General features: G+C 72.3%; 54 protein-coding genes, 1 tRNA gene, 1 pseudogene and 1 riboswitch (1 of these 57 only partly in view). Of the genes and pseudogenes, 21 read left to right on the top strand and 35 right to left on the bottom strand.

Annotated features, from left to right (window positions below; all coding sequences use genetic code 11):
- The 3 genes from AC0682_RS21425 to AC0682_RS21415 form a co-directional block, all read right to left on the bottom strand.
- Positions 1-211: the 5' portion of a hypothetical protein gene (locus tag AC0682_RS21425; protein WP_478534644.1), read on the bottom strand. Its footprint begins 338 nt before the window's first position; only the first 211 of its 549 coding nucleotides appear in the window; it begins with the start codon at positions 209-211; the stop codon falls past the left edge of the window.
- Positions 204-704, bottom strand: a complete 501-nt coding sequence (locus AC0682_RS21420; protein WP_478534643.1) for a SigE family RNA polymerase sigma factor — start codon at positions 702-704, stop codon at positions 204-206. Before AC0682_RS21420 ends, AC0682_RS21425 begins: the two co-directional genes overlap by 8 nt.
- A 303-nt stretch (positions 705-1,007) precedes the next feature.
- Positions 1,008-1,592 (bottom strand): GNAT family N-acetyltransferase, encoded by a 585-nt coding sequence (locus AC0682_RS21415; RefSeq protein ID WP_478534642.1) that lies wholly within the window; start codon positions 1,590-1,592, stop codon positions 1,008-1,010.
- Positions 1,593-1,949: 357 nt separating this feature from the next.
- Here AC0682_RS21415 and AC0682_RS21410 point away from each other — a divergent pair, with 357 nt between their 5' ends.
- Both AC0682_RS21410 and AC0682_RS21405 read left to right on the top strand, forming a co-directional pair.
- Positions 1,950-2,792 carry a hypothetical protein gene (locus AC0682_RS21410; protein WP_478534731.1) on the top strand — a complete coding sequence of 281 codons (843 nt, stop codon included), beginning with the start codon at positions 1,950-1,952 and terminating at the stop codon, positions 2,790-2,792.
- Between the two features lie 56 nt (positions 2,793-2,848).
- Positions 2,849-3,436 (top strand): Uma2 family endonuclease, encoded by a 588-nt coding sequence (locus tag AC0682_RS21405; protein ID WP_478534641.1) that lies wholly within the window; start codon positions 2,849-2,851, stop codon positions 3,434-3,436.
- A gap of 34 nt (positions 3,437-3,470) precedes the next feature.
- On the opposite strand, the gene AC0682_RS21400 is transcribed toward AC0682_RS21405, so the two are convergent.
- From AC0682_RS21400 to thrC, 9 genes are all read right to left on the bottom strand, one after another.
- Positions 3,471-5,318 carry an ABC transporter ATP-binding protein gene (locus AC0682_RS21400; protein ID WP_478534640.1) on the bottom strand — a complete coding sequence of 616 codons (1,848 nt, stop codon included), beginning with the start codon at positions 5,316-5,318 and terminating at the stop codon, positions 3,471-3,473.
- Positions 5,272-5,742 carry a lasso peptide biosynthesis B2 protein gene (locus tag AC0682_RS21395; RefSeq protein WP_478534639.1) on the bottom strand — a complete coding sequence of 157 codons (471 nt, stop codon included), beginning with the start codon at positions 5,740-5,742 and terminating at the stop codon, positions 5,272-5,274. Before AC0682_RS21395 ends, AC0682_RS21400 begins: the two co-directional genes overlap by 47 nt.
- A complete protein-coding gene (locus tag AC0682_RS21390) occupies positions 5,739-5,990 on the bottom strand; it encodes a lasso peptide biosynthesis PqqD family chaperone (RefSeq protein ID WP_478534638.1) in 252 nt (83 codons plus the stop codon). Before AC0682_RS21390 ends, AC0682_RS21395 begins: the two co-directional genes overlap by 4 nt.
- Entirely contained in the window at positions 5,987-7,978 is a 1,992-nt protein-coding gene (locus AC0682_RS21385) for an asparagine synthase-related protein (RefSeq protein WP_478534730.1), read from the bottom strand. The genes AC0682_RS21390 and AC0682_RS21385 overlap by 4 nt, the downstream gene beginning before the upstream one ends.
- Before the next feature lie 50 nt (positions 7,979-8,028).
- Positions 8,029-8,160 (bottom strand): keywimysin-related RiPP, encoded by a 132-nt coding sequence (locus tag AC0682_RS21380; protein WP_019762774.1) that lies wholly within the window; start codon positions 8,158-8,160, stop codon positions 8,029-8,031.
- Between the two features lie 878 nt (positions 8,161-9,038).
- Positions 9,039-10,661, bottom strand: coding sequence for a chaperonin GroEL (gene groL, locus AC0682_RS21375; protein WP_478534637.1), 1,623 nt, complete (start codon positions 10,659-10,661; stop codon positions 9,039-9,041).
- A 323-nt stretch (positions 10,662-10,984) separates the two neighbouring features.
- The gene (locus AC0682_RS21370; protein ID WP_003967346.1) at positions 10,985-11,191 is read right to left on the bottom strand and encodes a cold-shock protein; all 207 of its coding nucleotides are present in this window, start codon (positions 11,189-11,191) and stop codon (positions 10,985-10,987) included.
- A 408-nt stretch (positions 11,192-11,599) separates the two neighbouring features.
- Positions 11,600-11,878 carry a MoaD/ThiS family protein gene (locus tag AC0682_RS21365; RefSeq protein WP_018489029.1) on the bottom strand — a complete coding sequence of 93 codons (279 nt, stop codon included), beginning with the start codon at positions 11,876-11,878 and terminating at the stop codon, positions 11,600-11,602.
- Positions 11,879-11,934: 56 nt separating this feature from the next.
- Positions 11,935-13,230 (bottom strand): threonine synthase, encoded by a 1,296-nt coding sequence (gene thrC / locus AC0682_RS21360; protein WP_478534636.1) that lies wholly within the window; start codon positions 13,228-13,230, stop codon positions 11,935-11,937.
- An 18-nt stretch (positions 13,231-13,248) separates the two neighbouring features.
- A riboswitch (SAM riboswitch) is annotated at positions 13,249-13,376 on the bottom strand.
- A 153-nt stretch (positions 13,377-13,529) separates the two neighbouring features.
- On the opposite strand from thrC, the gene AC0682_RS21355 reads away from it, so the two are divergent.
- Together AC0682_RS21355 and AC0682_RS21350 are read left to right on the top strand one after the other, a co-directional pair.
- Complete coding sequence (locus tag AC0682_RS21355) at positions 13,530-14,480, top strand: glucosyl-3-phosphoglycerate synthase (RefSeq protein ID WP_478534729.1); 951 nt, start codon at positions 13,530-13,532, stop codon at positions 14,478-14,480.
- A 63-nt stretch (positions 14,481-14,543) separates the two neighbouring features.
- Entirely contained in the window at positions 14,544-15,944 is a 1,401-nt protein-coding gene (locus AC0682_RS21350; RefSeq protein ID WP_478534635.1) for an alpha,alpha-trehalose-phosphate synthase (UDP-forming), read from the top strand.
- Between the two features lie 41 nt (positions 15,945-15,985).
- Here the strand turns inward: AC0682_RS21350 and otsB are convergent, their stop codons facing one another.
- From otsB to AC0682_RS21335, 3 genes are all read right to left on the bottom strand, one after another.
- Entirely contained in the window at positions 15,986-16,837 is an 852-nt protein-coding gene (gene otsB, locus AC0682_RS21345) for a trehalose-phosphatase (protein ID WP_478534634.1), read from the bottom strand.
- Between the two features lie 72 nt (positions 16,838-16,909).
- Positions 16,910-17,173 carry a DUF3263 domain-containing protein gene (locus AC0682_RS21340; protein WP_478534633.1) on the bottom strand — a complete coding sequence of 88 codons (264 nt, stop codon included), beginning with the start codon at positions 17,171-17,173 and terminating at the stop codon, positions 16,910-16,912.
- Positions 17,174-17,195: 22 nt separating this feature from the next.
- A complete protein-coding gene (locus AC0682_RS21335) occupies positions 17,196-18,473 on the bottom strand; it encodes an ABC transporter substrate-binding protein (RefSeq protein WP_478534632.1) in 1,278 nt (425 codons plus the stop codon).
- 411 nt (positions 18,474-18,884) lie between these two features.
- On the opposite strand from AC0682_RS21335, the gene AC0682_RS21330 reads away from it, so the two are divergent.
- The 3 genes from AC0682_RS21330 to AC0682_RS21320 all read left to right on the top strand — a co-directional run bounded on the left by AC0682_RS21330 (position 18,885) and on the right by AC0682_RS21320 (position 22,159).
- Positions 18,885-19,817 (top strand): ROK family protein, encoded by a 933-nt coding sequence (locus AC0682_RS21330; RefSeq protein WP_478534631.1) that lies wholly within the window; start codon positions 18,885-18,887, stop codon positions 19,815-19,817.
- Positions 19,817-20,974 (top strand): N-acetylglucosamine-6-phosphate deacetylase, encoded by a 1,158-nt coding sequence (gene nagA, locus AC0682_RS21325; protein WP_478534630.1) that lies wholly within the window; start codon positions 19,817-19,819, stop codon positions 20,972-20,974. The genes AC0682_RS21330 and nagA overlap by 1 nt, the downstream gene beginning before the upstream one ends.
- A gap of 258 nt (positions 20,975-21,232) precedes the next feature.
- Positions 21,233-22,159, top strand: a complete 927-nt coding sequence (locus AC0682_RS21320) for a 1-phosphofructokinase family hexose kinase (protein ID WP_478534629.1) — start codon at positions 21,233-21,235, stop codon at positions 22,157-22,159.
- A gap of 114 nt (positions 22,160-22,273) precedes the next feature.
- Here AC0682_RS21320 and AC0682_RS21315 read toward each other — a convergent pair whose 3' ends face one another.
- Both AC0682_RS21315 and cdgB read right to left on the bottom strand, forming a co-directional pair.
- Entirely contained in the window at positions 22,274-23,278 is a 1,005-nt protein-coding gene (locus AC0682_RS21315; protein ID WP_254812020.1) for a CBM35 domain-containing protein, read from the bottom strand.
- A 144-nt stretch (positions 23,279-23,422) separates the two neighbouring features.
- On the bottom strand, positions 23,423-25,075 hold the full coding sequence (gene cdgB / locus AC0682_RS21310) for a diguanylate cyclase CdgB (RefSeq protein ID WP_254812021.1): 1,653 nt from the start codon (positions 25,073-25,075) through the stop codon (positions 23,423-23,425).
- Positions 25,076-25,531: 456 nt separating this feature from the next.
- Between cdgB and AC0682_RS21305 the strand changes: the two genes are divergently transcribed.
- A complete protein-coding gene (locus tag AC0682_RS21305; protein ID WP_478534728.1) occupies positions 25,532-26,038 on the top strand; it encodes a flavin reductase family protein in 507 nt (168 codons plus the stop codon).
- A gap of 179 nt (positions 26,039-26,217) precedes the next feature.
- On the opposite strand, the gene arfB is transcribed toward AC0682_RS21305, so the two are convergent.
- A complete protein-coding gene (gene arfB / locus AC0682_RS21300; protein WP_478534628.1) occupies positions 26,218-26,652 on the bottom strand; it encodes an alternative ribosome rescue aminoacyl-tRNA hydrolase ArfB in 435 nt (144 codons plus the stop codon).
- Positions 26,653-26,883: 231 nt separating this feature from the next.
- Between arfB and AC0682_RS21295 the strand changes: the two genes are divergently transcribed.
- On the top strand, positions 26,884-27,459 hold the full coding sequence (locus AC0682_RS21295) for a TerD family protein (RefSeq protein WP_254812023.1): 576 nt from the start codon (positions 26,884-26,886) through the stop codon (positions 27,457-27,459).
- A 200-nt stretch (positions 27,460-27,659) separates the two neighbouring features.
- Here AC0682_RS21295 and AC0682_RS21290 read toward each other — a convergent pair whose 3' ends face one another.
- The gene (locus tag AC0682_RS21290) at positions 27,660-29,099 is read right to left on the bottom strand and encodes a M1 family metallopeptidase (RefSeq protein ID WP_478534627.1); all 1,440 of its coding nucleotides are present in this window, start codon (positions 29,097-29,099) and stop codon (positions 27,660-27,662) included.
- A 109-nt stretch (positions 29,100-29,208) separates the two neighbouring features.
- Between AC0682_RS21290 and AC0682_RS21285 the strand changes: the two genes are divergently transcribed.
- The gene (locus AC0682_RS21285) at positions 29,209-29,634 is read left to right on the top strand and encodes a transposase (protein ID WP_478534625.1); all 426 of its coding nucleotides are present in this window, start codon (positions 29,209-29,211) and stop codon (positions 29,632-29,634) included.
- Positions 29,635-29,666: 32 nt separating this feature from the next.
- Here AC0682_RS21285 and AC0682_RS21280 read toward each other — a convergent pair whose 3' ends face one another.
- Together AC0682_RS21280 and AC0682_RS21275 are read right to left on the bottom strand one after the other, a co-directional pair.
- Positions 29,667-30,014 (bottom strand): VOC family protein, encoded by a 348-nt coding sequence (locus AC0682_RS21280; protein WP_478534727.1) that lies wholly within the window; start codon positions 30,012-30,014, stop codon positions 29,667-29,669.
- A gap of 93 nt (positions 30,015-30,107) precedes the next feature.
- Positions 30,108-30,836 (bottom strand): ArsR/SmtB family transcription factor, encoded by a 729-nt coding sequence (locus AC0682_RS21275; RefSeq protein WP_478534623.1) that lies wholly within the window; start codon positions 30,834-30,836, stop codon positions 30,108-30,110.
- Between the two features lie 68 nt (positions 30,837-30,904).
- Between AC0682_RS21275 and AC0682_RS21270 the strand changes: the two genes are divergently transcribed.
- Entirely contained in the window at positions 30,905-31,549 is a 645-nt protein-coding gene (locus tag AC0682_RS21270; protein WP_478534622.1) for a flavin reductase family protein, read from the top strand.
- Positions 31,550-31,879: 330 nt separating this feature from the next.
- On the opposite strand, the gene AC0682_RS21265 is transcribed toward AC0682_RS21270, so the two are convergent.
- The 3 genes and pseudogenes from AC0682_RS21265 to AC0682_RS21255 form a co-directional block, all read right to left on the bottom strand.
- Entirely contained in the window at positions 31,880-33,052 is a 1,173-nt protein-coding gene (locus tag AC0682_RS21265; RefSeq protein ID WP_478534726.1) for a YncE family protein, read from the bottom strand.
- Positions 33,038-33,202, bottom strand: a pseudogene (locus AC0682_RS21260) (ankyrin repeat domain-containing protein); the annotation flags it as partial. The gene AC0682_RS21265 and the pseudogene AC0682_RS21260, both read right to left, overlap by 15 nt.
- A gap of 46 nt (positions 33,203-33,248) precedes the next feature.
- Entirely contained in the window at positions 33,249-33,806 is a 558-nt protein-coding gene (locus tag AC0682_RS21255; RefSeq protein WP_478534621.1) for a GlcG/HbpS family heme-binding protein, read from the bottom strand.
- 236 nt (positions 33,807-34,042) lie between these two features.
- On the opposite strand from AC0682_RS21255, the gene AC0682_RS21250 reads away from it, so the two are divergent.
- The 3 genes from AC0682_RS21250 (at position 34,043) to AC0682_RS21240 (ending at position 36,738) form a co-directional block, all read left to right on the top strand.
- On the top strand, positions 34,043-35,413 hold the full coding sequence (locus AC0682_RS21250) for a sensor histidine kinase (protein WP_478534619.1): 1,371 nt from the start codon (positions 34,043-34,045) through the stop codon (positions 35,411-35,413).
- Positions 35,410-36,057, top strand: coding sequence for a response regulator (locus tag AC0682_RS21245; protein WP_478534618.1), 648 nt, complete (start codon positions 35,410-35,412; stop codon positions 36,055-36,057). Before AC0682_RS21250 ends, AC0682_RS21245 begins: the two co-directional genes overlap by 4 nt.
- A 183-nt stretch (positions 36,058-36,240) precedes the next feature.
- Positions 36,241-36,738 (top strand): hypothetical protein, encoded by a 498-nt coding sequence (locus tag AC0682_RS21240; protein WP_478534616.1) that lies wholly within the window; start codon positions 36,241-36,243, stop codon positions 36,736-36,738.
- Positions 36,739-36,814: 76 nt separating this feature from the next.
- Here the strand turns inward: AC0682_RS21240 and AC0682_RS21235 are convergent, their stop codons facing one another.
- Entirely contained in the window at positions 36,815-37,516 is a 702-nt protein-coding gene (locus AC0682_RS21235; protein WP_478534615.1) for a pentapeptide repeat-containing protein, read from the bottom strand.
- A gap of 361 nt (positions 37,517-37,877) precedes the next feature.
- On the opposite strand from AC0682_RS21235, the gene AC0682_RS21230 reads away from it, so the two are divergent.
- Positions 37,878-38,879 carry a zinc-binding dehydrogenase gene (locus AC0682_RS21230; RefSeq protein WP_478534613.1) on the top strand — a complete coding sequence of 334 codons (1,002 nt, stop codon included), beginning with the start codon at positions 37,878-37,880 and terminating at the stop codon, positions 38,877-38,879.
- A gap of 84 nt (positions 38,880-38,963) precedes the next feature.
- Here the strand turns inward: AC0682_RS21230 and AC0682_RS21225 are convergent, their stop codons facing one another.
- On the bottom strand, positions 38,964-39,908 hold the full coding sequence (locus tag AC0682_RS21225) for an aminoglycoside phosphotransferase family protein (protein ID WP_478534612.1): 945 nt from the start codon (positions 39,906-39,908) through the stop codon (positions 38,964-38,966).
- Here AC0682_RS21225 and AC0682_RS21220 point away from each other — a divergent pair.
- Positions 39,907-40,596 carry a rhomboid-like protein gene (locus AC0682_RS21220; RefSeq protein WP_478534610.1) on the top strand — a complete coding sequence of 230 codons (690 nt, stop codon included), beginning with the start codon at positions 39,907-39,909 and terminating at the stop codon, positions 40,594-40,596. The two genes, AC0682_RS21225 and AC0682_RS21220, sit on opposite strands and share 2 nt — an antisense overlap.
- Before the next feature lie 76 nt (positions 40,597-40,672).
- The gene (locus AC0682_RS21215; protein ID WP_478534608.1) at positions 40,673-42,082 is read left to right on the top strand and encodes an NAD(P)/FAD-dependent oxidoreductase; all 1,410 of its coding nucleotides are present in this window, start codon (positions 40,673-40,675) and stop codon (positions 42,080-42,082) included.
- 92 nt (positions 42,083-42,174) lie between these two features.
- Here AC0682_RS21215 and AC0682_RS21210 read toward each other — a convergent pair whose 3' ends face one another.
- Together AC0682_RS21210 and AC0682_RS21205 are read right to left on the bottom strand one after the other, a co-directional pair.
- Positions 42,175-42,804 (bottom strand): class E sortase, encoded by a 630-nt coding sequence (locus tag AC0682_RS21210; protein WP_478534607.1) that lies wholly within the window; start codon positions 42,802-42,804, stop codon positions 42,175-42,177.
- Between the two features lie 162 nt (positions 42,805-42,966).
- Positions 42,967-43,042 (bottom strand) — tRNA-Thr (locus AC0682_RS21205).
- Between the two features lie 353 nt (positions 43,043-43,395).
- Between AC0682_RS21205 and AC0682_RS21200 the strand changes: the two genes are divergently transcribed.
- From AC0682_RS21200 to AC0682_RS21190, 3 genes are all read left to right on the top strand, one after another.
- Positions 43,396-44,532, top strand: coding sequence for an ABC transporter ATP-binding protein (locus tag AC0682_RS21200; RefSeq protein ID WP_254812033.1), 1,137 nt, complete (start codon positions 43,396-43,398; stop codon positions 44,530-44,532).
- A gap of 321 nt (positions 44,533-44,853) precedes the next feature.
- Positions 44,854-45,267 (top strand): hypothetical protein, encoded by a 414-nt coding sequence (locus tag AC0682_RS21195; protein ID WP_254812034.1) that lies wholly within the window; start codon positions 44,854-44,856, stop codon positions 45,265-45,267.
- A gap of 130 nt (positions 45,268-45,397) precedes the next feature.
- Positions 45,398-46,117: a nucleotidyltransferase family protein gene (locus AC0682_RS21190; protein ID WP_478534606.1), complete on the top strand. Its 720-nt coding sequence runs from the start codon at positions 45,398-45,400 to the stop codon at positions 46,115-46,117.
- 90 nt (positions 46,118-46,207) lie between these two features.
- Here the strand turns inward: AC0682_RS21190 and AC0682_RS21185 are convergent, their stop codons facing one another.
- From AC0682_RS21185 to AC0682_RS21155, 7 genes are all read right to left on the bottom strand, one after another.
- A complete protein-coding gene (locus AC0682_RS21185) occupies positions 46,208-47,872 on the bottom strand; it encodes a DoxX family membrane protein (RefSeq protein ID WP_478534605.1) in 1,665 nt (554 codons plus the stop codon).
- Positions 47,873-48,063: 191 nt separating this feature from the next.
- Complete coding sequence (gene rlmB / locus AC0682_RS21180) at positions 48,064-49,020, bottom strand: 23S rRNA (guanosine(2251)-2'-O)-methyltransferase RlmB (protein ID WP_254812036.1); 957 nt, start codon at positions 49,018-49,020, stop codon at positions 48,064-48,066.
- A gap of 131 nt (positions 49,021-49,151) precedes the next feature.
- Entirely contained in the window at positions 49,152-50,552 is a 1,401-nt protein-coding gene (gene cysS / locus AC0682_RS21175; protein ID WP_478534603.1) for a cysteine--tRNA ligase, read from the bottom strand.
- Positions 50,553-50,764: 212 nt separating this feature from the next.
- On the bottom strand, positions 50,765-51,169 hold the full coding sequence (locus tag AC0682_RS21170) for a PPOX class F420-dependent oxidoreductase (protein ID WP_254812038.1): 405 nt from the start codon (positions 51,167-51,169) through the stop codon (positions 50,765-50,767).
- 192 nt (positions 51,170-51,361) lie between these two features.
- Positions 51,362-51,880, bottom strand: coding sequence for a 2-C-methyl-D-erythritol 2,4-cyclodiphosphate synthase (gene ispF / locus AC0682_RS21165; RefSeq protein WP_254812039.1), 519 nt, complete (start codon positions 51,878-51,880; stop codon positions 51,362-51,364).
- On the bottom strand, positions 51,870-52,637 hold the full coding sequence (gene ispD / locus AC0682_RS21160; protein WP_478534602.1) for a 2-C-methyl-D-erythritol 4-phosphate cytidylyltransferase: 768 nt from the start codon (positions 52,635-52,637) through the stop codon (positions 51,870-51,872). Before ispD ends, ispF begins: the two co-directional genes overlap by 11 nt.
- A gap of 425 nt (positions 52,638-53,062) precedes the next feature.
- Positions 53,063-53,545, bottom strand: a complete 483-nt coding sequence (locus AC0682_RS21155) for a CarD family transcriptional regulator (protein ID WP_006380568.1) — start codon at positions 53,543-53,545, stop codon at positions 53,063-53,065.
- Between the two features lie 675 nt (positions 53,546-54,220).
- Between AC0682_RS21155 and AC0682_RS21150 the strand changes: the two genes are divergently transcribed.
- Positions 54,221-54,904, top strand: a complete 684-nt coding sequence (locus tag AC0682_RS21150) for a DUF461 domain-containing protein (protein WP_478534600.1) — start codon at positions 54,221-54,223, stop codon at positions 54,902-54,904.
- Positions 54,905-55,049 lie beyond the last annotated feature (145 nt).

The raw sequence follows: 55,049 nt of genomic DNA, 5'->3' as shown, positions 1-55,049 counted from the left end.
CGCCGCCACCGCCCACGACCAGGCAGGCCCCCACCGCGAGCGCCGCCATCCGGCGCCGCTGGGCGCGCATGCCGCGTTCGGTGATGCGGGCCGCCGGGTCCGCGACCGCGTGGCCCCGGCCGAAGTCCCCGGCCTGCTGGAACAGGATCTTCAACGGATCCTGCGCTCCCCGGGACTCCCCCGGGCCCGACGGGTCCCGTGGTTCAGACATCAGGAGCCTCCTCCATGCGGGGGTCCCGCAGACGGTGGGCGAGAGCCGCCCGGCCGCGGACCAGATGCGTCTTGATCGTGCTGCTGGAAAGCCCGGTCTCACCGGCGATCTGCTCGACCGTGAGATCGCACAGGTAGTGCAGGGTCAGCGTCCGCCGCTGCTGGGCGGGCAGCTCGCGGAGCGCCTCGACGAGCACCACATGGTCCGGGTCCGGCGGCGCCACGTGTTCGGGTGCGCCGCTCCCCCGGCCCCAGGCGTCCGCCGAACGCCGCCGGAACCGCCACCGGCTCACCGCCAGGCGCCACGCGACCGTACGGATCCACGCCTCGGGCTGCCCGTCCCGCTCCAGCCGGCCACGCCGGAGCCACGCCTTGACGAAGGCCTCCTGCACGACGTCCTGCGCCTCCTGGAGGTCTCCCGTCATCACGTACAGCTGGCCTGTGAGACGCGCGACCGCCTGGGCGTAGAACTCTTCGAACTCCTCGACGGTCAAAAGTTGCTCCCGGATCTTTCGCTTCACCGGGTATACGCCCACCGCCGGGCATCCGGTCTACAGCGCCGACCAGGCATCGGAGTGATCGTCGTCACGGAACCGGGAACCCCGGAACACGGAACCGCAAACCCCGGAACCCGGACCCCGGAACTCGAAAACCCGATACCGGGAACCCCGGGGCCCGGAACCGGAAACCTCGGGACCCGGGACCTCGGAACCCGGAACCCCGGGCCCGGGCCCGGGCCCCGGAAGGCCACGGCCATCCCCAGCCACACCCGGCACCCGGCACCCGGCTGCCGAAGCTCACCCCGCCCCCACCACCACCCGCTTCTCCAGCAGCGTCACCCCGTACGTCCGTCCGCCGTCCCCGTTCTTCCCGGCCTGCTCACCGGCCACCACGTATCCCGCCTCCTCGTAGTAGCGCCGGAGGCGGGGGTTCGACGTCAGGCAGTCGAGGCGGCACAGCTCCCTCCCGTACGCGGCGATCCGGCGCTCGGCCTGCGCCAGGAGGGCGCGGCCCGCTCCGGGCTGTGCGGTCCGGCGGTCGGTCATCAGGCGGTGGACGTAGCCCGCGACGGGGGGCTGGGGGCCCCAGGCCGGTTCGTCGTCCCACCACAACTCCCACGCCCCGGCGGTCGGGCCGTCGGGGCCGAGGGTGGCGAGCCAGATCTCGCCCTCGCGCAGCCGGGTCCGGAAGTGGTCCTCGCCCAGCTCTCCGGGGTGCCACTGCCGGATGCCGCGCTCGATCTGCCACCGGGCGGCGGCGTCCCTCAGGCGTACGAGTTCGGTGAGGTCGGAGCCGGAGTCGTCCGCCCGGCGAAACGACAACTGGGCGGCGGGCGCTGCGGAGGGCACCACGGAGGGCGTAGGGGAACTCTTGTTCGTCATGGGGCGATCCTGTCGTACGGTCGTTCGTCTCCGGGTTCGCCGGTACCGACCCCGCACCCCTCCCGGAGCTCAAGCGGCGAGATCCGAGCGCTCTCAACAGTGATGGGGTGGAGGGGTCAGCTCTCCCACCCACCCACCCTGCGACCGGAGTTGACCGTTTGTGACCGACTTGCGACGCGCCGTCGCGTGGCTCTAGCGTGCGGAGAACGAGAGCAGAACAAAGACGACCCCTGCTGGTGCTGGAAACACCGAACAGGGGTCTGACCAACGAAGATCGGACTGACGACGATCCCCATGGCTGACAGCTACCTTAATGCCGCCTCCGGCACCCCGCACGAGGCCCCGCCCGCGCACCCCATGGCCAAACCCGGCTACGGCAAGCGCTCCGCCCCCGGCGAACGACCGCGCACCGACCGCGACTTCGCACACCTCCTCCCCCGCGACGCCGCCGTCGCCGCCTACATCGACCGGCTGCCCGACGGCTCCGACATCTCCGTGAAGACGCTCGCCAAGCACCTCCCGTACGGGCAGTGCGCCCTGAGCACCACCCTCAACCGGCTCCAGGCCGCCGGGCATCTGCGGCGCGGCAGCGAGTGCGTGGTGGCCGACGACGTGATGCTCTGGGTGACCCGTACGTTCTTCTCGCGCACCGCCCGCGAGGACTCCTGGTGGAACGCCTTCACCCGGGGCGACGCCCCGCCCGACCAGCCCCAACGCCCCACCCGCTCACGGGCGTTCATCCTGCTCGCCGCCCTGGGGCGTACGGCCCCGACGCTCTCCCTCTCCTCCGCCGACTGCGTACGGCTGGAACCGCGGGTCAGCGAGTGGTTCGCCCGGGGTGCGACGGAGGCCGAGCTGCTGCACGCCCTCACCGCGGGCCTGCCGTCCCCCGTCCACTGCGCCGCCCGCCTCGTCGAACGCCGCCTGACCGACAAGCTGCCGCCCGAGCGCGTCCCGCCGGGGCCGGAGCCACGGACCGTCCTGCGCACCCTGGAGTCCGGCGAGTGCAGGGTCCCCGGCAGCCCGGAGGCCCTCCTCGGCGGGCTGTGCCGCGCCTGCCGGGGGCCGTCCCCCGAGCCGCCGGCGGGTCCGCCGGGAGCCGTGCAGCCGCCCGGCGTACGGGAGCGGATGAACGCGGTCCGGGCGGGGCTGGTCCCCCGCTCGGAGAGGACGTACCGATTCGAGAGGACCCACCGGTGACCGTGCGGCTCGTCCGCGGATTCGGCAGGGCACGATGGAGGGGAGGAGGCGACGCCATGACCCCCAGCCCCGCCGATCACGCACCACGGGCCGAGCTGTCCGTCGAGGAGTTCGAGCAGCTCGCCCGCTCGGCCCCGGAGACCGTGACGCTTGAGCTCGTCAACGGAAAGCTAGAGGTCAAGCCCGTGCACGACGGCGACCACGGAACCATCTTCATGTGGCTGCTCCGCCAGTGCATGCAGCATCGGCCCGACCTGGACCTGCATCCGGAGCAGGGGCTGATGGTCGAGGCGTACCGGCAGGGGCGAGCCCGTCCCGACGGCGCCCTGGCCCCTCGCCGGCACTTCGCCGGACAGGGCGAGTGGGCACCCGCCGACGGCGTCCTGATGACCGTGGAAGTGACCTCCTACGACCACGACACCGATCACCGCGACCGCACGGAGAAGCCCCACGGATACGCCTCGGCGGGCATCCCGGTCCACCTCCTGATCGACCGCGACTCCGGCACCCTCGTCGTCCACAGCGAGCCCGACAGAGGTCGCTACCGGCAGCAACACTCGTACGACTACGGGGACCGGGTGACGCTTCCCCACCCCGTCTCCATCACCCTGGACACCGAGGAGCTCAAGGACTACGCCCGCTGACCCCTCGCCGAGCCTCCGCCCCCGCCTGCACCTACTACGCCTCCGTCGCCGCGAGCTGCGTCGTCGCCAGTGCGCGGTAGAGGTCGTCCTCCGCCATCAGCTCCTCGTGCGTGCCCGCCGTGCGGACGCGGCCGTCCTCCAGGACCACGATGCGGTCGGCGTGGCGGACGGTGGAGAGGCGGTGGGCGATGACCAGCACCGTCGACTGCGCGGCCAGTTCGAGGATGACGTCACGCAGCGCCTGTTCGTTCACCGCGTCGAGCTGCGAGGTCACCTCGTCGAGGAGGAGCAGGCGCGGGCGGCGCAGCAGGGCGCGGGCGATGGCGATGCGCTGGCGTTCGCCGCCGGAGAGGGTGACGCCCCGGTGGCCGACCGCCGTGTCCAGGCCCTCGGGCAGCCGGGCGACCAGGGCGTCCAGACGGGTGCGGGTGACCGCCTCCGCCAACCGCTCCTCGGGGGCGTCGGGGGCCGCGAAGAGCAGGTTCTCACGCAGCGTGCCCGCCAGGACCGGGGCGTCCTGTTCCACGTACGCGAGCGAGGCGCGCAGCTCCGCCAAGGGCCAGTCCCTGATGTCCCGGCCGTCCAGCGCGATGGTCCCGGCGTCGTGGTCGTAGAACCGTTCCAGCAGGCTGAACACCGTCGACTTGCCCGCCCCCGACGGGCCCACCAGCGCCACCATCCCGCCGGCCGGGACCTCGAACGTGACGCCCTTGTGGGCGGGGGCGCGCTCGTCCCCGTACCCGAAGGTGACGTCCTGGAAGCTGACCCGCAGCGGGCCGCCGCCCTCCTTCGACCCGCCGGAGCCCTCCGCCGGTTCGCCGGGCAGCGACTCCACCTCGTCGATCCTCCGTACGGCGGCGAGGCCGCTCTGCAACCCCGTCCACCCCTCCACCAGGCCGCCGATCGGGCCCATCAGGTAGAAGAGGTAGAGCAGGAACGCGATCAGCGAGGAGATCTCCAGGGAGCCCGAGGCCACCCTCGCCCCGCCCACGCCCAGCACGGCCAGGAAGGCGAGCTGGATCGACATCATCATCGTGACGTCGGAGACCGACGACCACTTCGCCACCGACACACCCCGGTCGTGCGCGTGCCGGGCCGCCCGCGCGACCGCCGCCGCCTCCCGCTCCTCCGCACCGCTCGCCTTCACCGTGCGGAACGCCTGGAGCACCCGGTCCAGGGCCGCGCCCATCGCTCCCACGGACTCCTGCGCCCGGAGCTGCGCACGCTGGATACGCGGCATGAGCAGGGCGGTCACGGCCCCGATACCGACGATCACCACCAGCGTCACGCCCAGCAGCGTGAGGTCCATGTACGCCATGAACGCGACCGTCCCCAGCAGCATCAGCACACTGTTGAACGACTCGACCAGGCCACTGGAGAGGACCGTCCGCAGGAGGGTCGTGTCGCTGGTCACGCGGGACTGGAGGTCCCCCGGGGTGAGCCGGTCGACTGCCGGGACCTTCAAGCGCATGATGCGGCGGACCAGTTGGTCGCGCGCGTGGAGGACGACGCCCTCTCCCGTACGGGCCATGAGGTAGCGCCCGTACGCCGAGAGGCACGCGCCCGCGAGGACGAGCGCGGTGAGCGCGACGAGCGGGGCCAGGGGCGAGCGGTCGGCGGCGAACGCGTCGACCGCGTACTTCGCCATGAGCGGCATCGCCAGCCCGGCCGCCGACCCGGCGAGCGACAGCAGGCCCGCCCGGATCAGGACGCCCCGGTGGGGGCGGACCCGGGCGAGAAGCAGGCGGAGGGGCGACCGGAGGGAGGAGGGACCGGGCGCGCCCGCCCCGGAGGGCGGCCCGCTCCCCTCAGGCGCCCCGAGCCCTCCCGGCTCCTCAGGACTCCCGTCCGCCCCCGTCGCCGTCCCCGCCACCGCGCTCACCCGGAACCCCCTCGCGCACCGTCACCACCATCAGAGGACGCAGCTCGGCCGCTTCCGCCTGTTCGCCGACCGGGCGGCCCCCCGCCTCCACCCAAGCATGGGGCGAGAACGGCGGTGCCGTCCGGACCCCGGCGCACCAGTCGGGCCACACCCCCGACATCCGGCACGCCAGCGCGATGGCCACCGAGCGGGGCAGGCAGCCGTAACGGCCCGCGCAGCGGCGGCTGGTGGCGGTGACGGCCTCATACATCTCCAGCGTCTCGTCGTACGCCGCCGGGCGGGCGCCCTTGGCACAACGGGTCAACACCCGGCGCAGACGGCCCGGTTTGTAGCGGGCCAGCACGAAAGCGGCGGCGATCGCGGCCCGCAGCCGTACGCCACCGGGGCCCGCGCCCCGGCGGGGCATCGTCATCTCGGTGGTCATGGGCGCAGGATCTTCGCCTCGACGAGCCGACGGGTCAACTCGGCCACGTCCGACTCCGCCTCGGCCCGCTCGACGTCGAACTCCGCGAGGATCCGTTCGACGGCAGTCTCGGGGGCCTGTCCGGCGGCGAGGGTCTCGACCACGATCACGCCCGTGTCGTTCAACTGCCAGTAGCTGCCGTCCTTCTCGTCGAGCAGGACTCCGCCGTACTCGGTCGTCGTGACGGCGATGCCTTTTCTGAGCTTCACTGGGGCGCCTCGCTGGTCGTGGTCGTCACCTGGGCTTCGTGCCAGGCGTTCTCTGCTGTGCGGAGCCAGGTCTCCCCCGCCACGGTGGAGCTGATGGAGTGCTCGACCAGGACCGGCGAGAACGGTTCGGCCGCCAGCCGGAGCAGGTGTCGGGCGTCCACCAGGCCGTGCTCGGCCAGGCGGGAGCCGGTCCACAAGTCGGCCAGTTCGGCTGCGTGTTCGCGCAGTCCCTGGTGTTCGTCGGAGGACATGTGGTCCTTCGTCGTACGGGCCAGCAGCGCGTCCGGCACCACCCCGCGCATCGCCTCGACGAGCAGCGGCTTGTAGCGCCAGGGGCTGATCCGCTCCGGGAGGCGCACGGCGAGGGTGGCCTCCAGGACCCGGTCGTCGTAGAAGGGGGCCGCGACCGGCAGTCCGATCGTCATGCCGATGTCCTCCATCGCGTGGAAGTGCCGCGCCCCCATCCGTACCGCGTCGATGTCCACGTGCCGCCCCCGCCACCGGTCGATCGGCTCGGCCTGCTCGGCAGCCGTCCGGAACTCCTCGGTGATCAGGGCGCACGCGTGGTCGGTGAACCAGGGGCGCAGGGACTGGCGGACACCCCAGGAGAGCAGCGGGGTCCGGGTGACCGGCTGGGGTTCGGGGGTGACCGCGCCCGCCAGCCACTGGGGGAAGGTGGAGCGGTTCAGCAGGGCCTTGAGCGTCGGCAGCAGGGGCCAGCCGAGCTGGTGGCGGAGGCCGCTGAGGTGGTTCCAGGCGGTGAGGGGGTTGCCGTGGAAGAGGTCCTGGTAGGCGTGGGGCAGGCCGAGGAAGAGTTCGTCGCCGCCGTAGCCGGTGAGGTGGTAGCGCGATCCGGTGGCGTGGGCGCGGCTCAGGAGCAGGTGCGCGCGGGCCCGGCCGGGGGCGACGGGGAGCGGTTCGTCGTTCAGCTCGGCCGAGGTGGCGGTCAGGTCCGCATAGAAGTAGGGGGCGTCGGTGGCGGGGATGACGTGGTGGGCCAGGGTGGCTTCAGGGGTGCTGTGGTGGCCGGCTCCCGAGGCGCGCCGGGGGTCCGGGGCGGCTTCGGACGTGCTGGGCCCGCCCGGGGCCGTTCCCGAGGTGCTCCGGTTCGCCTCCTCCACCGCCCTCCTCGCCCACGTCTCGTCCTCGCTGTAGCGGTCCCGGGCGGCCACCGTCAGCAGGGAGAGCGCCTTCGGGGCCGTCGCGCGGGCGGCGAAGGCGAGGGCCGTGGAGTCGAGGCCGCCGGACAGCTCGCAGCTGATCCGGTCCAGGCCGCCGACATGGGCCCGTACGGAGGCGGCGACGGCGTCCCCGACCCGGCGGGCGCCCTCCGCCAGGGGGAGTTCCGGCGGCGGGGGCTCCCACCAGCGGTACTCGCGGGGGCCGGGGGCGGCGGCCGTGCCCGGTGCTGCGGCGGGCAGGGCCAGTCCGTACCCGGCCCCGGTCTCGTGCACGCCCCTCCACAGGGCGCGTCGGCTCAGGGGGTGGGGCAGGAAGTCGAGCATGCGCAGGGCCAGCGCGCCGTCGTCCAGGGGGGCGCCGGTCAGGTGGGCGAGGACGGCGGGGCGGTCGGACGCGATGGTCCCCGCCTGCGGGTGCCGGGCGTGGTGGATCCGGCGCAGCCCGGAGGCGGTGCCCCGGATCCAGGTCTCGCCGGAGAGCCGGGCGACCACGTGGTGCAGGCCGGGCAGCCGGGTGAGGCGCCGTTCCAGTCCGGTCCGGTCGCGGGCGCCCTCCAGGAGGCCGGCGAGCACGGCTTCGGGGACGCGGTCGGGGCCGATGAGCACGAGGGCGTCGTCGCCCCGGCCAAGGTGGCTGACCTTGCGGAACCCGGGGCGGGCGAGGACCCAGGGGCGGCCGGAGGGGTGCGGGACGGTCAGGGTGCCACCGCCCCCGTCCGCCTCCGTCGCGGGAAGCTGCCCGGCCACCGCGTGGCCCGCCACGCTGTCCGGCAGGACGACGAAGTAGTCACGCAGCAGGCCGGGCATCTTCACCTTTCGGAAGTTCTCACACCGTGCACGGGGAACCGGTCGGCGGTTCAGATGATGCGCCGGACCCAGTACTCCTTGTACGAGCCGTAGAAGTAACCGGCGGTCTTCTTCGAAAAGTCGCCCTGCTTGAACAGCGACGGCTTCATGTAGGCCTTCTTGGCCTTCTCCTGCTGCTTCATGACACCTTCCCTTCTGTGCGGTCGACGACCGTTATGCCCAACGTCTGTTCGCATAACTGGAGTTATTGGTGCGGCTGGTGTTCACCAGGTGATCACCAGAGCCATCATGTCCCGCTGCCGGACCGGTACGCGTGATTCCGACCTACCGAGCGAAGTTGGCCGGATAGCGCGAGCGGAGAAGGCGGGCCACGGCGGTCCGCACCGCCACGGAGGCGCCGACCGGTCGGCATGCGCAGTCGCACACCGGTGGGGCGGCCGGTCGGGGTGGACTGGACCAATGACCGGGCGGCGCGCCCCGGCCCGGGCGATGAGCTGCCAGGAGTTCGCGCCGGGCTCGGCGGAGCGGAGGAACCACCGGGTCGGGGCCCGGCGGCCTCCGTACCGGCCCTACCTCACGCCCGGTCGGTGCACCACCGGCACGGGTGAAACCGCTCGAACGTGTGGTGCCGTACGGGGTCGGGCACGGCAAGTAGCCATTCGGCCATGCCCGACCGCCCGTTCGGTTGCGCTCGGGGCCGCCCGGACACGCCGTGGGCCCCGTCCCCAGCCCGTCCGGGCCCACGCGGGCGCGCCGTGAGCCCTCAGGCGCGTTCGGCAGCGCCCCTCAGCGGGCCCGCGCCCCCTCGCGCACACCGGTCGTTCGCGCGTATCAGCCGCCCCCTACAGCCCCTTGGACCGCTGCCGCGTACCCGACGGTTCCCCATGGCCCGGTGCCGCATGATCCGGTTCCCCCATGGCCCCAGGCCGCCCCGGACACGCCACAGGGGCGGCACCTCCCGTGTGGGAGATACCGCCCCTGTGGGACGTGCCTGCGTACGCGGCGTACGTGACGTACCCGTCGTACGCGGAACCTCGATCGACCGGCGGACCGGAACCGATCAGAAGTCCATGTCACCGCCCGGCATGCCACCCGGGGCGGCCGCGCCGGCCTTCTCGGGCTTGTCGGCGATGACGGCCTCGGTGGTGAGGAAGAGCGCGGCGATGGAGGCGGCGTTCTGCAGGGCGGAGCGCGTGACCTTCGCCGGGTCGAGAATGCCCTCGGCGATCATGTCGACGTACTCACCCGTCGCGGCGTTGAGGCCGTGACCGATCGGCAGGTTGCGGACCTTCTCCACGACGACGCCGCCCTCAAGACCACCGTTGACGGCGATCTGCTTGAGCGGGGCCTCCAGCGCGAGCTTCACGGCGTTGGCGCCGGTCGCCTCGTCGCCCGTGAGGTCGAGCTTCTCGAAGACGGCCGAGGCCTGGAGCAGAGCCACGCCACCACCGGCGACGATGCCCTCCTCGACGGCGGCCTTGGCGTTGCGCACCGCGTCCTCGATGCGGTGCTTGCGCTCCTTGAGCTCCACCTCGGTGGCGGCGCCGGCCTTGATGACGGCCACGCCGCCGGCCAGCTTCGCGAGGCGCTCCTGGAGCTTCTCGCGGTCGTAGTCCGAGTCGGAGTTCTCGATCTCCGCGCGGATCTGGTTGACGCGGCCCTGGACCTGGTCGCTGTCACCGGCACCGTCGACGATCGTCGTCTCGTCCTTGGTGATGACGACCTTGCGGGCGCGGCCGAGCAGGTCGATGCCGGCGTTCTCCAGCTTGAGGCCGACCTCCTCGGAGATCACGGTGCCGCCGGTGAGGATGGCGATGTCCGCGAGCATGGCCTTGCGGCGGTCGCCGAAGCCCGGGGCCTTGACGGCGACGGACTTGAACGTGCCCTTGATCTTGTTGACGACCAGGGTGGAGAGCGCCTCGCCCTCGACGTCCTCGGCGATGATCAGCAGCGGCTTGCCCGACTGCATGACCTTCTCCAGCAGCGGGATCAGGTCCTTGACGCTGCCGACCTTCGAGTTGACGATCAGGATGTACGGGTCGTCGAGCGACGCCTCCATACGCTCCATGTCGGTGGCGAAGTAGGCCGAGATGTAGCCCTTGTCGAAGCGCATACCCTCGGTGAGCTCCAGCTCCAGACCGAAGGTCTGGGACTCCTCGACGGTGATGACGCCTTCCTTGCCGACCTTGTCCATCGCCTCGGCGATCTTCGCGCCGATCTCGGTGTCGGCGGCGGAGATGGAGGCGGTCGAAGCGATCTGCTCCTTGGTCTCCACGTCCTTGGCCTGCTCCAGCAGAGCGGCGGAGACGGCCTCGACGGCCTTCTCGATGCCCCGCTTGAGGGCCATCGGGTTGGCGCCCGCGGCGACGTTGCGCAGACCCTCGCGGACGAGAGCCTGGGCGAGGACGGTGGCGGTGGTCGTACCGTCGCCGGCGACGTCGTCCGTCTTCTTGGCGACCTCCTTGACCAGCTCCGCACCGATCTTCTCGTACGGGTCCTCGAGCTCGATCTCCTTGGCGATGGAAACACCATCGTTGGTGATCGTGGGCGCGCCCCACTTCTTCTCGAGGACGACGTTGCGGCCCTTGGGGCCGAGGGTGACCTTGACGGCGTCGGCGAGCTGGTTCATCCCGCGCTCGAGACCGCGCCGTGCCTCCTCGTCGAACGCGATGATCTTGGCCATGTGAAGTGGTCCTCCCGGACAGGGGTGGATTGCTCCGGACCGAGAGGCGCCCGCGACGGACGGCCTGCGTGCGTGGTGGTTCCTTGCCCCACCGCGCCTGCGGGCCTCACCGGCCCGGTCCAAGTTCTGTCACTCTCACCTGGAGAGTGCTAATGCCAATGATTAGCACTCGACCCCCGAGAGTGCAAGCGCCTTCGACGAGTGCCGGTCATGCGGCGCCCACCCGGTCACGGGTCGGTCCGGGCGCGCGCAGGGCCCGATCCCCTGGTCCGGGGGTCGGGCCCTACGTGCGTGAGTAGTGACGGCGGACGGCCGCGCCGGGCTCAGCCGACGGCGAGCTTGACCATGTCTGCCTGGGGCCCCTTCTGGCCCTGCGAGATCTCGAATTCAACTCGCTGACCCTCTTCGAGGGTGCGGTACCCGTCCATCTGGATCGCGCTGTAGTGGACGAAAACATCCGCACCACCGTCGACCGCGATGAAGCCGTACCCCTTCTCCGCGTTGAACCACTTGACGGTGCCCTGAGCCATGCCTAACTCCCCTATAACTGGCCCTTGCACGGGACCGCACTTCGCGGCCCCGGGTCGGAACTCACCCTCCGACAGGAGAGGGTGCGCAGCGCCGCAGCGCGTCGACCGCGGCTGAATGTATCCGCCCAACTGCCCTCTGCAACAGGTCAATCGGACGAGAATTCTGGGCGCGGCCGAGCGCCCGAATATGCGGGATTGCTGAAATTTACGGGCAAGTCGGGCCAGGCAAAGGCCACTTATGCCTCAAGGGGTTCACGCACTTTGGCTGCTTCTTATCGGTCCGGGCGCATTCTCATATGCGGGCGGCGCGTGCAGCGAAGGGGGTTTCCCCAACTGTACCGCGCTCAACCATGCAGAATTGCCCCCTCCGCCCTGCGGGGCGGAGGGGGCAATGGTGTGCGTGCGGGCTCAGCAGCCGCCGGCCACGGCCGGGATGATCGAGATGCCGGCGCCGTCCGGCGTGGCCGCGTCCAGGCCGCCCTCGAAGCGCACGTCGTCGTCGTTGACGTACACGTTCACGAAGCGGCGCAGCTTGCCCTGGTCGTCCAGGACACGGGCGGCGATGCCCGGGTGGTCCTTCTCCAGGGACTCGATGACCTCGGCGAGCGTGGCGCCCTCGGCCGGGACCTCGGCCTGGCCGCCGGTGTACGTACGGAGGATGGTGGGGATGCGGACCTTGACGCTCATGGTGGTGCCCTTCTTGCTTCGGACTCGGCGGGCCCGGTCTGCTCGGACCCGGTGGGTCAGGCGGAGGCGAGGCCCGCGGCGCGGAACGCGTCCAGGCTCGGCTTGATGGTGGCCGTCGCCTGCGAGGTCGCGGAGACCGCGTCGAGCGTCTTGAGCCCGTCACCGGTGTTCAGGACGACGGTGGTGAGCGCCGGGTCGATCGCACCGGCCTCGATCAGCTTCTTCGTCACGCCGACCGTCACGCCGCCCGCCGTCTCACCGAAGATGCCCTCGGTGCGCGCCAGCAGCTTGATCGCGTCGACGACCTGCTCGTCGGTCACGTCCTCCACCGCGCCGCCCGTGCGGCGGGCGATGTCCAGGACGTACGGGCCGTCCGCCGGGTTGCCGATGGCCAGCGACTTGGCGATGGTGTTCGGCTTCTGGGGGCGGACCACGTCGTGTCCGGCCTTGAAGGCGGCGGAGACCGGGGAGCAGCCCTCGGCCTGGGCGCCGAAGATCTTGTACGGCTTGTCCTCGACCAGGCCGAGCCGGATCAGCTCCTGGAACCCCTTGTCGATCTTCGTCAGCTGGGAGCCGGACGCGATCGGGACGACGATCTGGTCGGGCAGCTTCCAGCCGAGCTGCTCGCAGATCTCGTACGCCAGGGTCTTGGAGCCCTCGCCGTAGTAGGGGCGCAGGTTGACGTTGACGAAGCCCCAGCCCTCGCCCAGGGGGTCCCCGATCAGCTCGGAGCAGAAGCGGTTCACGTCGTCGTAGTTGCCCTCGATGCCGACCAGTTCGCCGCCGTACACCGCGGCCATGACGACCTTGCCCTGCTCCAGGTCGTGCGGGATGAACACGCAGGAGCGCAGCCCGGCGCGGGCGGCGGCGGCGCCGACGGCACCGGCCAGGTTGCCCGTGGAGGAGCAGGAGAGGGTGGTGAATCCGAAGGCGCGGGCGGCCTCGACGGCGATCGCGACGACGCGGTCCTTGAAGGAGTGCGTCGGGTTGCCGGAGTCGTCCTTGACGTACAGGCCGCCGGTGACGCCCAGCTCGCGGGCGAGGTTGTCGGCCTTGACCAGCTTGGTGAAGCCGGGGTTCAGGTTGGGCTTGTCGGCCACGTCGGCGGGGACCGGCAGCAGCGGGGCGTAGCGCCAGATGCTGTTCGGTCCGGCCTCGATGCGCTTGCGCAGGGCCTCCGGGTCACCGGCCGGCAGGTCGTACGCCACTTCCAGCGGCCCGAAACAGGACGCGCAGGCGAAAAGGGGGCCGAGGTCGAAACGCTCGCCGCACTCGCGGCAGGAAAGCGCCACAGCGGGACCGAGGTCCACGGCAGCGGTGGTGGCGTTTCCTGCGATGGTCTGAACAGCCATGATGGCGGAGGCCCTTTCTCCTCATCTTCCTCGCAGCGCATTTCGCCGCAAGACGGAATTGGCACCTTCCCCACCGTGACCTCGCGGTCGGCAGGAGGGTTGCCGGGACTTCAACGGGCCGTTCCCTCAGTCCCTCTGGATGAGCTCTGTGGCACCGGATCTTCGATCCAGGCGTTTGTGTGACGACGGACCCCGACATGCGACGGTGGTCCGCGTTGTTCAAGACTGTAACCGAAGGACGGGACGGTTGAGATAGTCGTCCGAACGGCGAGATGGATCACACGCAGGGAGTTCAGACCGTGCTCGAAGAGGTGGAACGCTGGCTGACCAGGCGGTCCTGGTCGGCCGCCGACCGCCCGCTGGACCGGCTCCTCGACGCCCGGACCGCCGAACCGCACCGCACCTCGGTGAGTGTGGTGCTGCCCGCGCTGAACGAGGAGGCCACGGTCGGCGCGATCGTGGCGACGATCCGGCGGGAGCTGATGGAGAAGGTCCGGCTGGTGGACGAACTGGTGGTGATCGACTCCGGCTCCACCGACTCCACCGCCGCCGTCGCCCGCGACGCGGGCGCCCGGGTGGTCCACCGGGACACGATCCTGCCCCGGATGCCGGCCGTGCCGGGCAAGGGCGAAGTGCTCTGGCGATCACTCCTGGTGACCAGTGGGGAGATCGTCTGCTTCGTCGACGCGGACCTCAGGGACTTCTCGGCGGACTTCGTCTCGGGGACGGTCGGCCCGCTGCTCACCGATCCGGCGGTCCGGTTCGTCAAGGCGATGTACGACCGTCCGCTCGACGGCACCGCAGGCCAGGGCGGTCGCGTCACCGAGCTGGTGGCCCGCCCGCTGCTCAATCTGCACTGGCCGCAGCTGGCCGGATTCGTGCAGCCGCTGGGCGGCGAGTACGCGGTGCGGCGCTCGCTGCTGGAGCGGCTGCCCTTCCCGGTCGGTTACGGAGTGGAGCTGGGGCTCCTGGTCGACGCGCTGCACACCGTGGGGCTGGACGCGCTGGCCCAGGTGGATGTGGGCGTGCGGCGCCACCGCCACCAGGACGGGCAGGCGCTGGGACGGATGGCGGCGGCGATCTACCGCACGGCGCAGCTGCGGCTCTCCCGGGGCCATCTGGTGCGGCCCGCGCTGACGCAGTTCGAGCGGGGCGCGGAGGGGTTCGTGCCGCGCACCCATGCGGTGGACACGGAGGAGCGGCCGCCGATGCGGGAGATCGCGGAGTACGCGGAGCGGTGGGCGGCGTGAGCGCGGTGGGCGGTCCTGCGGACGCGCGTTTGGCGGCTTCCCTCACGGGCTAGGTTCCGCTACATGGTCACCGAGCATGCCGAAGCCACCGCCCCTTCCACCGCCCAGGTCCTCGTCGCGTCCAACCGCGGCCCCATCACGTACACGCTCGGCGAGGACGGGACACTCGACGCCAAGCGCGGCGGCGGGGGTCTCGTCTCCGGGCTGAGCGCCGTCGACGACAAGCTGTGGGTCTGCGCGGCCCTCGGGGACGGCGACCGCGAGGCGGTGCGGCGCGGGGTCGGCGAGCCGGGCGTGCGGATGCTGGACATCGACCCCGAGGTGCACGCCGACGCGTACAACGGCATCGCCAACTCCGTGCTGTGGTTCGTCCACCATCTGCTGTACCAGACACCCGTGGAGCCGGTCTTCGACGCCGAGTTCCGGCGGCAGTGGGCCGCGTACGAGGCGTACAACCGGGCCTTCGCCGAGGCGCTGGCGCAGGAGGCCGGACCGGAGGCGGCGGTCCTCGTGCAGGACTACCACCTGGCCCTGGTCCCCGGGATGCTCCGCGAGCTGCGCCCGGACCTGCGGATCGGCCACTTCTCGCACACTCCGTGGGCCCCGGTGGACTACTTCCGGCTGCTGCCCGACGACATCGGCGAGCAGCTGCTGCGGGGCATCCTCGGCGCGGACCGGGCCGCGTTCCTGACCCGGCGGTGGGCGGACGCGTTCATCGGCTGCTGCACGGAGATCCTCGGCGGGACGGGCCGGACCCGGATCGGGGTGCACGGGCTGGGGGCGGACGCGGACTTCCTGCGCCGACGCTCACGCGAGGCGGACGTGGACGAGCGGATGGCGGCGCTGCGGGAGCAGGTGGGCGAGGGCAGGAAGACGATCGTGCGGGTGGACCGCACGGAGCTGTCGAAGAACATCGTGCGTGGCCTGCACGCCTACCGGGCCCTGCTGGAGGCCCACCCCGAGTGGCGTGAGCGCGTGGTCCACGTGGCCTTCGCCTACCCCTCCCGCCAGGACCTCGCGGTCTACCGGGACTACACCGCGGCGGTGCAGTCCCTCGCCACGGAGATCAACGGAGCGTACGGGAACGAGAGTTGGACACCCGTCGTCCTCCACGTGAAGGACGACTTCGCCCGCTCGCTCGCCGCCTACCGACTGGCGGACGTCGCCCTGGTCAACCCGATCCGCGACGGGATGAACCTGGTCGCCAAGGAGGTCCCCGTCGTCTCCGACCACGGCTGCGCGCTGGTGCTGTCCCGGGAGGCAGGGGCGTACGAGGAGCTGGGCGCGGACGCGCTCGTGGTGAACCCGTACGACGTGGCGGGCACGGCACAGGCGCTGCACGAGGCCCTGTCGATGGGCACCGAGGAGCGGACGGGCCGCACGAAGCGGCTGGCGGAGGCGGCGACCGCGCTCCCGCCGCAGCAGTGGTTCCTGGACCAGCTGGAGGCGCTGCGGCAGGAGTGAGCCGGGCCGCTCGCGGCACCTGCGCCGCCTGCGGTCACAGTTCAGAGGCGGTCCGCCAAGGCCGCCAGGAAGTCGACCACGGCGGCAGGGCCGGGTACCGACAGGTCGGCGCGCTCGGCCAGTTCGGGCACCTCGGCGCTGCCGCTGCACACCAACAGCCCCGGGATTCGCCCCGCGCCCGCGCCGCGCAGCTTCTCCACGGTGGCGAAGGCGGCGAGGTCCCCCAGGTCGTCGCCCGCGTACAGCACGGAGGCGGCGCCCACCTCCCGTACGTACTCCGCGAGCGCGACGCCCTTGTCCATGCCCGGCGGGCGCAACTCCAGGACCTGGCGGCCGGGTTCCAGGACCAGCCCGTGGCGGGCGGCCAGCTCGCCGAGGGGGCCGCGCAGGGTCTCGAAGGCTGCCTGCGGGTCGTCGGCGCGGCGGGTGTGGACGGCGACGGCCCGGCCCTTCTCCTCGATCCAGGTGCCGTGCCAGGAGTCGAACCCGTGCAGGACACCGGGGAGTTCGGCCCGCGCCTCGGCCACACCGGGGTGCGGGGCGGGTGCGTTCACCGTGCCGGTGGCGGCGTCCCAGCGCTCGGCGCCGTAGTGGCCGAGGACGACGAGGTGGTCAAGGCCGGGGACGCCAGCGAAGCCGCCGTACCGCACGGCCACGTCTGCGGGGCGGCCGGTGATCACGGCGATCGAGGCGACCTTGGGGGCGAGCGCGGCCAGGGCCTCGGCGGCGCCGGGATGGGCGCGGGCCTGCTCGGGGTCGGGGACGATGTCGGCGAGCGTGCCGTCGAAGTCCAGAGCGACGACCGCGCGGTCGGGCCGCGCCAGGATGGCCTCCAGGCCCTCCCGTCCGGCCGGGGTGGTCGGGGTCGGCAGATGTGCGGGGTGGCTGCCCATGGGGTGAGCGTAGCAATCCGGCCCCTGCGGCGTTCGAGGAGCGGGGGCGCGGGGCAGCGCCCCCGGTGGCCGTCAGCGTCTCCCCCGCCGCTCCTCCTTCAGGCGGCGCAGGCGGTTCACCGTGACCGGGTCCTCCCGCAGCGCCCGCTCGTCCTCGATCAGCGCGTTGAGGAGCTGGAAGTACCGCACCGGGGACATCCCCAGCTCCTCCCGGATCGCCCGTTCCTTCGCTCCGGGCCCCGCCCAGGACCTCCGCTCCAGCGCGAGCACCGCCCGCGCCCGGTCGGACAGCTCAGCGGGAGCGGAGGGCGCGGGCTCGACGTCGGGATCGGTCATACGACCAACCTAACCGCGCCCCCTACTCCGCGCTCTCCGCCCGCGACGCCTCGGCCGCTATCGAGCCGAGCACCCGCTCCGGGCTGCCGCCGGGGGCGACCGCCTCACCGATGTTCTTCTTGATCGACTCGCTCACCGTCGCCCAGGACGTCTTGCCGAAGGGGGGCAGCTGGGAGTTGGGCAGCGCCGCCAGGAACTCGCGCAGCTTCACGTGCTTGTTGTCGGTCTCCATCTCGGCGGAGGCGCTGCCGGTCACCGGGAGGAGGTCGTACTCGTCGGCGAAGGCCAGGACGTTCTCGTCGGAGTAGGCGTAGTCGAAGAACTTGCCGATCGCCTGCCGGTTGCCGTTCTGCTTGAAGCCCATCATCCAGTCCGCGACGCCCATCGACCCCTTGGTCGGGCCCTCGGCGCCGGGCAGCGGCACCATGCCGACCTTGACGCCCTTGGCCTCGGCCTCCTCCATCAGCGTCGGGTGGCCGTTGAGCATGCCGACCTCGCCCTTGGTGAACGCCTCGAAGGCCTTCGCGCGGTCCAGCTTGCCCGGGGCGACGGGGCCGGTGAGGCCCTTGCCGACGAGGTTGTCCCGGAGCCAGGTGAAGGTGGCGATGTTCTGGGCCGAGTCGATGTCGTACAGGCCGACGTCGTCCACGTAGCCGCCGTTGTTGCTGAGCAGCCACATCAGGGTCTCGGCCTGGGACTCCTCCTGGCCGAGCGGCAGGGCGAAGGGGTACTTGACGCCCTTGGCCTTGAGCGCGGCGGCGCCGGTCTGGATGTCGTCCCAGGTCTGGGGGGCCTCCAGGCCCGCCTGGCCGAAGAGTTTCTCGTTGTAGAAGAGCAGCCGGGTGCTGGCGACGAACGGGAGCCCGTACAGCGTGCCGTCGACCTTGCCCGCGTCCGTGAGGGAGGGCAGGAAGTTGGCCTGGGTGCGGATGGCGAGCATCTGGTCGGCGCTGTAGAGCTTGTCGGCCTTGGCGTAGTCCGCGTACGCGCCGATCTGGGCGATGTCGGGGGCCTTGCCCTCCTTGACCATCTCCGCGACCTTGCGGTCCACGTCCTTCCAGGAGAAGACGTTGACCTCGACCTTGATGCCGGGGTTCGCCTTCTCGAAGCCGGCCACGAGACCGCTCCAGTACTTCTCGGAGCTGTTGGCGGCGCTCGTGCCGTAGTCGGCGGCGACCAGCTTCAGGGTGACGTCGCCCGTGCCGCTGTCCTCTCCGCAGCCCGACAACGTTGCCGTCATACCCAGCGCGGCAACCACCGCGGTCAGAACCGTAAAGCGCCGCTGCACAGCCTCGCCCATCCTCGTTGATACGCCACCTGGTCACGGACGGTGGCGCGGCGTCACTGTGCGGGACCTCTCGTGGGTCGGCCGCGGCGCCGCCACCCGTCCTTCCACCGTCCGGGTGAACAGCGATTTTCCCCCACGCCGGAGGGGGAGGTCTACACCACCGGAGTATCGCTTCGGCAACGTATACGGGCCGCGGAGGCCACAACTGGCTTACACGGTCTGGCAGTCGGGACCCCGAACCCGTATCTTGGTCCAGACCATTGGACGGGCGGAGCCCTGTCGCGGGCACATCACTGGTGTCCATTTCGCCACTTTCCATAGGAAAGCGTCCCGGCACCCCTCGTTCATCATTTTGTATGGATGCGCAACAAACCACGCTAGTGGACTAGACCTTTTAGGGGTCGGCGGGCGAAACTGTCTCCCGTGAGACATGTCATCGCCCTCGATGTGGGCGGCACCGGAATGAAGGCCGCGCTGGTCGGGACCGACGGCACGCTGCTGTACGAGGCGCGGCGGGCCACCGGCCGGAAGCGCGGCGCCGACGCGGTCGTCGAGACCATCCTCGCGTTCGCCGCGGAGCTGCGCGCGCACGGCGAGGAGCACTTCGGCGAGAGGGCCGTCGCCGCCGGGGTCGCCGTGCCCGGCATCGTCGACGCCGAGAAGGGGATCGCGGTCTACTCCGCCAACCTGGGCTGGCGCGACGTACCGATGCGCGCCCTGCTCGGTGAGCGGCTCGGCGGGGTCCCGGTCGCCCTCGGCCACGACGTCCGCACCGGAGGGCTCGCCGAGGGCCGCATCGGCGCCGGGCGGGGCGCCGACCGCTTCCTGTTCATGCCGCTGGGCACCGGGATAGCCGGGGCCATCGGCATCGGGAGCACCATCGAGGCGGGCGCCCACGGGTACGCGGGGGAGATCGGCCACATCGTGGTCCGCCCCGACGGCCCCCAGTGCCACTGCGGGCAGCGCGGCTGTCTGGAGACCCTGGCCTCCGCCTCCGCGGTGACCCGGGCCTGGGCCGCCGCGTCCGGCGACCCGGAGGCGGACGCCGCGGACTGCGCCAAGGCCGTCGAGTCCGGCGATCCGGCGGCGGTAGCCGTCTGGCGGGACGCGGTCGACGCGCTCGCCGCCGGGCTGGTCACCGCCCTCACCCTGCTGGATCCGCGCACGCTCATCATCGGTGGCGGGCTGGCGGAGGCCGGGGAAACCCTGTTCACACCACTGCGTGCGGCCGTCGAGGAACGCGTCACGTTCCAGAAGCTGCCCGACATCGTCCCGGCGGCCCTCGGGGACACCGCCGGATGCCTGGGCGCGGGGCTGCTCGCCTGGGATCTACTCTCCACGGAGGTTTCCGCCTGATGGCCGGACGCGCAGCAGACAGCACCGTCCTCGCGGGCGCCCGGGTGGTCCTTCCCACCGGGACCGTGGAGGACGGCCGGGTGACCGTCGAGTCCACCCGGATCTCCGGCACCGCGCCCGAGGACGCCCGGGTCGTCGATCTCAGCGGCCACTGGGTGGTCCCCGGCTTCGTCGACATGCACAACCACGGCGGCGGCGGTGCCTCCTTCACCTCGGGCACCGCGGACCAGGTCCTCGACGGCATCCGCACGCACCGCGAGCACGGCACCACCACCCTGGTCGGCTCCATGGTCACCGGCGAGACGGGCTTCCTCGCCCGGCAGGCCGGGATCCTCTCCGAGCTGGTCGAACAGGGCGACCTGGCCGGACTCCACTTCGAGGGCCCCTTCATCTCGCCCTGCCGCAAGGGCGCCCACAGCGAGGACCTGCTGCGCGACCCGGCCCCGGCCGATGTCCGCAAGCTGGTCGACGCCGGGCGCGGCACCGTCCGGATGATGACCCTCGCCACCGAGCTGCCCGGCGGCATCGACTCCGTACGGCTCCTCGCCGACCTCGGGGTGATCGCCGCGATCGGCCACACCGACGCCACGTACGCGCAGACCGTCGAGGCGATCGAGGCGGGCGCCACCGTCGCCACGCACCTGTTCAACGCGATGCCCCCCATCGCCCACCGCGAGCCCGGCCCGATCACCGCGCTCCTGGAGGACGACCGCATCACCGTCGAGCTGATCAACGACGGCACGCATCTGCACCCGGCGGTCCTGGAGATGGCCTTCCGCCACAAGGGCGCCGAGCGGGTCGCGCTGATCACCGACGCGATGGACGCGGCGGGCTTCGGTGACGGGGAGTACCAGCTCGGCCCGCTCGCCGTCTCGGTCACCGACGGGGTGGCGCGGCTGGTGGAGGGCGGCTCCATCGCGGGCTCCACCCTCACCCTGGACACCGCGTTCCGCCGGGCCGTCACCATCGACCGGATCCCGGTGGAGGACGTCGTACGGTCCATCTCGGCGAACCCCGCCCGCCTCCTCGGCGTCGACGACCGGGTCGGTTCGCTGGAGCCGGGCAAGGACGCGGACCTGGTGGTGCTCGACGAGGACTTCGTCCTGGCGGGCGTCATGCGCAAGGGCGAGTGGATCATCGAGCCGAAGACGGCGTGAGGGCCCGCCCTCCGAAGGACGCCGGGGGAGAGCGAAGCGCCTTCGCGGAGCTACGAGCGGCTTTCGCGGGACCCTCGCGGGGCACGTAACGAAGAGATGGCGGTCGGGACCGAGGACTGGGCCCGGCCGCCCTCCCTTTGGCATGATCAACAGGCTCGTACCACCGGGCGCGGGCCGGCGGGCGGATACCCGGCGGTGCGGCGCGTCGGCGGCCGGGGCGAACGACAGTGCGACGGATCGAGGGAGGGGCCGGACCACGTGATACTGACCGTCACGCTGAACACCGCGCTCGACGTGACCTACACCGTCGACGCGCTCGTCCCGCACCGCAGCCACCGGGTCGGCGAGGTCGTCGAACGCCCCGGCGGCAAGGGCCTCAACGTCGCCCGGGTGCTGGGCGCGCTGGGCCACGACACCGTGGCCACCGGCTTCGTCGGCGGGGCCACCGGAGCCGTCCTGCGCGACCTCCTCGCACCGCTCCCGCCGCGCGACGCGCTCGTCCCGATCGCCGGGAACACCCGCCGCACGCTCGCGGTCACCGACCGGTCGACCGGCGACACCACCCAGCTCAACGAGCCCGGACCGCCGGTCGGCGCCGCCGAGTGGGCCGCCTTCCTGCGCACGTACGGGGAGCTGGTCGCGGACGCCGACGCGGTCGCGCTCTGCGGTTCGCTGCCGCCCGGCATCCACGTCGGGGCGTACGCGGAGCTGATCCGGATCGCCCGCGCCGCCGCCGTACCGGTCCTCCTGGACACCAGCGGCGAACCCCTGCGCCGGGGCATCGCCGCCCGCCCCGACCTGGTCAAGCCGAACACGGAGGAGCTGGCCCAGCTGACCGGCTTCCGCGAACCGCTGCGCGCCGCCCGGGACGCCCGCCGCCGCGGGGCGCACGCGGTGATCGCCTCCCTGGGCCCCGACGGCGTCCTCGCCGACACCCCGGAGGGCGGCTGGCGGGCCGCCCCGCCGACGCCCGTACGCGGCAACCCGACCGGAGCGGGCGACTCCGCGGTGGCCGGGCTGCTCTCCGCCCTGGTCGAGGGGCTCGACTGGCCCGGACGCCTGTCCCGCGCGGTGGCCCTGTCGACGGCGACGGTCCTGGCCCCGACCGCCGGCGAGTTCGACGCGGCGGCCTACGCGGAGCTGCTGCCGCGCGTGACGGTGGAGCCGTACGCCGCCACGTCCTGACCCGCCCGCGCCAGGGCCCCGGCCGCCTGCGCCCGTCCGGCCACCGGCCCGAACAACCGGAACGGCCCGTCGAAGGACTCGACGGGCCGCCACGGAGCATCGCTACCGAAAGCTCTACTTCTGCGTGACTTCCAGCCAGTCGAGGACCACGTCGCACTGGTTGCCGTCCTCGCACGAGATCTTGATCTCGTTCTCGCCCTTCTTGAGATCGACCGGCGCCCAGGTGGTCTGCCAGTTCTTCTCCAGGTTCGGGTCCGAGGAGTTGATGAAGTTCTTCAGCCCGATCGGCTGGGAGTTCGGCTTCCCGTTGACCGTCAGGGTGGCGTTGGCGTCGACGGCCGGGATGGCGTAGCGCACGGTGAGGCGGTAGGAGCCCTCGGTCGGCATGTTCGCCTTCCAGGTCACCGAGGAGCCGACGTTGTTGAACCCGGTGACGTACGTGCCGTTGACCCCCTGGGCCCCTTCGACCGAGCTCTCCACCGTGGTGGAGCCGCCCAGCGTCAGCGTCGCGGCGTCCTGCTTCGGCAGTTCGATCGGGGCCGGGGTCTCCTCGGGCTTCTTCTCCGGCTCCTTCGCTTTGTCGGACTCCTTCACCTCACCGGCGGGGCCTCCCGAGGACGAGGCCTCGTCCTTCCTGTCCTTGTCGCCGTCGTTGCCCGAGAGCAGCGCGGCGCCGATGCCGATGAGGACGACCGCGACCACGGCGACCGCCGCGATCAGCAGCGCCTTGGTGTTGGGGCCGCCCCGGCCGCCGGAACCGCCGCCGTCCTGCGCCGGGCCGCGGTGCGCGGCGGGCGCGCCGCCCGGGTAGGTCTCGGGAGCGGCGTACTGCGGGTTGGGCTGGTGGTACTGGGGGGCGGGCTGCTGGCCGTAGGCCTGCGGGGGCGGATAGCCGTACCCGGGCTGCGGGGGGACCTGCTGCTGCCCGTACTGACGCTCGCCGACGGCCCGCACCTGGTTGTACGACGTCCGGGGCACGCCCGGCTGCGCGGCCGGACCCGGGTAGCCGTAGCCGCCCTGTCCGGGCGGCTGGGCGCCCGCCGCCTGTCCGTCCGCGTACAGGTAGCCGAACGGATCGTCGTCCTCGGGCTTGCTCGCGCCGTTGTTCCCGGCCGTCATCCCTGGGTCACTCCTCACCATCTCGCCAGCCGTCGCCGACCGGCCGAGCCTACCTCGAACGGAGCACGGTCCGAATGACGATCATCCACCGGACAGATCCGGCGGAAGGGGTACGGGGTAGGGGCAGGGCCGGGCACATGAACGTCAGCCGGCCCTGCGGTGAACCTTGGAGCGCGCCCGCTTCTCGACGTACATCCGCTGGTCGGCGGAGCGCAGGACCTCCTCCACGCTCATCCCGCACTCGGCCCAGCCGATGCCGAAGCTCGCCCCGACCCGGACAGCGCGCCCGTCGACCCTGATCGGCGGAATAATGGCATTTCGCAGACGTACGGCCAGGTCAGCGGCGTCCGCCGCCCCGAGGCCGTCCGCGAGAACGACGAATTCGTCACCTCCGAGCCGGGCGACCGTGTCGCCGTCCCGGACACAGTGGGACAGCCGCCGCGCGACCTCGATGAGCACCGCGTCACCCGTGTGGTGCCCGAAGCGGTCGTTGATGGACTTGAAGCCGTCGAGGTCGCAGAAGAGGACCGCGAGCCCCTTCGTCCCGTCGTCGTGCTCCGCGTCGGGGGCGAGGGCGTGCACATGGTGGTCGTAGAGTCCGCCGGGTGCCGCCTCCCCCTCGTACCCGTCGGACTGGTAGCTGTGGGTGAGCGACGACTCGACGTCCCCGTAGGCCGCGTCCAGTGCCTCGATCGCGGTCGCCGCCGGGGAGTGCGGGCGCTCGCAGAGCCGGGCGCCGATGCGGGACTTCAGCTCGGCGCTGTTGGGCAGGCCGGTGAGCGCGTCGTGCGAGGCGCGGTGGGCGAGGTTCAGCTCATGGCGCTTGCGCTCCTCTATGTCCTCGACGTGGGTGAGGAGGAAGCGCGGGCCGTCGGCGGTGTCCGCGACGACGGAGTTGCGCAGGGAGACCCAGAGGTACGTGCCGTCCCGGCGGCTCAGCCGCAGCTCCGCCCGGCCGCCCTCGGCGGAGGTGCGCAGCAGGGTGCCGATGTCCTCGGGGTGGACGAGGTCGGCGAAGGAGTAGCGGCGCAGCACGGAGGCGGGGCGGCCGAGCAGTCGGCACAGGGCGTCGTTGGTGCGCAGCAGCCGGCCGTGCTGGTCGCCGCCCATCTCCGCGATGGCCATGCCGCTGGGCGCGTACTCGAAGGCCTGGCGGAAGGACTCCTCGCTGGCCCGCAGCGCCTGCTGCTCGCGCTCCAGCCGGACGAGCGCGCGCTGCATGTTTGCTCGCAGGCGGGCGTTGCTGATCGCAATGGCGGCCTGGGAGGCGTACATCTGGAGCGCCTCGCGCCCCCACGCGCCGGGGCGGCGCCCGTTGCGCGGCCGGTCGACGGATATGACCCCCAGGAGGTCCCTGCCGCCCCCGGAGGCGTACATCGGGGCGTAGAGGCGGTCCAGCGGGTGCCACTCGTCCTCGAACCGGGGCTCGGGCCCCTCCGTGTGCCACTGCGGTACGTCGTCGTCGAGCAGGACCCAGCCCTCGGTGTGCGGGATGAACCTCAGCTGGTCCCAGGCCTCGCCCATGGAGAGCCGGCGCTCCCAGGAGGCGCGGGAGCCGACGCGGCCGGTGATCAGGGCCTCGGCGGCGGCGTTGCCCGCGAAGGCGGCGATGACGAGGTCGCCGTCGGGCCGGACCAGGTTGACGCAGCCCAGCTCGTAGCCGAGACCGGTGACGATGCCGTCCGCCACGGTCTGCAGTGTGTCCGCCAGACTCCGCGCCGTGTTGAGATCAGCGACGGCCTGGTGCAGCTGCCGCATGGTCGCAAGGCGGACGTAGGGTTCCGACTCGGCCTCCATTGCTCGCACTCCCCGAGACCTCGACAGCAACTCCAGGTTTCATATCGACGTACTTGTTGCAGTGTCACGGCCACTGAATCACAGTGAGCTGTGCACCCGGTACACAGGGTCAGCAGAAAATGGACTCTGTGACTCAAGTCACAACAGATGGTTCAGGGGTCGGGGGTGACTGTTCGGGCGTTCCATCGTTTCCCTGGCGCAAATTCGGCCATGCTCGCCCCGGGTGTTTCGGCCACTCTCCGAGGTCCGGACACAGCTCCGGCCACCGTCTTCGGTGTCGGCGGCCGCACGGCGTCGGCGCACCGCACCGGCCCACGCCCCCGGTCCTAGGACCGGCCGGGGCGGGCCTGGTCCCCTGGCCCGATGCGGCGTCCGGCAGGGCGCGGCTAGCGTTCCGGTGTGTTCCAGAAGACTCCCGCCACCCCGCGCCCCGAGACCGTCCCGCATGCTGAGGGGGTGAGCAACGACGAGTTCCGCGCAGCACTCGCGCGGCTGGCCGCCGGAGTGGTGCTGGTCACCGCCCAGGAGCCGCCGCTCGACGAGGACGGCCGCGGCGAGGACGTCGGGATGACGGCCACCGCCTTCATGTCCGTCTCCCTGGACCCGCCGCTGGTGATGGTGAGCCTGCGCAACGGCTCCCGGATGGACGACCTGCTCGACGAGCAGCCCCTGTGGGCCGTCTCCGTGCTGGCGGCCGGCCAGCGCCACATCGCGGGGCGGTTCGCCATGAAGGGCCGGATCAGCGACCGGCTGCTCTTCCAGGACCTGGCGTACGCACGGGGCGGGGTGAGCCACGCGCCCCTGATCGGCGGGGCGCTGGCGACCCTGGAGTGCCGCACGGAGCAGCGTGTGGTCGCCGGTGACCACACGCTGGTGATCGGGCGCGTACTGACGGCGGAACTGCCGAGCCCGGAGGGCGAGCCACTGACGTACTTCAAGGGGCGTTACCGGCAGTTGGGGTGATACGACTCCCTCCGCCCCTCCGGTGGCCGCGCCGGAGGCAGTGGGGGCTGCGGGGTGGCGGGCACTGCGGGGCAGCGCAGGCGCTGCGAGGCGCCCCAGGAACGACGGAGCATCCCAGGTACCGCACTACGGAGTAGCCCGGGCGCCGCGGAAGAGCGGTGGCCATGGTGCGGCGGCGGCTACCAGTCGCGGCCCGAGCGCCCGCGCTTGGTCTCGCCGCGCTGCTTCTTCTCGCGCAGCCTGCGCTCGTTGATCCCGCGCGGGACCTTCCGCTTGACGCGCGGTCTGGGCGGCGGCGCGGTGGCCTCGGCGAGGAGCGCGGCGAGCCGGACGGCGGCCGTCTCGCGGTTGCGCCACTGGGAGCGGTGCTCGGACGCCCGTACGGAGACGACTCCGCCCACCAGCCTCCCCGCCAGGCGCTCCAGCGCCCGCGCCTTCCACACCTCCGGGAGAGCGTCGGTCGCGGCGAGATCGAAGCGCAGCTCCACCTGGGAGTCGCTGGTGTTGACGTGCTGGCCGCCGGGCCCGGAGGAGCGCGAGAAACGCCACATGAGCTCGGCCTCCGGCAGGGAGACCGAGCCGCGGATGACATAGGGCCCGGACATGACACCCATGTTCCCTGTTCCCCGCCCGGTCCGTCACCTTCTTTTGCCCCCAAAGACCCCTGGGGGCCCCGGAAGCCCCTGCGACCCCTGAGGACCCTTCAGGAAGTATATTCCGGCGGAAGTTCGGCAAAGAAAGCAAAGAGAGCAGGAACCTCATGGTCTGCTGACTGCGTTATGACGGGTGACGGTAGCTTTCGTGATGGCACGAAAGCCCGCACACGACGAGGAAAGGGACTTCCCATGGCTGTAAGCCTGTCCAAGGGCGGCAACGTCTCGCTCACCAAGGAGGCCCCGGGCCTGACCGCCGTCACGGTCGGCCTCGGCTGGGACGTCCGCACCACCACCGGCACGGACTTCGACCTCGACGCCTCGGCGATCGCGGTCAACGCGGCGGGCAAGGTCGTCTCCGACGGCCACTTCGTCTTCTTCAACAACAAGTCGACGCCGGACCAGACCATCGTGCACACCGGCGACAACGTCACGGGTGAGGGCGAGGGCGACGACGAGCAGATCAACGTCAACCTGGCGGGTCTGCCGGCCGACGTGGACAAGATCGTCTTCCCGGTCTCGATCTACGACGCCGAGAGCCGCAGCCAGAACTTCGGCCAGGTCCGCAACGCCTTCATCCGCATCCTCAACCAGGCCGGCGGCGCCGAGATCGCCCGCTACGACCTGAGCGAGGACGCCGCCACCGAGACCGCCATGGTCTTCGGCGAGCTGTACCGCAACGGTGCCGAGTGGAAGTTCCGCGCGGTCGGCCAGGGTTACGCCTCCGGCCTCAGCGGCATCGCCCGCGACTTCGGCGTCAACCTCTGACACGAGGTCACTGTCCGACCCGGGCGGCACCGGTGTAGCGCCGAGCACCGCCCGAACAGCACGAGAGCCCCCAGCCGCCTGCGCACGGCCGGGGGCTCCCGCGTAGGTGCGCGGTAGCCGACTCCCGTACGCGGCACGGCGGCATCACGCCACGACACCGGGTGCCGGACACCCGAGCGCCCCCGTCGGACACGAGCCGGTCAGTCCTCCACGGGCGGCCGGCTCTCGCCGTACAGCCAGGCGCCCCACAGCCCGGTCAGGTCCTCGCCCGTCTCCTCCTCCACGTACGCGGTGAAGTCGTCGGTGGAGGCGTTTCCGTGCCGGTGGGTCTCCGTCCACCCCCTGACCAGGCCGAAGAACGCCTCGTCGTCGTCGACCGCGAGCCGGAGCCGGTGCACGACCATGGCCCCGCGCCCGTACACCGGAGGCCCGGAGACGTCGGCGGCGGAGGGTGGTACGGCGGGCGGGAAGGCCCAGTTGGCGCCGTCCTCGTAGGCTTCGCGGAAGCTCTCCTCGACCGGTACGCCGTCGTGGTCGGCGGCCCAGAGCCACTCCGCGTACGTGGCGAAGCCCTCGTTGAGCCACATGTCCCGCCAGGTCTTCGGGGTGACGGAGTTCCCGAACCACTGGTGGGCCAGCTCATGGACGAGGAGTGCGGTGTCGGGCGGGCCGGGGAAGACGGGCCGGTTCTGGGTCTCCAGGGCGTACTCCGCGTCACCCGTACGCTCCACGATCGCCCCGGCGGAGGTGAAGGGGTACGGCCCGAACCTCTCCGCCGCCCACGCGAGCACCGCCGGGATCTCGTTCAACACCTCCCCGCTCGCGGCCTCCGACTCCGGGTCCACGGCGGTGTAGAGCCGGATGCCGTCGGGGGTGGCGCTCTGGTGGGTGGAGAACCGGCCGACGGCGAGCGTCGCCACATAGCTCGCCATCGGCTCGACGGTCCGCCAGTGGTAGGTGGTACGGCGGTCCTCCGTGCGCCGGGAGACCAGCTCGCCGTTGGAGACGGCCGTCAGCGGGTCGGGCACGGTGACCTCGATGTCGTACGTGGCCTTGTCGCTCGGGTGGTGGTTGCCGGGGAACCAGGCCATGGAGCCGGTCGGCTCCCCGAGGGCGACCGCCCCGTCCGCCGTCCGCAGCCAGCCCTCCTTCGACCCGTCCGGGTCGGTGATGGTCTGCGGGGAGCCGGAGTAGCGCACGACGGTGGTGAACGTGCGCCCCTGGCGCAACCGGTCCTCCACCGCCGAGCCCGGACGGATCGTCAGCTTCCTGCCCGCCCGGTTCACGGCCGCTGGGCGCCCCTCCACAGTGGCGCTCTCGACGTCCAGTCGGGCCAGATCGAGGTGGAAGGCGCTCAGGTCCTGGGTGGCGCGGGCCGTGATGGTGGCCGTGCCGCGCAGTCGGCGGGCGGGGCCATGTGACGGGTCGGCGGGGGCGCGCCTGTCGTCGGCGTACGGTCCGATGTCCAGCTTCAGTCGGTAGTGGGTGACGTCGTAGCCGCCGTTGCCGAGCCAGGGGAAGTACGGGTCGCGGAGCCCGGCCGCGCCCGGCGTGCCCTCGACGCCACCGGTGCAGCCCGCCCCGAGGAGGGCGAGGGCGAGGAGCAGGGTGAGCGAGGTGGCAGGGGTGCGGCGGTTCACCGGTCGATCCTAGGCGTCGGGGCGCGGGGCCCTGGAAAGGCGGTCCCCGCCCCGGGAGGGCGGCTCGCTACCCAAGGGCTGCCCATCGAAAGTGGATCTTGAGCTGTGGATGATCACGGTTCATGGGTCGGGGAGATCTCACGGACGAGCATGGGTGGTGTTGGAGCCGTTGCTGCCGAAGGATACGAGGGCAGGGCGGCCTCCCGTCCGGCCTCGACGGCAGCTGATCGACGGCATACGGTTCCGGGTCCGCACCGGTGTTCCGTGGCGGGACGTGCCCGCTGAGTACGGGCCGGGGGGCCGGATCTGCGACCTGTTCCGTCGCCGGCAGCGGAACGGCGGGCAGGACAGCGCGGGACTCGCCGCAGTTCGAACCCGTACGGGAGAAGATCCGCGTGCCCGCATCGGACCGGGCCGGCCACGCATCCGCCCCGACCGCGTGCGGGCCGACAAGGCGTACGCCACCCGCAGGAATCGCGCCTACCTGCGCCGCCGGGGAATCCGCTGCACCCCGGACAAGAACGAGTGGCTGTGACCGGCACCTTCCCAGATCGTGCGGGGACGGTGTCAGCGGTGGCCCAGCACGTTGACCACTCGGCCGCTGGGATCGCGGACGAAGAACCGCCGCACGCCCCACTCCTCGTCCTGCAAGGGGTGAACGATCTCCGCGCCGCTGTCCCGCACGACCGCATAGGCCGCGTCCACGTCGTCCACTTCGACGCTCATGTCGGGGGTGACCGGGGCGGTCTTGTCGCTGGTCATGACGCTGACTTGCGCCGCTGGAGCGGACGGAGAGGCGAGCGTCATGATCCAGCCATGGTTCATGACCTCCTCGAAGCCCAACAGCCCATAGAACTCCCGGCTCTCCTGTGCAGCCTCTGACTTGATGTTGGGCACGACACGACGAACGGCCATCGACGACTCCAAGCGAGAATTCTGACTCCGAGACTCTCCAGGAGTACTACGGCACATCCGCCACCGCACACACTTTCGCCACACGGCAAGCCCTCAGGAGCGTGGGTCAGTGACACACCAGTCGTCGGACGGGCCGAGGTGTTCCCGGAGCGCGCGCCGGCCGGTGGCGGTGAGAGCGACGGCGCGGTCGGTGCCGATCCGAGTGATCCAGCCGGAGTCGAGGGCGTGACGGCATACGGCGGCACCGACGGTGCCGGCCAGATGGGGGCGGCGTTCCGTCCAATCCAGGCAGGAGCGGACGGGCGGACGCCGCTTGCCGGGCGGAAGGGTGATGCCGAGCTCGTCCAGCCAGGCGGTTCCCTTGCCGGTGAGCGTCAGCCCCTGCTCCCAGTCCAGTAGTCCCCGGTCGGTCATGGCGGTGGTGATCGCGACCCCGAGGGCGCCGGCGAGGTGGTCGTAGCACGTGCGGGCGCGGGCCAATGCCCGGCTGCGGTTGACAGCCGGCAGCGAGTGGGCCGAGGCGGCGCGTCGAGGAGCCATCGAAGCAAGGTTCTCGATCAGCTCCGCCGCGGCGGGGTCGGCCAGGCGAACGTAGCGATGCCGGCCCTGACGCTCCTGTGCCAGCAATCCTCCGGCGACCAGGAGGTTCAGGTGCTCGGTGGCGGTCGAGGCGGCCACCCCGGCATGGCGCGCCAACTCGATCGCGGTCCAGGCCCGGCCGTCCAGCAGCGCGAGGCAGAACCCCGCGCGGGTGCTGTCGGCCAGAAGACCGGCCAGAGCGGCCAGGTCCGGGCCCTCGAAATGCGCGTCACGGCTGTTCATCGCCGTCCATCATCCACCAGGGACCCTTCGGCGCACGCCGAAGCGTCTCCGCCCTACCGTCGGCTCCCATGAACATCTTGACGCCGGGCAGCGCGCCCGCCGGCACCTCGGCGGACCACGTGGCCATCACGCCGAGCATCCTGTACTTCGGAACACCTGTCGTGCTGCTCTCCACGGAGAACGAGGACGGCTCCTTCAATCTCGCGCCGATGTCCTCGGCCTGGGCATTGGGACAGGTGGTCGTCCTGGGTGTGGGGGTCGAAGGGCAGACCGCGCACAATCTCCGCAGTCGGCCCGAACTCGTGATCAACCTGCCCGCGCCGACTCAGTGGCCGGCGGTGGAACAGCTCGCGCCGCTGACCGGGCGCACCCCCGTGCCGGTGTCCAAGCAGGGCGCCTTCCGATCCGAGCGGGACAAGTTCGCGGTCGCCGGGGTGCGACCTGAGCCCTCAGAGCTGGTCCGGCCGCCCCGGGTCGCCGAGTGCCCCCTGCAACTGGAGGCCCGTACCGCCCGGGTCCAGCCCGACGTCTCCGGCGTGTTCCTCATCATCGAAGCCCATGTGGTCAAGGTCCACGCCGATCCGCGCATCGTCGTCCCCGGGTCTCAGCACGTCGACCCGGCCAGGTGGAGCCCGCTGATCTACAACTTCCGCCATTACTACGGACTCGGCCCCGAGCTCGGCCACAGCTTCCGTTCCCGGACACCACGCTGAGACCACCTGGCCCCCTACCGGCCCATGCGAGCGCTGCGGGACCTCACGGGGAGGCTTCCGGGCCGGTGCCGGCTGAACGCGCTCGCTGGTCTGTTCACGCAGTCGCTGCACCTCGCGCGGAAGCTCGGCATGGTCAAGATGGGCCGCGTCGCCCTGGACGGCACGAAGCTCGAACCTGCGAAGGAACGGCAACTGGCCTGCGGCACCGACATGTTCATGGCCACCGGCCGACTCGCCCACGGGGAACGGGCCCCGTCCGCCCCGGGGGACGGGCGGACGGCTCCCGGCTCCCGGCTCCCGGCTCCCGGCTCCCGGCTCCCGGCTCCCGGCTCAGAGGATGGCGATTCCGAGCGGACGGTTGCCCGCGGAGAGCCGGATCGGCTTGTTCTTCTCGTCGCCGAGGTCGACGACGGTAATGCCGTTCCAGTAACCGTCGCGGGTGAACCCTCCGGTGACGTAGGCGGTTTGGCCGTCCGCCGACACCGTCACGTCCTCGTGCGGGCCCTCCAGGGGGATGATCCGCTCCTCGCCGCCGGGGGCGCGGACCGTGAGGGAGGGACCCCCGGCGGCCGGACCGATCGGGCCGGTGCCGACGACGAGGAGGGTGCCGTCGGGGGCGAGGGCTGCGCCGTGCTGGTGGGTGTCGGCCGTCATCCGCTCGATCGTCACCTTGCCGCTGCGCGGGTCGAGCACGGCCAGCCGCTCCCCCTCGAACGGCAGCAGCAGCGCGCCGTCCTGGGGGCGTACGACGGCGTAGTGCGGCTTCAGCCAGGAGCCGAGCCCGCCCTCGGTGCCGTACGGGGCGACTTCCATGCGCCGGGTCCGCAGGGTCCCCACGTCCACCGCCGTCACGTCGAAGGAGTCGTGGTTGGTGGCGTACACCTCACGGCCGTCCGGTGAGACATCCACGTCGAAGGGGCGGCGGCCCACCGGGGCGGCCCCGGTGACCCGGCGGGTCGCGGTGTCGATGACCTCCAGCGTGCCGTTACCTCCGGGCACGTTGACCCCGACGTAGACGCGCCGGCCGTCGGGGGCGAGGGCGATGCCCATGCCGCCGCCCCGGTACTCGCCGGTGGTGGCGGGCCCTGCCTCCGTCTCGTACGGGATCAGGGCGAGCCGGGTGCGCTGCCGCGTGTCCACGACGGCCACGCCCTCGGCGGTGGCCACCCAGGCGCGCCCGTCCTCCCCGACGACGAGCCCGTAGGGGGCGGTGCCGACCTCGACGGAGCCGATGGGGCCGCCGTTCCTGCCGGTGGCGCCCTGGCCGGGGTCGACGAAGGTGACGGTGTCGCTGCCGAAGTCGGCTACGAGGAGGGTGCCTTCGGGGGTGGGGGTGGGGGCACTGCGGGAGGGGGTCGGGGCGGCGGTCGCCGTGGTCCCGGACGCGGTGGGGGTGTCCGGGCCCGGGGCGGCCTCCGTCGGGCCGGTCGTGCACCCGGCGAGCACGGCGGCCACGAGGAGGCCGAGCGTGAGACTGCGGGCGCGGGCGGCGAGTGCGAGCAGCCGGGCCGCCTCCACGTGGTCGCCGAGCGCGGCGAGGAGAAGCGGGGTCCGCAACTCCCCGTCACGGGCGCCGCCCTCGATCGCGGTGCGCACACCGTCGGTGTCGCCAGTGGGTGCGGCGGTGGGCAGGGCGTGATCGAGGGCGCTCACAGGCCTCTCCGTTCCGTGCGTGCGGGGTGACTCGGTACGGGGGTGGCTACCGGGCGAGGGCGGCGACGCCCGCCTTGGCGAACTTCTCGTCCAGGTCGCCGCTGGGCGCGCCCGCCACGCCGATGCCCGCGACCGGGGCTCCCTTCGCCTGGACCGGAGCGCCGCCCCCGAGGAACAGGGTGCCGGGGATGTCCTTCAGGTTGGGGGCCTGCTCCAGGCGCTTGACCAGCTCGGAGGTGGGGGCGTTCCAGGAGACGGCGGTGAACGCCTTCTTCACGGCGGACTCGGGCGACTGCGGGCCCGCGCCGTCGCCGCGCAGCGTCACGATGGTGTTGCCGTTGCGGTCGACGACGGCGACCGAGACGCGCTGGTTCTCCTTCTTCGCGGCGTCCAGCGTGGCCTGCGCGGCCTTGGTGGCGGCGGCCACGGTGAGGTGGGTGCTCTGCTGGAGGTTGCGGTTGTGGGTGTCGGCCTCGACCGCGGCGGCGGGGGCGGCGGCCGGGGCGGTGGCGTTCGCGGAGACGGCGCCGAAGGTCCCGGCCCCGAGGGCGGCGACGGCGACGGTACCGGTGAGGACGCGGGCCCGCAGCGACAGCTTCTTCATGGTGGCTCCTTGGGGAGTGGTGCGGTTGGCCGGTGGTTCCCCAGGGGGTTCCTGAGGTGGTTCGCTCTGCCATCGATCCTCCGGGCGGATCCGGCCCCGTACGGTCGACGTACCGGCTGGAAGCGGCGCGCGGGACGGCCGACGTCCCTGTCGGCCGATCGGTTGATGCGCGGGTGGTCCGGCGGGGTCACCATGGAGAGATCTGCGCAGGTCACCGAGGGAACGCGAGGTACAGGGTGGAGCACTGGAGCGGTGCGCGGGAGGCGGGGAGCGCGAAGGGGGAGCGTAGGGCCACCGGCCCCGACCCCGACGCGCGCCGACTCGCGCTCCTCATGCACACCGCGTTCTTCCTGCTGCTCGGCGCCTCCCTGACCCGGTTCCTGATGCGGCACCCCGGCGAGGCCCGTACGCCGTGGATCGTCGCGCTGTCGGTCACCCTGGCCGTGCTGTATCTGCTGGGGCCCGTCCTCGGCTCGCGCCCCACCCCGCGCCGGGTGGCCTGGCTCGGGGTGCTGGTCGCCGTCTGGATGGTGCTGGTCGTGCTGGCGCCGAGCTTCGCGTGGTGCGCGGTGCCGCTGTTCTACACCGGGCTGCGCATCCTGCCCCCGCGCGCGGCGCTCGCGCTGGTCGCCCTGCTCACCGCGTTCGTGGTGGCTGCCCAACTGCGCCTGGCCACCGGGTTCGACCCCAACCTGGTGCTCGCCCCGCCCGCCGTGGCGGCCGTCGCCACCGCCGTGTTCGTGCACATGCAGCGCCAGGCCGTACGGCAACGGGACCTGGCGGCCCGCCAACGCGAGCTGATCGACGACCTGCTGCGCGCCCGGCGCGAACTGGCCGCCACCGAGCGGCGCGCGGGAACCCTCGCGGAGCGCCAGCGGCTCTCGATGGAGATCCACGACACCCTGGCCCAGGGCCTGTCCAGCCAGCAGATGCTGCTCCAGGCGGCCGACCGCACGTGGGACGCCGACCCGGAGGCGGCCCGCCGCCATGTCCGTACGGCCACGGGCATCGCGGAACGCAACCTCGCCGAGGCCCGCCGCTTCGTCCACGACCTGGCCCCGGCCGACCTGGCGGAGGGCGGCGGCCTGGAGGCGGCCCTGCACGCGCTGGCGGCCCGCGAGACGGCCCAGGCGGAGGGGGCCCCGACCGTCCGCTGCCATGTGGAGGGCACGCCCTACGCGCCCCTGCCGGACCGGGTTCAGTCCGCGCTGCTGCGGATCGCCCAGGGGGCCCTCGCCAACGTACGGGAACACGCCGACGCCACCGCCGCCGGGCTGACCCTGACCCACCTGGGCGACCGGGTGGTCCTGGACATCGGGGACGACGGCCGCGGCTTCGCGCCGGAGCCCGGCGCCCCGCGCGCGACGGACGCCGTACGGGGCCACGGTCTCCCCGCGATGCGGGCCCGTGCGCAGCAGCTCGGCGGAACGCTGACGATCGAGTCGGCCCCGGGCGAGGGCACGGTGCTCTCGGCCGAGATCCCGCTCACGTCCACGGAGCTCACGGCCCCGGAACCCACCGCCACGCGGCCCGCCACCGCAGGACCCCACGGAGGCCCCCCGCATGACCGCGAAGGACCGCACATGACCGCGAAGGACCGCACATGACCGGCGAGGCAACCGCGTCCCCCGCCCCCGTACGCATCCTGCTCTGCGACGACCACGTGGTCGTCCGCGCCGGTCTGCTCGCCCTCCTCGGCAGCGAACCGGACATCGAGGTCGTCGGGGAGGCGGGCAGCGGCGAGGAGGCCGTGGTGCTCGCCGCCCGCCTCACCCCGGACGTCGTCCTCATGGACCTCCAGCTCGGTGAGGGCATCGACGGCGTGGAGGCCACCCGCCGCATCGCCGCCGACGGCACGGTCCACGTCCTGGTGCTGACCACGTACGACACGGACGCCGACATCACCCGCGCCATCGAGGCCGGGGCCACCGGCTATCTGCTGAAGGCGGAGCGCCCGGAGGAGCTGTTCGCCGCCATCCGCTCGGCCGCCCAGGGCCGCACCACGCTCTCGGCCCCCGTCGCCAGCCGGGTCATGGCCCGGATGCGCAGCCCCCGCCCCACCCTCACCGACCGGGAACGCGACATCCTGGCCCAGCTCTCCCAGGGCCTCGGCAACCGCGACATCGCCCGCGCCCTGTTCATCAGCGAGGCGACCGTCAAGACCCACCTGGGCCGCATCTACGACAAGCTCGGGGTCGACACCCGCGCGGGCGCGGTCTCGGTGGCGAAGGAGCAACGGCTGCTGCCGTAGACGCCGACGGGGCGGGCTGACGGCAGGACGGGCTCGCGCCTGGAAGATCCGATGACGAGCCTCATGAGGCGAACTGACCACAAGCCGGAGATCAGGAAGCTCTCGGCACACGCGTGAGGCACAACGGTCCCGCTTCACTCGATCGTGTCGGCCCTCCATGACCGGGCATGACACCATCGAGCCGTGCTCGACATCGGCTACTCCCTCTCCCGTCGCTTCCCCGACCCCCCGCAGACCGACTACCGCCGCGCGGACGCCCGCGCGCTGCGGCACGATCTGTTCTCCGGTGACGTCTACCTCGCTGACACCAAGGCCGACCGAGAGGTGTCCACAGCCTGGGGATGGGTGCCGGTGCTCGACTTCGCGTGGGCGCTGTGCGACATCGTCGAGCAGATCGACCAGGATCCCCGGGGCAACCGCTCGCACCGCAGGCAGTACGCCGAGCTGGACTTCACCGAGTCCTCGGACGTCATGATCTTCGAGCGGCGGTTCGGCTGGGTGGACGTCGAGGCGGACTGGATGCCCGGCGACGAGCCCCCGCTCACCTTCAGCCACTCCCTGCTGCGGCGCGAAGCCCGTGACTTCCTGCACGACCTGATCGCGGACCTGGCCGACATGCACGACGGCCTCGCCGACAACCCCGTGATCTGGGACCTCCAGGGCCGCTTCCCCCGGCTCTGACCGTCCGGCCGCCGCCACCCCGGACCCGTCCGCCCGCCTCCTGCCGCTCCGCTTGCCCGTATCCGAACCACTCCCCTCACCCCTCCACCCGCACCCCGATCTGCGCCGCGAACACCGGGGCCAGCTCCATCAGCTGGACCGGGCTGATCACCGCGCCCGCCAGCCGGTCCACGCCCCGGGCGATGTCCAGCTCGGCCGCCGCCCGCAGGTCCACCGACTCCATCCGCGCCGCGCTGAAGTCCGCCCGCTTCAGCACGCAGTCCCGGAACTCCACCCGCACCAGGTGCGCACCGCCGAAATCCGGCTCGGAGAGCACACAGCCCTCGAAGACCACGTCCTTCAGCCGGGCCTCCCGCAGATTCGGATAGTCGATCTTCCCGCCGCGCACCACCACCCGCTCCAGCACCGCCCCGTGCATCTGCACCCCGCCCAGCCGGGCGTCCACCACCTCCACATCCCGCAGCGACGCCTCGGCCAGGTCGGTGCCCACGCCCCGTACGCCGGTCAGCACCGAGTCGATGAAGCGGGCCCGCCCCAGCTCCGCGCGGTCCAGGGCGCAGCCGTCCAGCGCGCAGTCCATGAACCGCGCGCCCGGCCCGGACGCGTCCGCCAGGTCCACCTCCTCGAACCGCACCCCGTCGTAGTCGCCGTCCGGCTCCAGGCCCTCGCCCCCGTACGGAACGAGCGGCGGAAGCCGCACCTCCGGGCGCCGTGCCGCCGCGACGGTGCTCCCCTGGGCCCGGCCCGACCGCGCCGTCCTACCCCTGCTCGCTGCCATGACCCCATCGTGACGCACCCCACTGACAGCGACCGGAGCATCAACGGGGCCGTGCCCCGTGTCACGCCCCCGCCTCCTCCGGTCCGTCGCACCGTCGAAGAAACGGAGAAGTTCCCCGTCGGCCGCGCTCACGCTCACGTCCCCGTCGTCGAGGGAGGCCGCACCCCGCTCCAAACCAGGGGTTGACCTCAACTGGACTTGAGGTACGAGGGTGGGGGCGAGCGGCCACCCGGCCGACGCAAGCCGCACCACCCGAGCGGGCCGGACAACGCGCCGAGCCCGCTGAGCCCGAGCCCCGGCCGCCCCCGGCTGTCGCCCATCGCCCGTCGCCCGTCCGTCGCCCATCGCCCGAGGAGCCCTCATGCACGCCGTCCGTCTCCACGCCTTCGGTCCCGCCGAGAACCTCACGTACGAGCGGATCGAGGACCCCGTCCCCGGCCCCGGGCAGGTCCGCATCGCGGTCGAGGCCGCCGGCGTGCACCTCCTGGACACCGCCCTGCGCGAGGGGCAGACCGGCCCCTACCCCGCCCCCGCCGAACTTCCCACCGTCCCCGGCCGCGAAGTCGCCGGAACCGTCGAGTCCGTGGGCGAGGGCACCGACCCCGGTTGGCTCGGCAAGCGCGTGGTCGCCCACATCGGCATGGCCCCCGGCGGCTACGCCGAACTCACCGTCACCGAGGCCGACAAGCTCCACGAGATCCCCGGGGGACTCGGCGCCGCCGAAGCCGTCGCCATGATCGGCACCGGCCGCACCACCCTCGGCATCCTCGGCTTCACCGACCTCGGCCGGGACTCCGTGGCCGTCGTCACGGCGGCGGCGGGCGGGATCGGGACCCTGCTCGTCCAGTACGCCAAGAACGCCGGGGCCACCGTCATCGCCCTGGCCGGCGGCCCCGCCAAGGTCGCCCGCGCGGAGGCGAACGGCGCCGACCTGGCCCTCGACTACACGCTCCCCGGCTGGCCCGACCGGGCGCGGGCCTTCCTCGACACGCACGGCCTGTGGGCGACGGTCGTCTTCGACTCCGTCGGCGGGGCCACCGCCCGCAGTGCGGTCGGCCTCCTCGGCAGGGGCGGGCAGCACCTCGTCTACGGCTGGTCCGGCGAAGGGCTCCACGACGGGAGGCCCCTCACCTTCACCCCGCAGGAGCTGGCCGAGCGCGCCATCGCCTCCACCTCCGTCCTCGGGCCCCGGATGATCGAGCTGGGCGGCGGCCTGCGCGCCCTGGAGACCCGCGCCCTCGCGGAGGCCGCGGCGGGCCGGCTGCGCCCCGCCGTCCAGCGCTACCCGCTCGCCGACGCGGCCGCCGCGCACCGCGCGCTGGAGACCCGCGGGACGGTGGGGAAGGTGGTGCTGGAGCCCTGAGCGGGACCCCCTCTCACCGCCCCAGCAGCCGCCGCGCGATCTCCACATGGTCAGGGGTGCTGGAGCCCTGAGCGAGGCCCCCTCTCACCGCCCCAGCAGCCGCCGCGCGATCTCCGCATGGTCAGGGGCGATCCGGTCCTCCCCCTCCTCCACCGCCCACACCGCGTTCTGGAGCACCCGCCCCAGCGTCCAGGCCCGCGCCCGGTCCCGCTCCAGGCCGAGCGCCTCCGTCAGCGCGTCGAACCGCCACAGCACCTCATCCGCGTCGAAGAGGTTGTGCAGCGCCGGAAACAGCTCGAACCCCGGGTCGCCCGCCAGCGGCTTGGGGTCGAGCGCCACCCACTCCCCCGCCCGCCCCGCGTCCGCCCGCCCCGCCAGGACGTTGTCGTAGTGCAGGTCCCAGTGGAGCAACCGGTCCCCCGGCTCCCCCGCCACCTCCCGCACCGCCGCCACGCAGTCCGCGAGCAGCCGCCGGTCCGCCCCGTCGGCAAGCCGCCCCACCGCCTCCGGAGCCGCCGCCAGCATCCGCTCCACCGCGTCGCCCAGCGTGCGCAACCCCTCCGGTGCGGGAACCGCCGCCAGCCGGGCCAGCGCCTCACCGAGCACCACCACGGCACCCCTCGCGTCGGCCACCCCCGACAACGGCCGCGCCTCGTCCAGCCGTTCCAGCAGCAGCGCACCGGTCCCCGGGTCATGGTCGAGCAGTTCCACCGCACCGGCCCCCGCGGCGCCCCACGCCCTCAGCGCGACCGGCTCGCCCGCGGTCTCCTCGTCCACCGGCTGGAGCTTCAGCGCCGCCGGTACCCCGTCCGCCTCGCGCACCACGGGCAGGACCAGCGCGCACATGCCGTACATCGGCGGCCCGTCCGACCGCAGCCCCCACTCCTCCAGGAACCGCCCGGCCAGGCCCGGCAGCGCGGCGATGAAGGCCCGTCCGGCGACCCCGTTGTATGCGTACTGAGTAGCGATCAGTTCGTCCGGGATGTCGATCACACCGCCGATCCTAGGGCCATGCGTCAATCGGACCATGTCCCGAAAATCCCCGGGCCCCACCGACGGCGGCAGCGGCACCAGGAGAAGCGGAAGCCGTCGCGCAGTCACCGCCGCACGCCGCTGGATCGCCACCGCCCCGGGCACGTACAGCTGGCTGGCGGTCCTCTTCGTCACCACCGTCCTACTCCACCGGACCACCCCCGCCTTCGAGGACGGGACCTCCGACGGGACCTCCGGCGGACCCTCCTGGGACCCCGTCCGCCCCCTTCTCTCCGGCGTGCTGTGGATCGACGGCGGCCGCTGGCTCCCGTACGCCGCGCTGTTCACCGTCTTCCACGCCACCGCCGAACACTGGCTCGGCACCCTGCGCTGGCTGGCCGTCGCGGCCCTGTCGCACGTCGTGGCCGTGCTGCTCGGCGAGGGCGTACTCGGCTGGGCGGTCCGGTACGGCGACGCCTCGCAGTCGGCCGGCAACACCCTGGAGGTCGGGGTGAGCTACGCCCTCGCCGGGGTGGCCGCCGTCCTCACCTACCGGATGCCGCACCCCTGGCGGTACGTCTACGCCTTCGCGGTCCTCGTCTTCTACGGGGTGCCCCTGGCCGCCGAGGGCCGCACGGTCACCGACCTGAGCCACTTCGCCGCCGTACTGACCGGCCTGGCCTGCTACCCCCTCACCCGGAACCCCCGCACGGCACAGGAGACGGAACGCCCCGCCGCGCAGTAACGTCCCGCCACACATACGCTCGGCATCACACCGAAGACCGGGCGCCGGCAGCACGGACAGGGACCCCAGGGGCAACATGAGCACCGTCAGCAACGCCAGTACCGTCAACGGCGGCATATCGTTCTGGTACGCGCAGGAGGGCACCCCCACCCCCCGCGAACCTCTGCCCGGCGACGCGAGCGCCGACGTCTGCATCGTCGGCGGCGGCTACACGGGACTCTGGACGGCGTACTACCTGAAGAAGGCCGTCCCCTTCCTCAACATCACCGTGCTGGAGGCCAAGTTCTGCGGCTACGGGGCCTCCGGCCGCAACGGCGGCTGGCTCTACAACGGCATCGCGGGGCGCGAGCGGTACGCGAAGCTGCACGGCCACGACGCCGCCGTACGGCTCCAGAAGGCGATGAACGAGACGGTCGGCGAGGTCGTCCGGATCGCCGCCGAGGAGAAGATCGACGCCGACCTCCACCAGGGCGGCGTCCTGGAGGTCGCCCACACCCCGGCGCAGCTCGCCCGGCTCAAGGACTTCCACAGCGTCGAGATCGCGTTCGGGGAGACCGACCGGGTCCTGCGCGGCGCCCGCGAGACCGCCGAGCGGATCCGGGTCACCGGGGCCGTCGGCTCCACCTGGACCCCGCACGGCGCCCGGCTGCACCCCGCCAAGCTGGTCAAGGGGCTCGCGGACGCCGTGGAGGCGCTCGGCGTCACGATCCACGAGTCGACGCCGGTCACCGAGATCAGGCCCAAGCACGCGGTCACCCCGTACGGCACGGTCCGCGCCCCCTACGTGCTGCGCTGCACCGAGGGCTTCACGGCGGGCCTCAAGGGGCTCAGGCGGACCTGGCTCCCGATGAACTCCTCCATGATCGCCACCGAACCGCTCCCCGCCCGCATCTGGGACACCATCGGCTGGGAGGGGCGCGAGACCCTCGGGGACATGGCCCACGCCTATCTCTACGCCCAGCGCACCGCCGACGACCGCATCGCCATCGGCGGCCGGGGCTACCCCTACCGCTACGGCTCCGCCACCGACCACGACGGCCGCACCCGGCCCGCCACCATCGCCGCCCTGCGCGACCTGCTGGTCCGCCTCTTCCCCACCACGGCGGGCGTCCGCGTCGACCACGCCTGGTCCGGCGTCCTCGGCGTCCCCCGCGACTGGTGCGCCACCGTCACCCTGGACCGCTCCACGGGGCTCGGCTGGGCAGGCGGGTACGTCGGCTCGGGCGTCGCCACCGCCAACCTCGCCGCCCGCACCCTGCGCGACCTCATCCAGCAGGACTCCGGCCAGGCGGGCCCCACCGACCTCACCACGCTCCCCTGGGTGAACCACAAGGTCCGCCGCTGGGAGCCGGAACCCTTCCGCTGGCTCGGCGTCCACGGCCTGTACGCGGCCTACCGCGCCGCCGACCGCCGCGAGACGGTCTCGCCGCGCCCCGGCACCGACCCCATCGCGAAGGCGGCGGACCGCATAGCGGGCCGCCACTGATCACCTGAGCCGCCGCTGCCCCGCCGACGAGACCCGCCGACCTGAGCCCCTGAGGGGACTCCTCCCCGGCCACCAGCGCCCCCGTCCGGGAATCAGGAGGCCTCCTCCGCCACCAGCACCCCCACCTTGTCGATCCGGTGCTCGGGGTTGCCGAGGTCGTCACGCCAGACGTTCCCGGCCGCGTCGTCCTCGGGGGTCGCGCAGGTGGAGATCGTGATCATGGCCCGGGTCGGCTCCTCACCCGGCTTCCCCGGCACCTCCGCCCGCTGCTCGGCGAGCGACCGCTCGTTGCGGAAAGAGGTCTTCCGGGTCTCGGTGATCTCGTACGTGTACCGGGTGCCACCCTCCGTCACATACACGGCATCGCCCTTGCCGAGATCCGGCAGCTCGCGCAGCACGCCCCCGGCGCTGAGCCGGTGCGCGGTGACGAGGTAGTTGCCGACATCGCCCGGCCCGACCCCGCCCTCCTCCCCGTACGGACTGGAGGCCACGCCCCGGTCCTGGATGCGGCTGCCGGGGCGGTCGTCGGTCGTGCCCTCGTACGGCACCACGTCCAGGTCCGAGACACCGATGGCGGGGATCGCGAGGACGGCGGTCTCGGTACGGGGTTCGGTGCGGTCGGCGGGGGCCGCCGGGACGAAGGCCGTCGTCAGCAGGACGGCGGCACCGGCACAGGCGAGAGCTGCGGGAAGAGTACGAGAACGACGGCGGCGGCAGTTCATGAGCGTCCATCCCGTCCCGGGTCGTGGTCCGCACTTCCAGTACACCAGGAGTCGGCCGGGAACGCCGATCGGCTGCGGAGTGGGCCCGGAGGCGGTCGCCGCGCTCGTCCCCGCCCACGGAAGAAGCCCGGGCGGACAAGGTCCGACCCGGGCTTCCCGGAGAGCCCCCTGTCGGATTCGAACCGACGACCTGCTGTTTACAAGACAGCCGCTCTGGGCCGGACTGAGCTAAGGAGGCAACGCCGCATGCGCAGAGCACGCGGCGAGAGGTCACAACTTTACACAGCCCCGCTCCCCCACGGACAGGCATATAGGGCAGCCGTAGCCTCCCACGCACCTGTTCGCTGAACACACGGGAGCGCCATCCGGATATCGGACAGGGAAAGGGGCCGCGGTCGAGGCCGCGAAGGAGGGCAGGGGCGGCCGGTGAGACGCACCGCGAGCCGTGACCGAGCGGGGCGCTTCTTCGTCTCCGCACTGGTGGAGGAGCGGATCGCCAGGTAACGTCACCGCAGGTTCACTCGAGTGGACCAGACCACTCCCTACTCGGATCGTCCGGCACGTTCCTGCCGGTGGAGGAGAAGATTCAGCATGGCCAGTGTCACGTTCGACAAGGCGTCCCGCGTCTACCCCGGCTCCACGAAGCCGGCTGTGGACCAGCTGGAGATCGACATCGCGGACGGTGAGTTCCTCGTCCTCGTCGGTCCCTCCGGTTGTGGCAAGTCGACCTCCCTGCGCATGCTCGCGGGTCTGGAGGACGTCAACGGCGGCGCGATCCGCATCGGTGACCGCGATGTCACGCACCTGCCGCCGAAGGACCGGGACATCGCCATGGTGTTCCAGAACTACGCGCTCTACCCGCACATGTCCGTCGCGGACAACATGGGCTTCGCGCTGAAGATCGCCGGGGTGAACAAGACCGAGATCCGGGCGAAGGTCGAAGAGGCCGCCAAGATGCTGGACCTCACCGACTACCTGGACCGCAAGCCGAAGGCGCTCTCCGGTGGTCAGCGCCAGCGGGTGGCGATGGGCCGGGCCATCGTGCGCGAGCCGCAGGTCTTCCTCATGGACGAGCCGCTGTCGAACCTGGACGCCAAGCTCCGTGTCTCCACCCGTACGCAGATCGCCTCGCTCCAGCGCCGCCTCGGCATCACCACCGTCTACGTCACCCACGACCAGGTCGAGGCCCTCACCATGGGCGACCGGGTCGCGGTGCTCAAGGACGGGCTGCTCCAGCAGGTCGACTCGCCGCGCAACATGTACGACCGCCCGGCCAACCTCTTCGTCGCCGGCTTCATCGGCTCGCCCGCGATGAACCTGGTCGAGGTCCCGATCACCGACGGCGGCGTGAAGTTCGGCAACAGCGTCGTCCCGGTCTCGCGCGAGGCGCTGACCGCCGCCGCGGACCGCGGTGACACCACTGTCACGGTCGGCATCCGCCCCGAGCACTTCGACATCGTCGAGCACGGCGGCGCCGCCGCGCAGGCCCTCACCAAGGACACCTCGGACGAGCCTGCCGGCCTCGCGGTCTCCGTCAACGTGGTGGAGGAGCTGGGCGCCGACGGCTTCGTCTACGGCTCCACCCGGGTCGGCGGCGAGCACAAGGACCTGGTCGTCCGCGTCGGCGGCCGTGCCGTACCGGAGAAGGGCACCGAGCTGCACGTCGTCCCGCGCCCGGACGAGCTGCACGTCTTCGCGACCTCGACCGGTGAGCGCCTCACCAACTGACGCCCGCGAACCGACGCCCGTGAACCGGCGCCCCTGAACCGGCGCCCCTGAACCGGCGCCCCTGAACCGGCGCCCGTAGACCTGGCATCGGCAGACCGGCGCCGCAGGCCCCACGGTCCCGCCTCCCCTCCCCGGGGACGCGGGGCCGTTTGCGTGGCGCGGGGCCGGTTCGGGTTTCGCGGCGGAGCAGCGCCAAATACCCCGGCACACAGGGCATTTCCCCCCGCTTCGTCAACCTGGCATTCGAAAGGACGCGTCGAACCATCCCCCGGGCGGGTGACGAAATGTCGTCATGCCATCACCGACCGCTACGCTCGCTGCGTGACCCACACCGCTCGGCGCATCGGCCGATCCTTCGCCCTCGTCCTGCCCGTCGTCATGGTGCTCTCCGGGACCCTCGCGGTCACCAGCGTCCAGTGGGCGGCCACGGACAACGACTCCACGCTGCTGGCCGCCTCCTCGGAGACCGTGTCCAAGCCCGCCAAGCCCCGCGCCGCGCAGGACGTCCTGCGCGACAAGCTCCTCGTCGAGCTGCAGGAGAAGGACCCGGGCACCGCGCTCACGAGCCTCCAGCGCGCCGTCGAGCAGCGCCCCTCCCTGGCGCAGCACTGCATGTCGATCGCCAAGGCGCTCGGCAAGGCCGCGGTCGAGCAGTACGGCCCCTCGCGCGCCCAGCGCTTCTCCCGCCCGGTCTGCGACACGTCGTTCGCCTCGGGGGTCGCTCAGTTCAGCTGAGCTGAGCGGAGCCGCGCCGCCTGCGTACGGCCCGCACGCCACGTACGCCCCCTCCGTACGGAGCCGCCGCCGCCCGCCGTCGTCGGGCGACGGCGGCTTTCGCGCGCCCGCACCGCATATCGTGCCTGCCATGCATACGTATCCGACGCAGGCCGTCATCCTCGCCGGTGGTCAGGGCTCCCGGCTGCGGCCGTACACCGACGACCGCCCGAAGCCGATGGTCGAGATCCCGGGCACCGGGACCCCGATCATCGGCCATCAGCTGTCCTGGCTGGCCGCCGAGGGCGTGACCGACGCCGTGGTCTCCTGCGGGCATCTCGCCGAGGTGCTCCAGGAGTGGCTGGAGTCGGCCGTGCTGCCGCTGCGGGTCACCACCGTGGTGGAGAAGGAGCCGCTGGGCCGTGGCGGCGGGCTGAAGTACGCGGCGCGGCGGCTGCCCGATCCGCAAGCGCCCTGGTACGCCACGAACGGCGACATCTGGACGCGGTTCTCGCTGCGGGAGATGGCCGCGTTCCACGCCGAGCGCGACGCCACCGCCACGCTGGCCCTCGCGCGGCCCCGGATTCCGTGGGGCGCGGTGGAGACGGACGCGTTCGGGCACATCACGGACTTCATCGAGTCGCCGCCCTCGCCGTATCTGATCAACGCGGGGGTGTACGTGTTCTCCCCGGCCTTCACGGCGATGCTGCCGGACCGGGGCGACCACGAGCGGACGACGTTCCCCCGGCTGGCCCGCGAACGGCGGCTGGCCGGGTATCCGCTGCCCCACGGGGCGTACTGGCGGGCGATCGACACGGCGAAGGACCTCACTGAGGCGGCCCGTGAACTGGGCTCGCAGGGCGGCGCCTGATCCCGCGCCCGTTTCCCGCACACGAGAGGGGCGGCCCCCGCCCGGTCTCCACCGGGCGGGGGCCGCCCCTCTCGCTCCTCGCGCCGCCGGTCAGCCGAGGAGGCCGCCGATCGGGTTGCGGCCGCCGCCGGTGGAGCCGCCCGGGGGGGTGTCGCCGCCGCCTCCGGTGGTGGGCGGGGCCTCGGGCTCCGAGCCGCCGCCCGTGGAGCCGTCACCGCCGGTGGATCCGGAGGAGGTGGGGCCCGCGCTGGTGGCGGCGGGTGGCTGCTGGGGGGTGGTCTGCTGCGGGGGCTCCTGGCCGGTGCCCTGGGTCTGGCTCGGCTGGGCCTCGGCGCCGGCGGTCTGGCCGCCGCCGGAGTCGCGGGTGGCGCCGGGGGCGACCTGGCCGGTGGCGGGGGTGGTGCTGGCCGCGCCCGAGGGGGTGGGCTCCGGGCCGCGTTCCTGCTCCTGCGGGGTCCGGGAGGCCTGGCGCTCGCCGGTGGACTCCTGGGGAAGCGGCATGCCGGGGAGGCGGTTGGTGGGGTAGTCGTTGCGGCCGGGGACGGTGACGACCTCGGCGGAGCGTACGGCGCCGCCGAGGATGGAGCCGATGAGCAGGGTGAGGCCGATGACGACGGAGGCCACGACCGTACCGCGGCGCAGGACACGGCGGCGCAGGTCCCAGATCCGGGAGCGCGGCCCGAGGGTGCGCCAGGCCTCCCCGGCGAGCCTCCCGTCCACCGAGTAGACGGGGGCGCCCGCGATGATCAGCGGGCTCCAGGCGGCCAGCAGGATGATGTCGGGGGCGTCGTAGACGGGGACCGTGCGCCAGCTGACCGTCACCAGCAGGGCGGCGGAGAGCAGGGCACCGACCGAGGCGGCCACCCGCTGCCAGAGGCCGAGGACGGTGAGGACTCCGACGACGACCTGGAGGAAGGCGACGGTGAGTCCGGCGCCGACGGGGTGGGCGAGGGCGAAGTCCCGCAGCGGTTCGGCCGCGGCCCAGGGGTTCAGGGCGGTCAGCCACTTGACCATGGAGCCGCGTTCGCCGCCGTCGAAGTAGACGGGGTCGCAGAGCTTGCCCATGCCGGCGTAGATGGAGATGAAGCCCAGCAGCACCCGCATGGGGAGCAGGACGACCCCGAGGTTCATCCGGTGGCCGGGGTAGTACGCGTGCCGGACGGGGTCGTTGCCGTGACGGCGGGCGCGGGACTCGGCGGTGTCCTCGTAGCCGTCGTCGTCACCGTCGGGGCCGGTGGTGGCCGGTGCGTCGTCGGCGGAGTCGTACGCGCCGACGGCCTGGCGCATGGGCGGCAGGAGGGGGCCGGTGCGTCCCGGCTGGTGCGGTGCGGTGAGTACGGGGTTGGGCTGCGTCTCCTCCAGGAGCGGGATGACCTGGGTGGCGCCCGCCGCGTGGCCGTCGGCCGCACCGGCGGTGAGGGCGGGGTCGAGGTGGCCGGCGGTGGAGTTGCGTACGGCCTGGAGGAGGCCGGTGGCGCCCGGGTCGCCCGGGGCCGACCTGCCGCTCCAGACGACCGGCGCTCGCCTGCGGCCGGCTCGTGCACCGGCTCCGGCCCCCGCGGCCGCTCCGGCCCCGCTCATGGCGGGGATGCGGGCCGTGTCCGCGAGTCCCCGCAGCCGGGCGCGCTGGCCCGGGGCGAGCTGCACCCGGAAGCTGGCGTGGTTGACGATGACCTGCGCGGGGTCGCTGTCCACCTTGGTCATGCTCAGGGCGGGTTGCTCGTCGAACCGAGGCGTTCTGGTGTCCACACTCATCTAACCGAGTGATGGGTGGATAGGACACTGCCTTGACAGCCCCGATGTGTCCGAGACCCGTCAAGATCCGGCCAAACCCGGGCATCCTGGAACCTTGTTCGGCGTTCGCGCGTCAACTCGGCGCACGGGCGGGCCCGTTGCAGGGGAGATGACCGCGCGAACGCCGGACGCCACGCGGCAGGCGGCAGGCCCTAGGCGCGGCGGCGCGCCACCTCGTAGAGCACGATGCCCGCCGCGACACCGGCGTTGAGCGACTCGGCGCCGCCCGGCATGGAGATCCGGACCCGGTAGTCGCAGGTCTCGCCGACGAGCCGGCCGAGCCCCTTGCCCTCGCTGCCGATGACGATCACGACCGGGCCGTCCAGCGCCTCCAGGTCCTCCACCGTGTGCTCGCCGTCGGCGGCCAGGCCGACGACGGTGAGGCCCGCCTTCTGGTACCCCTCCAGGGCGCGGGTGAGGTTGGTGACCCGGGAGACCGGGGTGCGGGCCGCCGTCCCGGCCGAGGACTTCCACGCACCGGCGGTCATCCCGGCAGCGCGGCGCTCGGGGACGACGACGCCGTGGCCGCCGAAGGCGGAGACCGAGCGGACGATCGCGCCGAGGTTGCGGGGGTCGGTCACCCCGTCCAGGGCCACGATCAGCGGGTCCTCGTGGTTGTCCTGCGCGGCGACGATCAGGTCGTCCGGGTGCGCGTACTCGTACGGCGGGACCTGGAGGACGAGGCCCTGGTGGTTCAGGCCGTTCGTCATCCGGTCCAGCTCGGGGCGCGGGGCCTCCATCAGGTTGATGTTGCCGCGCTCGCCCGCGAGCTTGAGGACGTCCCGGACGCGCTCGTCGTTGTCGATGAACTGCTGGACGTACAGCGTCACGGCGGGCACGCCGTCGCGCAGGGCCTCGTAGACCGGGTTGCGGCCGACGACCATCTCGGAGGTGCCCTTCACACCGCCGCGCCGGGGCGCGGGGCGGCGGGCGGCGGCCTGGCGGGCCTGGGCGTTGGCGACCCGGTTCTTCTTGTGTCCCTTGCGGGCGGAGGCGGGCGGCGTCGGGCCCTTGCCCTCCAGGCCACGGCGTCGGTTGCCACCGCTGCCGACCTGCGCGCCCTTCTTGTTGGACGTGCGGCGGTTCCTGCGCTGGCTGTTCCCGGCCATGACCTACCTGTTTCGTTGCTTTCAGACGTACGTACGTATGACGTGCTTGCGTGGGGCTTACTCGCCCGCAAGGACAAGTGTGCCGCCCGGATCGCCGGGCGGCACAACTGTGCTGTTCGGAGGGGTGGGGCTCAGCGCGGGCCGAGCGTCCAGCGGGGGCCGTCGGGGCTGTCCTCGATGACCAGTCCGGACTGGTTGAGCTGGTCGCGGATGGCGTCGGCGGCGGCCCAGTCCTTGCGGGTGCGGGCCGACTGCCGCTGGTCGAGGACCAGCCGTACGAGGGTGTCGACGACACCGTGCAGGTCCTCGCCCCGGTCCCCCTCGCTCGCCCAGTGCTCGTCCAGCGGGTCGAGCCCGAGGACCCCGAGCATGGCCCGGACCTCGGCGAGGCGGGCGACGGCGGCTTCCTTGTCGTCGGCGGCGAGCGCGCTGTTGCCCTGGCGGACCGTGGTGTGGACGATCGCGAGGGCCTGCGGCACGCCCAGGTCCTCGTCCATCGCCTCCGCGAAGGCGGGCGGCACCTGGGCGGCGGGCGGGACGGTCTCGCCGGCCTTCTCGGTGACGCGCTGGACGAAGCCCTCGATGCGCGCGAACGCGGACTCCGCCTCGCGCAGGGACTCCTCGCTGTACTCGATCATCGAGCGGTAGTGCGGGGTGCCCAGGTAGTAGCGCAGGACGATGGGGCGCCAGTGCTTGACCATCTCGCTGACGAGGACGGAGTTGCCCAGCGACTTGGACATCTTCTCGCCGGCCATGGTGACCCAGGCGTTGTGCACCCAGTAGCGGGCGAACTCGTCGCCGTACGCCTTGGCCTGGGCGATCTCGTTCTCGTGGTGCGGGAAGACCAGGTCGAGTCCGCCGCCGTGGATGTCGAAGGCCGAGCCGAGGTACTTGTGGGCCATGGCCGAGCACTCCAGGTGCCAGCCGGGCCGGCCGCGGCCCCACGGGGTCTCCCAGCTGGGCTCGCCCTCCTTGGCCGCCTTCCACATGGCGAAGTCGCGCGGGTCGCGCTTGCCGGTCTCGCCCTCGCCGGAGGGCTGGCGCAGGTCGTCCAGATCCTGGTTGGAGAGGGAGAGGTAGCCGGGGAGGGACCGGACGTCGAAGTAGACGTTGCCGTCGGCCTCGTAGGCGTGGCCGCGCTCGATCAGGCCGCGCATCATCTCGATCATCTCGGTGATGTGGCCGGTGGCACGGGGCTCGTAGGTGGGGGGCAGGCAGCCCAGCGCGTCGTAGCCGTCGTTGAACGCGCGCTCGTTCTCGTAACCGATCGACCACCAGGGGCGGCCCTGCTCGGCGGACTTCTTGATGATCTTGTCATCGATGTCCGTGACGTTCCGGATGAACGTCACGTCGTAGCCGCGGTAGGCGAACCAGCGGCGCATGATGTCGAAGTTCAGCCCGGAACGGATGTGCCCGATGTGCGGTGCGGCCTGGACGGTAGCGCCGCAGAGGTAGATCGAGACACAGCCCGCGGTGAGCGGGACGAAGTCGCGGATCTGCCGGGCGCTGGTGTCGTACAGGCGAATAGTCACGCCTCAAGGGTAGTAGGCCCACACCAGTGCCCCGCGACCCTTGGGCGATCGCGGGGACAACTTTCTGATACCGGCCGGCCCGGGGCCTTGTCCGAGGGGCGGTCGAGGAGTGGTTCTGTTGGGTCAGGTGCTGTTCTGGGCGTGTTCCGGGCTCGTTCCGGGTGTGTTCCGAAAGACGCGGGGAGCCGGCTCGGGCGCGGCGGACGCCGCTCTCAGATGCGGCCGACGACCTTGCGCGGGGTGATCCGGACCACGACCCGGGGCGCGTCCTCGGCGGCGTTCGGGTTGAACTCCGCGTACGGCTTGCCGGTGTACTTCAGGGACAGGTCGTCGATCAGCTCCTGCCCGCCCTCCGTGGTCAGTTCGGCGCGACCGCGGATCTCGGCGTACACGTACGGGTTGTCGGCCGGCTGGACCAGGACGGTGACGCGCGGGTCGCGGCGGAGGTTGGTCTCCTTGCGGCGGCCGACCGTGGTGGAGATCAGGACGTCGTCGCCGTCGCGCTTCACCCAGACCGGGGAGACCTGCGGGCTGCCGTCCGGCTGGATGGTGGCGATGTTGACGAAGACCGGGGAGTCGAGCAGGTCCTTGAGCTCGGTGGAGAGTGCGGCGGTCATGGCGTACGTCCTCCTGGTGGCCGGGGTGGTGCGGTGCTCCTACCCCCGACCCCGTACGGCCTGCGCCGCTTCCCGCCGCTTTCCGCCGGACGGATGAAGGAGCAGGTGCGTACGGAGGTGGTACACGGCCCGCGCCTCCTCGCGCCGCACGGGGCCCTACGGCGGGTCAGCGTGCGGGAGGGCGGCAAGCGGTCAGCCGGCCCGGTAGACCAGTGCCGTCGCGATCCCCGCGAGCCCCTCACCGCGCCCGGTGAAGCCGAGCCCGTCCGAGGTGGCGGCGGAGAGCGAGACCGGGGCGCCCACGGCGGCGGAGAGCACCTTCTGCGCCTCGTCCCGCCGCTTGCCGATCTTGGGGCGTACGCCGACGACCTGGACGGCGACGTTCCCGATCTCGTACCCCTCGGCGCGGACGATCCGGGCGGCCTCGGTGAGCAGGGTGACTCCCGCGGCACCGGACCACTCGGGGCGGCCGGTGCCGAAGTGCTGCCCGAGGTCGCCGAGGCCGGCGGCGGAGAAGAGGGCGTTGCAGGCGGCGTGGGCGACGACGTCGGCGTCGGAGTGACCGGCCAGGCCGGGGCCCTCGCCCTCCCACTTCAGCCCCGCGCACCAGAGTTCGCGGCCCTCCTCGAAGGCGTGGATGTCGGTGCCGATCCCGACGAGCGGGACGATCGGGGCTGCGGCGCGGGTCGCGGCCGGGGTCTCAGAAGCCATCGTGGGCCCTCCTGCGGGCGAGTACCGCTTCGGCCAGCACCAGGTCGAGCGGACGGGTGACCTTGAACGCCTCTTCGTGGCCGGGGACGACGACGACCGGCTCACCGAGGCGCTCGACCATGCCTGCGTCGTCCGTGGCGCCCTCGCCGTCGAGCGCCGCCTCGGCGTGGGCGCGGACGAGGGTGTCCCGGTCGAAGCCCTGCGGGGTCTGCACAGCGCGCAGCCTGGCCCGTACGGGGGTGGCGAGCACGGGCTCGGGCTCCCCGGCGGCCGCGGCGGGCTCGACCTCCTTGACGGTGTCGGCGAGGGGCAGCGCGGGAACGACGGCGGGCGCCCCGTTCCGTACGGCCTCGACGACCGCGTCCACCGTGTCGACGGGCACCAGCGGGCGGGCCGCGTCGTGGACCAGGACGGCGCCGATGTCGGCGGGGAGCGCGTCGAGTCCGAGGCCCACGGACTCCTGGCGGGTGTCGCCGCCGGGCACGACCAGGTAGTCGGTGTGGTCGGGCAGGGAGTGCTCGTCGAGGAGGTGCTTGACCTCGGGCGCGCCGTCCGGCGGGGCGACCACCACGACCAGGGAGACGGCCCGGGAGGCCGCCATGGCGCGTACGGCGTGGATGAGCATGGGCGTGCCGCCGAGCGCCCGGAGGGCCTTGGGGGCGCCGGGGCCGAGCCGTATGCCCCGCCCGGCCGCGGGGATCACCGCGGCGGTGCGCAGGGGGCGCGGCCGATCGGGCGGGGGTGGCGTCGAGGTCATCGATTGCACTCCGAAGGTCCGAAGGTTCGGCAGGTTTGTTTCCACGGGCGACGTGGGTAGGGGCCCAGCAAGCCGGGCGCGACGCCCTCTGGCTTGACCCGGGCCCTTCCGTGACACCCGGTCGAGCGTGGAGCGGAGTCGCGGCGGCGATCAGCGTACGGGGGTGGCCGGTGCGGGCACACCCGGCAGCGGGGCGGATCCGACCGTTCCGGGGAAGGCCGTCGGCCGGGGCCGTCGCCGGAGCATCGCAGAGGGGACCCGGGAGCGGGGCGCCGGTGATCGGTGGCCGGACGGCAGGCCCGTCCGGGCCCGGACATGCCGCAGCGCCCGACGACACACCGTGAGGACGGATGGTCAGCGGGCACTGCGGGCACATTCCTACGACCGGCTGTTCACGACTCGCGTGATCCGGACCGCGATCCGGTTCAGGACGCGAGAACCTCGTCGAGCAGGGCCTCGGCCTTGTCCTCGTTCGTGTTCTCCGCGAGAGCCAGCTCGCTCACCAGGATCTGGCGGGCCTTGGCGAGCATGCGCTTCTCTCCGGCGGAGAGACCGCGCTCGCGCTCACGGCGCCACAGGTCACGCACCACTTCAGCGACCTTGATGACATCGCCCGAGGCGAGCTTCTCCAGATTTGCCTTGTAACGCCGGGACCAGTTCGTCGGCTCTTCGGCATACGGTGCGCGCAGCACCTCGAAGACCCGGTCCAGTCCCTCCTGCCCGACCACGTCGCGCACGCCTACGAACTCCGCATTGTCCGCCGGCACACGAACCGTCAAGTCGCCCTGGGCGACCTTGAGCACCAAGTAGGTCTTGTCCACGCCTTTGATCTGGCGAGTTTCGATAGCCTCGATCAGCGCGGCCCCGTGATGGGGATAGACCACGGTGTCGCCAACCTTGAACGTCATGTGACAGGTACCCCTTCCGTGGCTATCCAGAGTAACACGAGAATCGCCGCCCCCGAATGGCGTTTTCGCAGGTCAGGGCATATCTCAGGGCTTGACAACAGCGACACGGACGTGCTGCGGAAGGCTTCCGGAAGGCGGTATTCGCAGGTCGGAGCGGCTGCGCGACCGGAAGGAAACACTCCCGCCGCACAGCCCGGAAGCCTCACAGAAGAGGACGAAAGTCCCGTTTTGTCGGGTTCGGCGGGGTGAACTTTACGCACTCCGTTCGATCGTCGATCACTCGTACGGAGGTAAGTGCACGCCGCCAATGGAATTGATCAAGCCTCACCGCTTCACGCCCCCTTCGTGACGCCTTTCCCGGGGACCCCGGGGGAATGGGCCGCGGGCGGAGGAATTGATCACCGGGATTATGTGAACAGCGCGTGACGCGTGCGCCACCGATACGCCCGTCCACCTGCCACGACCGCCCCGCGAGCCCCCGGAAGGCGCACGACACCCCCATAGAGGCGGGTCGGGTGCGGGGCGACAGCGGCGGCTCGGTAGCCTAAGGCCGCTGACACACCCTTAGGGCTGCTTTACGTCACCCCTTCCCAGCCGTCCTCGGGGCGCTCAGCACCCGTACGACGCCCGACGTCCGAAGTCCGCAGTCCGATCGTTCAAGGAGTTGCCGCCGCCGTGAGCCGCAGCCTTCGACACGGCGCCCTCGCCGCCACTGCCATCGCGTTCTCGATCGTCTCCCTGTCCGCCTGCGCGGCGGGCAACAACGCCGAGACGCTCAAGGTCAGGCCGGACAACGCCGCCACCTCGGTGGGCACCGTCAAGGTCCAGAACGTGAACGTGATCACGCAGGCCGACCCCGAGGCCGAGGGCCCCGCCGTGGTCGCCGCGACACTGTTCAACGACGGCACCGAGGACGAGGTCCTGGAGAGCATCACGCTGCCCGGCACCGACGTCCAGGTGAAGCTGCAGGCCGCGAAGGGCAGCGGCCCCGTCGAGCTCCCGGCCGGCGGCCAGCTCGTCCTCGGCGGCAAGGGCAACGCCTCCGCCGTGATCGAGGCGGGACGCGAGGCCACCCAGGACGGCGACGTCCAGCAGGTCGTCTTCAAGCTGAGCCGCACCGGCGACGTCGGCCTCGGCGCGACCGTCGTCCCCGCGGTGGGCTTCTACGAGGACTTCGGCCCGAGCGCGCTGCCCGCGTCCCCGGCCCCGAAGCCGAGCGCCACCCCGGACGCGACCGGCTCCGCGACCCCGCAGGCCCCCGAGGCCCCGGCCGGTGAGACCCCGGGCACCGAGGAGTCCCCGGCGGTCGGCACGGAGCAGGGCGCCCCGGAGACCGCGACGGCCGGGACCACCGGCTGACGCCTCCGGCGTACGCAGGTATCTCCGCACACGAGAAGGGGGGGTTTCCCGCCGGGAAGCGCCCCCTCTCGTTTTCCTGCCGGCCCCCGGTTCACTGCTCGAACTTGTACCCCCAGACCCGCAAGGTGGAGGAAGAATATGGGGA

The organism is Streptomyces sp. NPDC043746 (assembly GCF_056436485.1).
Note: the sequence above shows the minus strand (reverse complement) of the source record. Positions and strands in the feature narration are given on the sequence as shown.

Bases quoted from the DNA above. Each gene is read 5' to 3' on its own strand.
- AC0682_RS21190 (WP_478534606.1), top strand. From the start codon at position 45,398: ATGCATACGTATCCGACGCAGGCCGTCATCCTCGCCGGTGGTCAGGGC.
- cdgB (WP_254812021.1), bottom strand. From the start codon at position 25,075: ATGGAGGCCGAGTCGGAACCCTACGTCCGCCTTGCGACCATGCGGCAG.
- AC0682_RS21215 (WP_478534608.1), top strand. From the start codon at position 40,673: ATGAGCACCGTCAGCAACGCCAGTACCGTCAACGGCGGCATATCGTTC.
- AC0682_RS21280 (WP_478534727.1), bottom strand. From the start codon at position 30,014: ATGGCCGTTCGTCGTGTCGTGCCCAACATCAAGTCAGAGGCTGCACAG.
- ispF (WP_254812039.1), bottom strand. From the start codon at position 51,880: ATGGCTTCTGAGACCCCGGCCGCGACCCGCGCCGCAGCCCCGATCGTC.
- thrC (WP_478534636.1), bottom strand. From the start codon at position 13,230: ATGGCTGTTCAGACCATCGCAGGAAACGCCACCACCGCTGCCGTGGAC.
- AC0682_RS21170 (WP_254812038.1), bottom strand. From the start codon at position 51,169: ATGACCGCCGCACTCTCCACCGAGCTCAAGGACCTGCTCGACTCCCCG.
- AC0682_RS21350 (WP_478534635.1), top strand. From the start codon at position 14,544: ATGGTCACCGAGCATGCCGAAGCCACCGCCCCTTCCACCGCCCAGGTC.
- arfB (WP_478534628.1), bottom strand. From the start codon at position 26,652: ATGGGTGTCATGTCCGGGCCCTATGTCATCCGCGGCTCGGTCTCCCTG.
- AC0682_RS21410 (WP_478534731.1), top strand. From the start codon at position 1,950: ATGGCCAAACCCGGCTACGGCAAGCGCTCCGCCCCCGGCGAACGACCG.
- AC0682_RS21315 (WP_254812020.1), bottom strand. From the start codon at position 23,278: ATGACGGCCGGGAACAACGGCGCGAGCAAGCCCGAGGACGACGATCCG.
- AC0682_RS21365 (WP_018489029.1), bottom strand. From the start codon at position 11,878: ATGAGCGTCAAGGTCCGCATCCCCACCATCCTCCGTACGTACACCGGC.
- AC0682_RS21295 (WP_254812023.1), top strand. From the start codon at position 26,884: ATGGCTGTAAGCCTGTCCAAGGGCGGCAACGTCTCGCTCACCAAGGAG.
- AC0682_RS21395 (WP_478534639.1), bottom strand. From the start codon at position 5,742: ATGACCACCGAGATGACGATGCCCCGCCGGGGCGCGGGCCCCGGTGGC.
- AC0682_RS21225 (WP_478534612.1), bottom strand. From the start codon at position 39,908: ATGGTCCGATTGACGCATGGCCCTAGGATCGGCGGTGTGATCGACATC.
- rlmB (WP_254812036.1), bottom strand. From the start codon at position 49,020: ATGGCCGGGAACAGCCAGCGCAGGAACCGCCGCACGTCCAACAAGAAG.
- AC0682_RS21235 (WP_478534615.1), bottom strand. From the start codon at position 37,516: ATGGCAGCGAGCAGGGGTAGGACGGCGCGGTCGGGCCGGGCCCAGGGG.
- AC0682_RS21220 (WP_478534610.1), top strand. From the start codon at position 39,907: ATGTCCCGAAAATCCCCGGGCCCCACCGACGGCGGCAGCGGCACCAGG.
- AC0682_RS21230 (WP_478534613.1), top strand. From the start codon at position 37,878: ATGCACGCCGTCCGTCTCCACGCCTTCGGTCCCGCCGAGAACCTCACG.
- nagA (WP_478534630.1), top strand. From the start codon at position 19,817: ATGGCCGGACGCGCAGCAGACAGCACCGTCCTCGCGGGCGCCCGGGTG.
- AC0682_RS21385 (WP_478534730.1), bottom strand. From the start codon at position 7,978: ATGCCCGGCCTGCTGCGTGACTACTTCGTCGTCCTGCCGGACAGCGTG.
- AC0682_RS21155 (WP_006380568.1), bottom strand. From the start codon at position 53,545: ATGACGTTCAAGGTTGGCGACACCGTGGTCTATCCCCATCACGGGGCC.
- AC0682_RS21415 (WP_478534642.1), bottom strand. From the start codon at position 1,592: ATGACGAACAAGAGTTCCCCTACGCCCTCCGTGGTGCCCTCCGCAGCG.
- AC0682_RS21275 (WP_478534623.1), bottom strand. From the start codon at position 30,836: ATGAACAGCCGTGACGCGCATTTCGAGGGCCCGGACCTGGCCGCTCTG.
- AC0682_RS21255 (WP_478534621.1), bottom strand. From the start codon at position 33,806: ATGAAGAAGCTGTCGCTGCGGGCCCGCGTCCTCACCGGTACCGTCGCC.
- AC0682_RS21270 (WP_478534622.1), top strand. From the start codon at position 30,905: ATGAACATCTTGACGCCGGGCAGCGCGCCCGCCGGCACCTCGGCGGAC.
- ispD (WP_478534602.1), bottom strand. From the start codon at position 52,637: ATGACCTCGACGCCACCCCCGCCCGATCGGCCGCGCCCCCTGCGCACC.
- AC0682_RS21370 (WP_003967346.1), bottom strand. From the start codon at position 11,191: ATGGCTCAGGGCACCGTCAAGTGGTTCAACGCGGAGAAGGGGTACGGC.
- AC0682_RS21335 (WP_478534632.1), bottom strand. From the start codon at position 18,473: ATGGGCGAGGCTGTGCAGCGGCGCTTTACGGTTCTGACCGCGGTGGTT.
- AC0682_RS21380 (WP_019762774.1), bottom strand. From the start codon at position 8,160: ATGAAGCAGCAGGAGAAGGCCAAGAAGGCCTACATGAAGCCGTCGCTG.
- otsB (WP_478534634.1), bottom strand. From the start codon at position 16,837: ATGGGCAGCCACCCCGCACATCTGCCGACCCCGACCACCCCGGCCGGA.
- AC0682_RS21185 (WP_478534605.1), bottom strand. From the start codon at position 47,872: ATGAGTGTGGACACCAGAACGCCTCGGTTCGACGAGCAACCCGCCCTG.
- AC0682_RS21210 (WP_478534607.1), bottom strand. From the start codon at position 42,804: ATGAACTGCCGCCGCCGTCGTTCTCGTACTCTTCCCGCAGCTCTCGCC.
- AC0682_RS21340 (WP_478534633.1), bottom strand. From the start codon at position 17,173: ATGACCGATCCCGACGTCGAGCCCGCGCCCTCCGCTCCCGCTGAGCTG.
- groL (WP_478534637.1), bottom strand. From the start codon at position 10,661: ATGGCCAAGATCATCGCGTTCGACGAGGAGGCACGGCGCGGTCTCGAG.
- AC0682_RS21245 (WP_478534618.1), top strand. From the start codon at position 35,410: ATGACCGGCGAGGCAACCGCGTCCCCCGCCCCCGTACGCATCCTGCTC.
- AC0682_RS21405 (WP_478534641.1), top strand. From the start codon at position 2,849: ATGACCCCCAGCCCCGCCGATCACGCACCACGGGCCGAGCTGTCCGTC.
- AC0682_RS21285 (WP_478534625.1), top strand. From the start codon at position 29,209: ATGATCACGGTTCATGGGTCGGGGAGATCTCACGGACGAGCATGGGTG.
- AC0682_RS21200 (WP_254812033.1), top strand. From the start codon at position 43,396: ATGGCCAGTGTCACGTTCGACAAGGCGTCCCGCGTCTACCCCGGCTCC.